Origin of the sequence: Nakamurella alba (genome assembly GCF_009707545.1) — a bacterium.
Lineage (GTDB): Bacteria > Actinomycetota > Actinomycetes > Mycobacteriales > Nakamurellaceae > Nakamurella > Nakamurella alba.
This window is the reverse complement of sequence record NZ_WLYK01000001.1, coordinates 1,830,931-1,888,601: the sequence shown is the minus strand read 5'-3', so window position 1 is coordinate 1,888,601 and position 57,671 is coordinate 1,830,931. Positions and strand designations below refer to the sequence as shown.

The following is a 57,671-nucleotide window of genomic DNA, read 5'->3' as shown; positions in this document are numbered from 1 at the left end:
GACGCCCCGGTGGTCGTCGGCCACTGACGCCTCAGGCCCGCCGGAACTGCACCCGCCAGTACGGCCCTTCGGCGGTGTCGACCGTCTGCTGCTGCTCCAGGGTCACGTCACCATCGGCGAAGGCGTCGATGTCCGCCGCGCTCAGCGGCCAGGGCGGACCGCTGGTGTCGTTCTCGTCGTCCCACACCCGCTGGATCACCAGCAGCCGGCCGCCGGGCGCCAGCAGCGACCGGACGGCCGCGGTCGCCCCGGCCCGCTCGGTGCGCGGGAGCGCCTGCACGGTGAACACCTCGAGCACCAGGTCGAAGGCGCCGACGAGCTCCGCGGGCAGGGCGAACAGGTCCGCGACCCGGATGTCCACGCCCGGCGAACGATCGGCGGCCAGCCGGACCGCGGTCGGCGAGATGTCGAAAGCGGTCACCTGCCAACCGCCTGCCAGCAGCAGCCGGGCGTCGGCGCCCAGCCCGGCGCCGACCACCACCGCGCGCCGGCCGCCGTGCGGCGGCTGCTGCACGGCATCCCAGGCCGACACCAGCGGGGACGGCTCCGAGCGGTCCCACGGCAGATCGTGCTCCCCCGCCTCGCCCGCCGAGTAGAGCTCCTCGAACCAGGCGGCCGGTCGCCCCGCTGCCACTGCGCGCCCCGCCAGTACGTCCGCCTGCTGCTGCCATGTGGTCATGTCCTCCAGCCTGGCATCCTGCATCCATGTCCGACCAGCCCGCTTTCGCGAACAGCAAGGAGGAGGCGGGGCGCCGTCGCGGCGTGAAGTGGCAGCTCTTCGGCCCCGACGTCCTGCCCGCCTGGGTCGCGGACTTGGACGTGCAGGTGCCGGAGTTCGTCCGGTCGGCGGTGCTGGACGTCCTGGACCGGCACGAACTCGGTTATCCGTCATGGGATCTGCCGCCGGTGTCGCCGCTGGCCGACGCGTTCGCCGGGCGCATGTCCGACCGGTACGGGTGGTCGCCGGATCCGACTCGTGTCCGCGGCGTCAACGACCTGGTGCAGGCCGTGCAGCTGCTGATCGATCTGACGACACCGCCGGGTGCACCCGTCCTGCTGCCGACTCCTGCCTACCCGCCCTTCGTCGAGGGCCCCGCTCTGCTGGGCCGCCGGTTGGTGCCGGTGCCCGCGGACGTGGTCGACGGCCGGTATGTCTGGGATCCGGATGGCTTCCGGGAGGCGGCCGCCACCGGGGCGCGGGTCCTGGTGCTGGTGAACCCGCAGAACCCGACCGGGCGCGTCCTGAACCGTGACGAGCTGGAGCAGGTCGCCGAGATTGCACTGGCCCACGACCTGTGGGTGATCGCCGACGAGATCCACGCAGAGCTCGTGCACGCCCCGCACCGGCACCTGCCGTTCGCCTCGCTGGGTCCGGAGGTCGCGGCCCGCACGATCACCGTCACGTCGGCCGGCAAGAGCTTCAACCTGGCCGGGATGTCCACCGCTGTGGTCCATCTCGGCCCGGACGAGGTGCTGCGCCGATGGGACGAGGTGCCCGCGCGGACCGGCGCGCCGAATGTGCTCGGGGTGGCCGCGACCCTGGCCGCCTGGCAGCACGGCGATGCCTGGCTGGCCGCCCTGGGCCGGCAGTTGAGCGACCGGCGTGACCAGGTCGGCGCCTGGGTCCGGCTGACCGCCGGCGTCGACTGGATCCCGCCCGAGGCCACCTACCTCGGCTGGCTGGACTGCCGGGGACTGCCCTGGCCGGATCCCGCTGCGGTGTTCCTCGAGCACGGTGTGGCGGTGAACCCCGGGCATGACTTCGGGCCCGGGGCCGGGGGTTTCGTCCGGCTGAACTTCGGGACCGGCCCGGCCCTGCTACAGGAGATCCTGGACCGGATGGGCCGTGCCGTCGTGGAGAGCGGCCGCTGACGTCAGGCCCGATGCCGACCCCGGTGGGACCACCGGACCCGTCGGGGTGTACTGCCGGGCGAGCGCGGTGGGCACGGTCGCCTCGGCGGCGTCCGGCCGCGCGACGGATTCCGGCTGGTGCAGCGCGAGCGCCGTGATACCGAGCACGGTGACCACGGCACCGACCAGGATTCGCTGGCTCACCCCGCCGGACACCCAGTCCCCGGCCAGGCTGCCGACGAAGATCACCGCGGCCAGGCTGCCGATCACGAAGACCTGCATCAGGATCCGGCGTGCCCGACGGGCGAACATGCCGGTGGAGGCGAGCAGCAGCACACCGGCGGGGGCGCCGCCGATCAGCACCAGGCTGGCGTACCGGTGCACCTCCCCGGTGACGCTCGGGCCGTTGCTGCCGGGCGCGTCGGCCGGGCAGACGGCGGCGACGACCGAGGCGACGGCGGCGATCCGGAGGAGGGTCCGGGCCGCCGGTCCGCCGCGGCCGCGCCGGTGCAGTTCGGAGGCCAGCAGCAGGATCCCGACCGCGAGGATCAGCAGCGCCAGGACGAACATCCAGCCCTCGTCCACCCAGGCATAGCTGCTCAGCGTGTCGGTGAAGGGGTTGCGGGCACCGAGCGAGACGACCTGCACCAGCACCAGAGTCAGCACGGTCAGACCGAAGAGGACCATCGGGGCGCGGGACGGGGCGGTCATGTCCCTCACCCTCCCCTGCCGTCGGCCGTGCGGGAACGGGGCTGTCCCCCGGTTCCAGGGTAGGGGTTTCCCCCGGGTCAGCCGTGGGATGTGACGAGGAACGGTGCGGTCAGCGAGTCCTCGTCGGCGGCCAGCAGGGCCGGCGGCCCCTCGAACATGACGCGACCACCCTTGTGTCCGCCCTCCGGTCCCATGTCGATCACCCAGTCCGCCTGCCGCACCACGTCCATGTTGTGCTCGATGACGATCACCGAGTTCCCGGCGTCCACCAGCCGGTTCATGATCGCCAGCAGGTGCTCGATGTCGGACATGTGCAGCCCGGTGGTCGGCTCGTCCATGACGTAGACCGAGCCCTTCTTGTGCAGTTCGCCGGCCAGCTTGATGCGCTGGCACTCACCGCCGGAGAGGGTGGAGAGCGGTTGCCCGAGGGTGAGGTAGCCCAGACCGACGTCGCTCATCGCCCGCAACCGGCGGACGATCTCCTTCTCCGGGAAGTGTTCCAGCGCCTGGTCGACGGTCATCTCCAGGACGTCGTCGATGTTGGCGCCGTGCAGCAGGTAGGTGAGCACCTCGTCCTTGAACCGGCGCCCCAGGCAGGTCTCGCACTGCGTGCGCACCCCGTCCAGGAAGGCCAGGTCGGTGTAGATGACGCCGAGGCCCTTGCAGGTCTCGCAGGCGCCCTTGGAGTTGAACGAGAACAGGCCGGCGTCGACCTTGTTCGCCTTCGCGTACGCCTTGCGGATGTCGTCCATCACCCCGGTGTAGGTGCCGGGATTGGACCGCACCGACACCCCGACGGCCGACTGGTCCACCACGATCGCGCCCGGGTGGGCACGCAGGAACTCCTGGTGGATCAGCGAACTCTTCCCGGAGCCGGCGATGCCGGTGATCGCCGTCAGCACACCGGTGGGGATGTCGACCGAGACACCCTGCAGGTTGTTGGTGCGGGCATCGCGGACGGGCAGCGACCCGGTCGGGGTGCGCACGTCGGTCTTCACCGGCAGCGGCCGGTTCAGGAACCGCCCGGTCAGTGTGTCGGAGGCCAGCAGCCCGGCATGGTCGCCCTCGTACATGATCTCGCCGCCGGCCCGGCCGGCGCGCGGCCCGACGTCGACGACGTGGTCGGCGACCGCGATGACGTCGGGGTCGTGCTCGACCACCAGCACCGTGTTGCCCTTGTCGCGCAGCCGGCGCAGCAGCTCGCCCAGCCGGTGGACGTCCCGCGGGTGCAGCCCGACGCTGGGCTCGTCGAAGACGTACATCACGTCGATCAGGCTGCTCGACAGATGCTTGACCATCTTCACCCGCTGCGACTCGCCGCCGGACAGGGTGTCGGTCTCCCGGCTGAGAGTCAGGTAGTCCAGGCCGATGTCGACCAGGTGGCCGAGTCGCTCGAGCAGGGTGCCGATCATCGGGGCGGCCACCTCGCCGGCGTCCCCGGAGCGGTCGAGCTCCTGCAGGAAGGCCACCAGCTCGTCGATCTCGGTGTCCGCCAGCTCGGCGATGTTCCGCCCGGCGATCCGGCTGGCCAACGCCGCCTGGTTCAACCGGGCTCCCCGGCACAGCGGGCACGGGCCGGTGGTCAGGTACTTGCCGACCTGCTTCTGTGTCCGCTCGCCGAGGGTCTTGAGATCGCGGCGGATGTACGAGCGGGTGAGCTTCTCGACGATCCCCTCGTAGGTGGCGTTCATCGTCTGGTCGCCGATGCTGAGCTTGAACTTGCGGCCGGACCCGTGCAGCAGCAGCTGCATCTCCTCGTCGGAGAAGTCGCGCACCTTCTTGTCGTTGTCGAAGAAGCCCGAGGAGCTGTAGACGTTGTTCTCCCAGCCGACGAAGAGCGGCACCTGCACCGCACCCTCGGACAGCGTCCGGTCGGGGTCGACGAAACCCGTGGTGTCGAAGGCCATCGTGCGGCCCAGACCGTTGCACTCCGGGCAGCGGCCGTCCGCGTGGTTGAACGAGTAGGCGTTCGCGTAGCCGGCCGACGGGCTGCCCAGCCGGGAGAACAGCAGTCGCAGCACCGTGAAGATGTCGGTGACCGTGCCGACCGTCGAGGTCGAGCCGCCGCCGAGCCGCTTCTGGTCGACGAGCACCGCCATGGACAGGTTCTCGATCGCGTCGGCATCCGGCTGCGGGTACCGCGGCAGGAAGGTGCGGACGAACATCGAGAAGTTCTCGAAGAGCTGGCGCTGGGCCTCGGAGGCGATGGTGTCGAAGACGATCGACGACTTCCCGGACCCGGAGACACCGGTGAAGATCGTGATGCCGCGCTTGGGGATGCGCAGCGTGACGTTCTTCAGGTTGTTCTCCCGGGCACCCCGCAGCTCGATGTATTCGGTCACCGGGCGAGGATGGCAGACGTGACCGACAGTGCAGTCCCGCCGCCGGACCCGGTGCTCGCCGACGCGCCGTTGCTGGCTGCCTGGGCGTCCTTCCGCGGGACGCACCGACCCTTCACCATTCCCGGGCACCAGGGGCTGGCCGGGCGGCTGTCCCGCGCGCTGGGCGCGCTGCTCGACGCCGACGTGCCGCTGTACGGCGGGCTGGACACGGTGAAGCTGTCCGGTGGTCTGCTGGCCGCCGCCGAGGCGCGGGCCGCGCGGCTGTGGGGCGTGGACCTGTGCCGGTTCTCCGTCGGCGGGTCCACCCACGGCAACCAGGCGGCCGTGCTGACCGTGGCCGGACCGGGCGAGACGGTCCTGGTGGGCCGCAACGCCCACCGCTCGGTGCTGCTGGGGCTGGTGGCCGCCGGTGCGCGTCCGGTCTGGCTGCCGGTGGCCGCGCACCCGGCGACCGCCCTGCCGGTCGGCGTCACCACCGCGGTGCTGGCCGACGCGCTCGCGGCCCACCCGGAGACGCGGGCCGTCCTGCTCACCGAACCCGCCTACCTGGGCGCACTCTCGGACGTCCCGGCCGCCGCCGAACTGGCCCACGCGGCCGGGATCCCGTTGGTCGTCGACCAGGCCTGGGGTGCGCACCTGGGGGTCGCCCCCGGTTACCCGGCGCACGCCCTGGCGGCCGGCGCGGACATCATGGTGACCAGCGCGCACAAGACGCTGCCGGCGTACAGCCAGGCCGCCCTGGTGCTGGCCCGGTCGGGACGCATCGACCCGGACCGGTTCGAGCGGGCCTTCGAGGCCGGCCACACCACCAGCCCGGCCGGTGCCGTTCTGGCCGGCATCGACGGCGCCCGGTCGGTGCTGGAGACCGTGGGTGCGTCTTTGCTGACCGATCTCGCGGCGACCGTGGCCGCGGCGCGGGACCGGCTGCGGGCGATCGACGGTGTGCGGGTGCCCGGGCCGGAGGACTTCCCGGCCGGCCAGTTCGACCCGGCCAAGCTGGTGGTGCAGCTGGCCGGCTGCGGGGCCGACGGCATCGCCGTCGAACAGGACCTGCTGGCGCAGGGGATGCCGGTGGAGATGGCCGACCGGGACACCGTCGTGCCGATCGTCACCCTGGTGGACCGGCCGGCGGACCTCGAGCCGCTGCTGGACGCCCTGGTGCACTCGATCCGGCGGCGGAGCACCGGGATCCCACGCGAGCCCGCCGGGCATGTCTGGGATCCGGCGGAGCAGGTCCGCACACCGCGGGAGGCGTTCTTCGCCCCGCACGTCACGGTCGACCGGGCCTCGGCCGCCGGTCGCATCTGTGCCGAGGTCGTCGCCCCGTACCCGCCGGGTGTGCCGGTGCTGGTCCCGGGCGAACGCATCGACCGCGACACGCTGGACCGGCTCGCGGCGCTCGCCGCGACCGGCACCCGGGTGGCCTACGCGGCGGATCCGGCGCTCGAGACCATCCAGGTGCTCGCCTGAGGCACGGTGTCCGGCTGAGGCACGGTGCACGAGTGAAGCACGGTGCTCGCCCGGGGCACTGTGCTCGCCGAGGCACCGTGTTCGCCGAGGCGCCGCGTTCGCCTGAGGTGCTGTGCTCGCCCGAGTAGCCGTGTTCGCCTGAGGTGCTCCCGCCGGACGGATCGCGGATCGCGTAGGGTGGAGCGCTGCTCGGATCCGAACGGAGGCGATCACCCTGGGCGCGGACGACACCATCCCCGGCGGTGCCGGCGACCCTGTCGCACCGGTGGTCCGGACGGCCCTGGCGGACGAGCAGGACTTCGTCGACCTGCTCTACGCGCGCCTGGACCGGATGCGGGCCGAGACCCTGGCCCTGCGCGACTCCTACAGCGCGAAAGGCGACGGCACCCCCGGCGGCCGGGTGCAGCAGGACATCGGGTGGTCGCACCACAACGCCTCGCTGACCGCACTGAACGTCGCCGAGGACCGGCTCTGCTTCGGCCGGATCGACACCACCGACGGCGAGTCGATGCACATCGGCCGGATGGGGATGTTCGAGGAGGGGGCGAGCGACCGGCAGCTGCTGATGGACTGGCGGGCGCCGTCGGCCCGGCCGTTCTACGTCGCCACCGCCGCCCACCCGCTCGGCCTGCTGCGGCGCCGCCATCTGCGGATACGCCGGCGCCGGCTGGAGTCGTTGTCGGACGAGTTCCTGGACGTCAGCGCGGAGGCACTGCAGCGGGCCGGCATCTCCCCGGACGAGGTGGCCGCGACCAGTGGACTGGCCGGCGAGTCGGCGCTGATGACCGCGCTGAACGCACCGCGCACCGGCCGGATGTCGGACATCGTCGAGACCATCCAGTCCGAGCAGGACACGATCATCCGGTCCGAGCGCAACGGGGTGCTGGTGGTCCAGGGCGGTCCCGGCACCGGCAAGACCGCGGTCGCCCTGCACCGCGCGGCCTACCTGCTGTACACGTTCCGCGAGCAGCTCGCCTCCCGCGGCGTGCTGCTGATCGGGCCCAACCGGACCTTCCTGTCCTACATCGGCCAGGTGCTCCCCTCGCTGGGCGAGAACGCCGTGGTGCTCAGCACTCTCGGCGACCTGTTCCCAGGGGTGAGCGCGACCGCCGCCGACCGGCCGGAGGTGGCCCGGATCAAGGGCCGCCGGTCGATGGCCGGGATGGTGGCGAATGCGCTGCTGGACCGGCAGCGGATGCCGAAGACGGCCGTGGTCATCGAATCCGGCCTCGGCCGGCTGGTGCTGCAGCCGGAGGACCTCAAGCGCGCGCAGGATCGCGGCTGGGCCGGCCGGATCCCGCACAACCGGGCCCGGGCAGCCGTGGTCCGGTACCTGCTGCGCCGGCTCGCGCGCCAGGTCAAGGAACGGCAGACCTCCGGCCTGGGCGGCGAGATCCCTTTCACCGCCGAGGACATGGCGCAGGTGGTGGCCGATCTCCGGGAGGACGAGGCGGTGCAGTCGGCGCTGCACGGCCTCTGGCCGCTGATGACGGCGCAGCGGCTGCTGAGCGATCTGTACGCCTCGCCGCGCCGGCTCGCCTTCGCCGCGCCGGATCTGCAGGAGCGCGCAAGGGACCTGCTGCACCGGGAACCCGGTGCGCCGTGGACGATCTCGGACGTGCCGCTGCTGGACGAGGCGGCCGAGCTGCTGGGTGAGCCACGGCTGGCCGACCAGGCCGAGGCCGAGCGCGTCGCCGCCCGCGAGTACGCGCAGGGCGTGCTGGACATGCTCAACGACGGGCAGGACGAGACCGACCAGCCGCTGTTGAGCATGATCAGTGCCGCCGACCTGGCGGCTCTGCGCGAGGAGCAGGTCACGTTGTCCAGCACCGCGGAACGGGCGGCGCAGGACCGGGAGTGGACCTACGGGCACGTGGTGGTCGACGAGGCGCAGGAGCTCTCGCCGATGGCCTGGCGGATGGTGATCCGGCGCTGCCCGGCCCGGTCGATGACCTTGGTCGGCGACATCGCACAGACCTCGGACCCGTCCGGGGCCACGTCCTGGGACAGGGCACTGCGGCCACACGTCGGCGACCGTTGGCGGCTGGCCGAACTCACCGTCAACTACCGCACCCCGCTGGAGATCAGCCGGGTGGCCGACCGGGTGCTGCGGCGGATCGACCGCACCCTGCAGCCGCCGGAGGCGGTGCGGTCGACGGGCGTGCAGCCGTGGTGGCAGGAGGTCAGCCCGGAGAAGCTCGCCGACGCGACCGTGCACGCCGTCCGCGACGAACTGCCGCCCGGCGGGCAGGAGCACCTCGCCGTGCTGGTGCCTTACGCACTGCGTGACGAACTCGCCGATGCGTTGCGCGCCGGTCACGGCGACCTGACCGACCGTGTCGTCGTGCTGACCGTGCCGGAGGCGAAGGGCCTGGAGTTCGACGTGGTGATCCTGGTCGAACCGGACCGGATCGAGGACGAGTCCCCCCGCGGTCTGGGCGATGTCTACGTGGCACTCACCCGGGCGACGCAGCGCCTTGGTGTGCTGTGGACCGGCCGGCAGCCGCGCATCGCCCGCTGAGGACCGGTCGCTCGTCGGGATCGTGCGGTCGAGCATCGCAACGAGGACCGGTCGCTCGTCGGGATCATGCGGCCGAGCATCGCAGCGAGGACCGGTCGCTCGTCGGGATCGTGCGGTCGAGCATCGCAGCACGGCGCGAGGTACTGGTCGTGATGAATGGTCGCTCGTCGGGATCGTGCGGTCGAGCATCGCAGCGAGGCACGAGCGAGAAGCGCAGAACGCGCGATCCCATCAAGGACGAGCGACCCGCGAGCGCCAGCTCGCCATGTTTCAGCGCTCCCCGGCGGACCGCTCGACGGTCAGCAGGCTCTCGGTCTCGTGCTCCCGGCGGTACTCCGCTCCCCCGCCGCGCGCGCCGAACAGCCGCTTGGACCACACCAGCCAGAGCACGGCGGCCAGGTTCACCAGGAACAGCAGCACCTTGAGCCAGGTGACCCGCTCGGTCAGCTCGTAGATCTCCAGCGGCAGGAAGATCCCGGTCGCGACCACCGAGAAGTACTCGCCCCAGCGGCGGACCAGCCACAGGCCGACCGACTCGACGGTGAGCAGCGCGGCGTAGGCCAGCAGCGCGAGCCCCACCCATACCAGCGTCGTCGGGGACAGGGTGAAGGCCCGGTCGACGAGCTGGACCACCTTGGAGTCCTGGACGTTCCAGCCGAGCTGGCCGGCCAGCGGGGCGAGCAGGCCGAGATCCTTCTCGTAGCCGGCGCGCAGCGCACCGATCCGGTCCCTGAAGACCAGCACCAGCACCCCGGCCAGCAGGAGCACCAGCGCCCGCAGCAGCCGTTCCGCGGCCAGCAGCCGCATGATCCGCCGGTCGCGGAGCAGGCGTCCGCGAGGTACCTCAGGGGCGGCGGCGGCCGGCCCCGATCCGGCAGGTGCACCGGGCACGAACGTCCCGCAGCGCAGGCAGCGCCAGGCGTGCCCGGCCGGGGTGTCCGCCTCCAGCCGGGCGCGCAGTTCGGGTTCGTCCGGCGCGTAGGTGGCGTGGCCCGACCGACCGCAGGTGCTCAGGTTCCAGTCGATGGCCATCAGGTGGTCCGGTGGCGGTGGTGCGACATATCGGGCGTCAGTCCGCGGGCAGCCGTGCCGGACGGCAGGAGGCCAGCACCCAGCAGGCCAGCACCACCACCGCGACCATCTCGGTGACGGCGAGCGCCCGCTCGACGAATCCCACCAGGTTCCAGGCCCGCGGCGTCAGCGCCGACAGCAGGGTCTGCAAGGCCAGCACCCCGAACCAGCCGGCCGACACCCAGGCCAGGGCCAGCGCCACCCGGGGCCAGCGGCCGTGCGGGCCGCGGGTGCGTCGTCGGCAGGCCAGCAGCAGGCCGATCGGCAGGCTGAAGAACGCGATCAGCGTCCAGGTCCAGTGGATCCGGCCGGCCAGGGTGGTGTCCGGTCCGAACCCCTGCTTGGGGAAGACGATCAGGCCGATCAGCCCGATGCACCAGACCGCGGTGGCGACCGACGCGACCGAGCGGGCCGGCACCAGCTCTCGCAGGATCATCGCGACCAGCACCATCGCCGACGCCGCCGCCAGCACCAACACCCCGACGTCGAACACCCAGCCGCTGTCGAGCAGTGCGTACTCGCTGATCGTGCGGGACATCGGGTCCAGCTCGCGACCGGGCATCGCCACGTGCATCCAGCCGATCATCACCGTGGACACCAGCACCCCGGCCAGGCCACCGATCGCCAACCGGCGGGCCAGGTGCACATCCCCGGGGACGACGTGCTCCGCCGGGTCCCGGGCGTCGGCCGGCCGGAGCCGGCCCGCGGTCGGATCGGGTGGTACCGGGTGCACCGCGGCTCCTCTCCGGGTCGGACGGTGTGCACACGGTAACCGGCGGCGCGGCCGCGCACGGTGGTTCCAGATGGTGTCGCGGGGGTGGGGCCAGGCTCCCTGCCGATCCGCCACCTGCCATGGGCACGTGCTCCCCGATGAGCACTGCCCGCCCGTTTAGCATGGGCCCATGCAGCAGTACCTGGATCTCCTGGACAAGATCCTCACCACCGGCGTGGACAAGGAGGATCGCACCGGGACCGGGACGCGCAGCATCTTCGGCCACCAGATGCGGTTCGACCTCTCCGAGGGTTTCCCGCTGGTGACGACCAAGAAGATCCACCTGCGCTCGGTGGTGGTGGAGCTGCTCTGGTTCCTCCAGGGGTCGACGAACGTGCGCTGGCTGCAGGAGCGCGGGGTCAGCATCTGGGACGAATGGGCAGACGCCGAGGGCGAACTCGGCCCGGTCTACGGCCACCAGTGGCGGTCCTGGCCGGCGCCCGACGGCTCGCACATCGACCAGATCGCCGGCGTCCTCGAGTCGCTGCGCGGCAACCCCGACTCCCGACGGCACATCGTGTCGGCCTGGAACGTGGCCGAGGTCGGCGAGATGGCACTCCCCCCGTGCCACACCATGTTCCAGTTCTACGTCGCGGAGGGCCGGCTGTCCTGCCAGCTCTACCAGCGCTCGGCCGACGTCTTCCTCGGGGTCCCGTTCAACATCGCCTCCTACGCCCTGCTCACCGCGATGGTGGCGCAGGTGGTCGGGCTTCAGCCGGGCGACTTCGTGCACACCCTGGGGGATGCGCACCTCTACTCCAACCATCTCGAGCAGGCGCGGCTGCAGCTGACCCGGGAGCCGCGGACACTGCCGGTGCTGCGGCTCAACCCGGCGGTCACCGAGATCGACGGCTTCACCTACGAGGACATCGAGGTGCTGGGCTACGACCCGCACCCGTTGATCAAGGCCCCGATCGCGGTATGACGATCACGCTCGTCGCCGCGGTCGCCCACGGCGGGGTGATCGGGGCCGACGGCGGGATGCCGTGGCACCTGCCGGAGGACCTGCGCCGGTTCAAGGCGCTGACCATGGGCCGGCCGATGATCATGGGGCGCCGCACCTTCGAGTCGATCGGTCGGCCGCTGCCCGGCCGCCGGTCCATCGTGGTCACCCGCGACGGGGACTGGGCCGCCGACGGTGTCGAGGTCGCGCACTCGCTGGGCGAGGCACTCGAGCTGGCGCGGGCCGGTGGCAGCGACGACGTGATGGTCGTCGGCGGGGGCGACATCTACGCCCAGGCACTACCGCTCGCCGATGTCCTGGAGATCACCCACATCGACCGCACGGTTGCCGGTGACACCCGGTTCCCGGAGATCGGTCCGGCGGAGTGGGAGCCGGTGGCGGAACTCGACGCCGGACCGGAGCTCCGGTTCACCACCTACCGCCGGCGCCCGCCGGCGCTGACCGACCTGCAGGCGCTGCTGCACGGGATGTCCCCGGTGCGCCGCCCCGACGACGTGCTGTTCTGCACGGTGGCGCCGGGAACAGATGTCCCGGCGGGACTGTCCGCAGTCGCCACCGTGCGGGAGGCGGAGGGCACCACGCTGGTGCTGACGGTTGCCGACGCCGCGGCTGCCGGGCTGGCCGGGGTCGGCCCGCAGGCGTGGATCTCGCTGCAGGTGCACTCCGACCTCGATGCCGTCGGCCTGACCGCCGCGGTGGCAGGTGCGCTGGCCCGGCACGCCCTGCCCTGCAACGTGATCGCCGGGTACTTCCACGACCACCTGTTCGTGCCCGCGGACCGCGCCGACGAGGCGCTGTCCGTGCTGGCGGCGCTGGCCCACACCGCCTGAGCCGGGGGGTCGGGCCACCCAGGTCAGTGGGCCAGGTACTTGAGCAGCACGGCGAGCACACCGAGCCCGAGGACGACGAGCACGAGCACCGTGCGGCCGAGGAAGCCGAGCCGGGTGTGCCGGGCGGTCAGCAGCGCGAAGACGCCGAGCGAGACCACCAGTACCCAGATGCTGGCGTGCAGCGCGACCGGGAACCGGATGACCCCGGCCCCGGCCAGGACGAGCAGGATCGCCGGGACGAACCCGGCGGACACGATCTGCGAGGCGGCCCGGGTCATCTTCAGCACCTCGGCCCGGTGCGGCGGCACGCCGTGCACCCCGAGATGGGCGACGTACTCGGCCACCAGGTTCGCGAAGTAGAGGCTGACCAGCGTGATCCCGAGGTCCAGCAGCGCCGACCAGCCGTCGGACTCGTCGGTGTGCTGGCTCAGCACCAGCAGACTGCTCAGGCAGGCGAAGTCGCCGTACAGCCGCTCCTTGAGCAGCGAGGCGCGCTCGGCCAGCGACAGCGGCAGGTCACGACGCCGCAACTGGTGCCGCAGATGCCGGTCGGCGTCCTCCCGCTGATCGGCGGTCAGCTCGTCGTGCTCACCCGGAGCGGCCGGTGACCCGGACCCGCCGGACTGCCCTGTGCGCTCGTCCACCGGTCGATGAGATCAGACGACGGTGGCTTCCTGACGGCCCGGGTACGGCAGCACGATCCGCAGGTCGCCCAGCTGACGGCTCTCCGGGGCTCCCGCGGCCTTCGCCCGTGCGGAGTTCGCCGCGACCTTCGCCGCCAGCGCCGACTCGTTCCGCATCGCCGTGCTCACCGTCGAGAGCACCTCGGACAGATCGAGATCCAAGGCGTCGCAGATCGACGCGAGCAACTCGCTCGAGGCTTCCTTGCGGCCCCGCTCGACCTCGGAGAGGTAGCCCAGCGACACGTTGGCCGCAGTCGACACATCCCGCAGAGTGCGGTTCTGATTGGTACGGGCGTCGCGCAGGGTCTCGCCCAGTGCATTACGCAGCAGCACGTCGCACCTCCTCCCACTCGGTCCACCTGGTCTGCTTCTGACAACAATTCCACCGGCCGAACACTTCCAAGGGTGCCTTTCGCAGATTGCCTTCCCGTTGCCTCGCTGTTGCAGTGCTCGTGCGGGTGCACTGCGCGGTGCTCGGTTCGTGGGGCGGATCCGCTTCCGGTGCCCGGTCCGGTCGGTGGCGCCCGTGCCTGGCCCCTTCCACGCTACTCCGGCCGGGCGACGGCCCCGGAGAGGGCTCGTTCGCCGAGGGCGAACCCGGGGCGTCCCGGATCCGGCTCCGGTGCGGCGCGTCGGATGTGCGCGGTCGGTCGGGGCAGGCCCGGGGGTCAGAGCTCGGTGACGCTGCGCAGCAACAGGTCCAGCGCCGCCGTCACGCAGGCAGCACGGACAGCGGCCCGGGACACCGGTGCGGCGAAGTCGGCCGGGCCGAGCGAGGTCAGGGCCGGGACGGGGCCGTCGAGCGCGATGTGACAGGTGCCGACCGGGTGACCGCCCTGCGGGTCCGGACCGGCCACCCCGGTCAGCCCGATGCCCAGGTCCGCGCCGCACCGCTCGCGGGCGCCGGCCGCCAGTGCCCGTCCCACCTCCGGGTCGACCGGGCCGACGCGGTCCAGCAGTTCGCGGTCCACCCCGGCCAGCGTCGCCTTCAGATCGGTGGCGTAGACCACCAGACCGCCGCGGACGACCGCCGACGCGCCGGGCACCTCGGTGAGGGTGGCGGCCAGCAGCCCGCCGGTCAGCGATTCGGCGGTGGCAACGGTGAGCCGGCGGCCGGCCAACGCCCGGATCACCCGGGCCGGCAGCTCCGGGTCGGAACCGGGTGCGGCAGCGGGCCTGCCGGTCACGGGCGGTCGGCCGCCCCGCGGTCCCGGGATCGGGACACCAGCGACGCGGCGCGGGCCAGGTAGTCGAGCCCGGTCAGCACGGTGAGTGCGACAGCGACCCAGAGGACCACCATCCGGACGACGTCGAGCATGTCCGGCAGCGGCATCACGTACAGCCCGATGGCGACGATCTGCAGCAGGGTCTTGGCCTTGCCGCCGGGGCTGGCCGCGATGACGCCGTACCGGATGACCGCGAACCGCAGCAGGGTGATGCCGACCTCGCGGACCAGGACGGTGACGGTGATCCACCACGGCAGGTCGCCGAGCATGGACAACCCGACGAGCGCCGACCCGGTGAGGGCCTTGTCTGCCATCGGGTCGGCGATCTTGCCGAAGTCGGTGACCTGCCCGCGCTTGCGGGCGATGTGGCCGTCGAACCGGTCGGTGATCGCTGCCGCCGCGAAGACCAGGAAGGCGGTCCACCGCCAGACCGCGTCGTGCCCGCCCTCGGCGAAGAGGGCCAGCAGGAAGACGGGGACGAGGATCAGGCGCAGCACCGTGAGCGCGTTCGGCAGGTTCACCAGTGAGACCCGCGGCGGCTGCTCGACCATCAGCCGGCCACTCCCGCGCGCAGCCGGTCCGGGTCCACCGACGGTGCCGGCAGCACCTCCAGCGGCTCGGCGACCAGGTCGATGCCGTCGGTCCCGACCACGCGGGCCCGGACCAGGTCGCCGAGGGCGATCCCGTCGGCGTCCAGCAGCGTGGTGGCGCCGTCGACCTCCGGTGCCTGGTGCTCGCCGCGGCCGACCACGCCGTCGGAGAGGTCGTCGACCAGCACCAGCAGCTCGGAGCCGATGCGCTCCTCGGCCCGCTGGGCGGTCAGCTCCTCGACCAGCGCGGTGATCCGCTCGACCCGCTCGTCGACGACGTCCTGATCCAGGTGCCCGTCCAGGTCGACGGCCGCGGTGCCGTCCTCGTCGGAGTAGCCGAACACGCCGACGGCGTCCATCCGGGCGCCGACCAGGAACGCCTCCAGCTCGGCCAGGTCGTGCTCGGACTCCCCCGGGAACCCGACGATCACGTTGGACCGAATCCCGGCCTCCGGTGCCTGCGCCCGGATGCTCCGGGTCAGCTCCAGGAAGGACTCGCGGGAGCCGAACCGCTTCATCCGGCGCAGCAGCGGCTCGGACGCGTGCTGGAAGGACATGTCGTAGTAGGCGGCGATCCCGGGGGTGGTGGCCAGCGTGGTGACCAGGCCCGGCCGGGTCTCGGCGGGCTGCAGGTAGCTGAGCCGGGTGCGGATGATCCCCGGGACGCCTGCCAGCTCGACCAGCAGCCGCTCCAGCGGCCGGTCCTCGCGCAGGTCCTTGCCGTAGGAGGTGGAGTTCTCGCTGACCAGGACGATCTCCCGGACACCCTGACCGGCCAGCCAGTGCGCCTCAGCGACGATGTCGGCCGCCGGGCGGGAGACGAAGCTGCCGCGGAAGGCCGGGATCGCGCAGAAGGTGCAGCGCCGGTCGCAGCCGGAGGCGATCTTGAGCGGAGCCACCGGACCGGCGTGCAGCAGCTTGCGGGTGAGCAGCGGCCCGGCGGCGGTGCCGGACGGTGCGTGCCCGCCCGGTGCCCGTCCGCCGGCGGCGTGCCCCGGGACGGAGACGGCGGTCGCGGCGGCCGGCCGGTTCACCGGTGAGATCGGCAGCAGGGTCCGGCGGTCGACCGGGGTGTGCGAGGCCGGGCGGTGCCCGTCCAGCACGTCCTCCAGCAGCGCGCCGAGCTCGGGATAGGCGTCGAAGCCGAGGACGGCGTCGGCCTCCGGCAGGGCCTCGGCCAACTCCTTGCCGTAGCGCTCGGCGAGGCAGCCGACGGCGACGACCTTCGCGCCGGTGTCGGCGGCGGCCAGCAGGGTGTCGATGGAGTCCTTCTTGGCGCTGGCGACGAAGGCACAGGTGTTCACCACGACGAGGTCGGCGGGAGCGCCCTCCTCGACCAACCGGTACCCGCCACCGGCGAGCCGGCCCGCGATCTCGGAGGAGTCGACCTCGTTGCGCGCACACCCGAGCGTCACCAACGAGACGGACGGCGCGGAACTCACAGGTAGGAGCCTAACGGTCCGGAAAGGGTGCCACTGCCGACACGGGCATGCCCTAACGTTGCGGCTCGTGAGTGCGCAGTGAACCCCGACATCCCGCTGGTCCGGCGGGCCAGGGTCGGCGACGTGCGGCGGATCAAGCAGCTGGTGGACTTCTACGCCGGCCCGATCCTGCTGGAGAAGACGCTGGCGAACCTCTTCGAGGACGTCACCGAGTTCTGGGTGGCCGAGTTCCGCGGCGAGGTGATGAGCTGCGGTGCGCTGCACGTGCTCTGGGAGGACCTGGGTGAGATCCGCACCGTGGCCACCGATCCCGCCGTGCGCGGGCGCGGGATCGGCCGGGCGCTCTGCGAGGCGGTCATCGACGAGGCCCGCCGCATGGACCTCACCCGGCTCTTCGTGCTGACCTTCGAGGTGTCCTTCTTCGCCGGCCTGGGGTTCGCGCCGATCGCCGAGCTGGATCTCACCGCGCAGGCCCGTTCCGAGCTCCGCCGGTCCTACGACGCCGGCGTCGCCGAGTTCCTGGACCTGCCGTACGTGAAGCCGAACACCCTGGGCAACACCCGGATGCTGCGCGCACTCTGAGGTGCCCCGTCGGGGCGATCGCGGTGGAACCCGCCCCGGCCCGTGACCCGGGCGATCAGCCGGGTCGACCGGTGCTACCGCCCGCGGCGCTCGGCCAGCTTGGCCAGGGCCTCCGCCAGCAGGGCCTCGCCGTCCTCGTCGGTGCGGCGTTCCTTCACGTAGGCGAGGTGTGTCTTGTAGGGCTCGTTGCGCGGGGCCGGCGGCGGGGTGGCCGCGTCCCGGCCGCCGGGCAGGCCGCAGGTCGGGCAGTCCCAGTGGTCCGGTACCTCGGCCTCGGCGGCGAAGGACACCCTGGTGGTGTGGCCGTTCGCGCAGAAGAACTCGAGGCGCCGGCGCGGGGCGAGCTCACCCCGGTCCGCCTCGCCCATCCGGCCGGCCCCCACCCGGGAGCCACGGATCGGATTGCCGGCGGCCATGACCGGTCAGCCGACCTTGAGCAGCAGGCCGATACCGATGATCGAGATGACCCAGATCAACGCGACGAACAGGGTCAGCCGGTCCAGGTTGCGCTCCACCACGGAGGACCCGGACAGCGACGACTGCATCGAACCGCCGAACATGGACGACAGGCCGCCACCCTTGCCGCGGTGCAGCAGGATCAGCGCCATCAGCGCGATGCTGGTGACGATGAGCAGGATGTCGAGGAACAGTTTCATCGGGACCTATCGGACGTGCAGACGGTGAACGGTCGGACGGCAGGCGACCCGGGCGACCGGGGACGGTGCGGTCACCGAGTCTAGGGCATGACGCCGGTCACCACCGGCAGGACGGGACCGCCGTCCGCCGCCCGGCACCCGGGAGGCCTGCACCGGGCGCAGCGGGAGCACCCGGTGCCTGCAGCCGGTCACGGCAGGATGCCCACCGAGTTGGCGACCAGCGACGCGAACTCCGCGCCGTCCAGCGAGGCGCCGCCGACCAGGGCCCCGTCGACGTCGGGCTGGGCGACGATCTCGGCCACGTTGCCGGACTTCACCGAGCCGCCGTAGAGGATCCGGGTGCCGTCGGCGATCTCGGTGCCGTACTTCTCGGCGAGGGCGGCCCGGAGTGCACCGCACACCTCCTGCGCGTCGGCCGGGGTGGCGACCCGGCCGGTGCCGATCGCCCAGACCGGCTCGTAGGCCAGCACCAGCGACGCGGCCTGCTCGGGGGTGACGTTGACCAGCGCGGCCAGCAGCTGGTTCACCGAGTGCGACACCTGGTCGCCGGCCTCGCGGACCTCCAGGCCCTCGCCCACGCAGAGCAGCGGGACGAGTCCGTGCCGGTACGCGGCATCAACCTTGCGGGCCAGCAGCTCGTCGGTCTCGGCGTGGTACTCGCGCCGCTCCGAGTGGCCGACCAGCACGTAGGTGCAGCCGAGCTTGGCCAGCATCGAGCCGGAGATCTCACCGGTGTAGGCGCCGGAGTCGTGCGCGGACAGGTCCTGCGCGCCGTAGACGACCTTCAGCTTGTCGCCGTCGACCAGGGTCTGCACCGACCGCAGGTCGGTGAACGGCGGGATGACCGCGACCTCGACCTTGTCCAGGTACTTCTCCGGCAGGGTGAAGACGATCTTCTGGGTCAGGGCGATGGCCTCGAGGTGGTTGAGGTTCATCTTCCAGTTGCCGGCGATGAGCAACGTGCGGGACATGTGGTTCGACCTCCGGGTCGGGCAGGTGCGGGTGCGGATGCGGGACTGGGTAGCCGGTGCGGTGACCGGGCGTCAGGACGCGTCGGCGGTCGTCAGGAGCCGAGGACGGACAGGCCGGGGAGTTCCTTGCCCTCGAGGTACTCCAGCGAGGCGCCGCCGCCGGTGGAGATGTGGGTGAAGCCGGCCTCGTCCACCCCGAGCGTGCGGACGGCGGCGGCGGAGTCGCCACCCCCGACCACGGAGAAGGACGGTGCGGCGGCGATGGCCTCGGCCACCGCGCGGGTGCCCTCGGCGAACGCCGGCATCTCGAAGACGCCGACCGGGCCGTTCCAGAAGACGGTGCCGGCGGCCGACACGACGGCCGAGAACGCGGCCCGGGAATCGGGGCCGATGTCCAGGCCCATCCAGCCGTCCGGGATGGCGTCGGCGGCGACGACCTGGCTGTTCGCGTCCGCGGCGAAGGCGTCGGCGATGACGACGTCGGTGGGCAGCACGATCTTGTCGGCGTTGCCCTCGAGCAGCGCGCGGCAGGTGTCGACCTGGTCGGCCTGCAGCAGCGAGGTGCCGACGCCGTGGCCCTGGGCGGCCAGGAAGGTGTAGGCCATCCCGCCGCCGATCAGCAGCTGGTCGACCTGCGGCAGCAGCGAGGTGATGACGCCGAGCTTGTCCGACACCTTCGAGCCGCCGAGCACCACGACATAGGGCCGGTCCGGGGCGTCGGTGAGCTTGCGCAGCACGGCGGTCTCCGCGGACACCAGGTAACCGGCGTAGTGCGGCAGCCGCTCGGCGACGTCGTAGACGGAGGCCTGCTTGCGGTGGACCACGCCGAAGCCGTCGCTGACGAAGGCGGCGTCGGGGCCGACGAGTGCGACCAGCGCGTCGGCCAGCTCGCCGCGCTCGGCGGCGTCCTTGCTGGTCTCCCGGGCGTCGAAGCGCACGTTCTCCAGCAGCGCGAGCGAACCGTCGGCCAGCCCGCCGACCACGGCGTGGGCAGACTCCCCGACCAGGTCGGTGGCGAACGCGACGGTCCCGTCGAACAGCTCGGTCAGCCGGGCGGCGACCGGTGCCAGCGAGTACTTCTCCTCCGGGGCGCCCTTCGGGCGGCCCAGGTGCGCGGTGACGACCACCTTGGCGCCGGCGCCGGCCAGCGCCTGCAGGGTGGGCAGCGACGCGCGGATCCGGCCGTCGTCGGTGATGGTCGCGCCGTCCAGCGGCACGTTCAGGTCGGCGCGGACCAGGACCGTGCGGCCGCTGATCCCGGCGGCGAGCAGGTCGTCGAGGGTGTTCACGTTCGGTGTGCTCCTACGGCGTCGGGAGGAGGGAGTGGGCCGTCCGGGCCCGGAGGCCGGGTCCGGTCCTGCGGTGGCCGGACCCGGACATGCGTCGCGGGTGGTGCCGTCCCGTTCGGGACCGGCGCCACCCGCGACGCATCAGTGCTTGTTCAGCGCGCGGTCAGAGCTTCGAGGCGACCAGCGCGGTGAAGTCCGCGAGGCGGTTCGAGTAGCCCCACTCGTTGTCGTACCAGCCGAAGACCTTCACCATGTTGTCGGCGAGGACCATGGTCAGCGGCGAGTCGAAGGTCACCGAGGCCGGGGAACCGACGATGTCCGAGGACACGATCGGGTCGGTCGAGTAGACCATGTACGGCGCCAGCGGGCCCTCGGTCGCGGCGGCCTTGAACGCGTCGTTGACGTCGTCCACGGTCACGCTCTTGGCGAGCTCGATGGTGAGGTCGGTGACCGAGCCGTCCGGCACCGGCACCCGCAGCGAGGTCCCGTGCAGCTTGCCCTTGAGCTCCGGCAGCACCAGCGCGGTGGCCTTCGCGGCACCGGTGGAGGTCGGGATGATGTTCTGCGCGGCGGTGCGGGCCCGGCGCAGGTCCTTGTGCGGGAAGTCCAGCGTCACCTGGTCGTTGGTGTACGCGTGCACGGTCGTCATCAGGCCCTTGACGATGCCGAAGGTGTCGTTGAGCACCTTGGCCATCGGCGCCACCGAGTTGGTGGTGCAGGAGGCGTTCGACAGGATCGTCTGGCTGCCGTCGTAGACGGAGTCGTTGACGCCCAGCACGACGGTGAGGTCCTCACCGGTGGCCGGGGCCGAGATGATGACCTTCTTGGCGCCACCGGTCAGGTGCTTGCCCGCGGTCTCGGCGCTGGTGAAGAAGCCGGTCGACTCGATGACGACGTCGACGCCGAGGTCGCCCCAGGGCAGTGCGCCCGGGTCGCGGTCGGACATCACCTTGATGTCCTTGCCGTCCACCGAGATGACGCCCTCGCCGGAGGTCACGGTGTACGGCAGCACGCCCATGGTGGTGTCGTACTTGAGCAGGTGGGCGAGGGTCTTGGTGTCCGTCAGGTCGTTGATCGCGACGATCTCGATGTCGTGGTCCAGCGAGTCGACGGCCCGCCAGAAGTTGCGTCCGATCCGGCCGAATCCGTTCACTCCGACGCGCACAGTCACGTGGCTTTGCCCTTCGTCTGTGGTGGCCCACACTCCGTGGGCACCGGCTGGTGGAAGTGGCCTCCGGGCTGGGCTCGGCGAGCTCGCCCTTGATGCCACCGTATCGATCCAGAAAGACCGAGCACGTCGTCGGGTCCGGTCGCGCCCACTGTAGCCCGCGACACATGCCGGTTCGCAGCCGGGCAGGTCAGCGGCTTCCGCCGGTACGAACCGGACACCGGATCGGCACCGGAACAGCGCCGGTCGGACACCCGCCGGACGCCCGGCTGCGACCTGCCCCGCCTCGTCCGGACCGTCGCGTCGCGTCGGGCGACGGCCGCTGGTCCGCGACCCGATCTCAGGAGGGCTGCTCGTCGCCCGGCTCGTTGTCCTCGGCGGCCAGCAGCTCCGGGGTCACGGCGGACTCGGTGTCCGGGATGCCCTCGTCCGCGGCGCGCTTGTCGGCCATGGTCAGCAGCCGCCGGATCCGGCCGGCGATGGCGTCCTTGGTCATCGGCGGCACCGCCAGCTGGCCCAGTTCCTCCAGCGACGCCTGGCCGTGCGCGATGCGCAGCCGGCCGGCCTCCATCAGGTGGTCCGGCGCCTCGTCGGCGAGGATCTCCAGCGCGCGCTCCACCCGGGCCTTGGCGGCCACGGCGGCACGGGCCGACCGGCGCAGGTTCGCGTCGTCGAAATTGGCCAGCCGGTTCGCGGTCGCCCGCACCTCGCGGCGCAACCGGCGTTCCTCCCAGGCCAGCACCGAGGTGTGCGCGCCGATCCGGGTGAGCAGGGCCGCGATGGCGTCGCCGTCCCGGACCACCACCCGGTCCGCACCGCGGACCTCCCGTGCCTTGCTCTGCACGCCGAGTCGGCGGGCGGCGCCGACGAGGGCGAATGCGGCCTCCGGTCCGGGGCAGGTGATCTCCAGGGATGCACTGCGACCCGGTTCGGTGAGCGATCCGTGGGCCAGGAACGCGCCGCGCCAGGCGGCCTCGGCATCGGAGAGGGAGCCGGCCACGATCTGTGCGGGCAGGCCGCGGACCGGACGCCCGCGCTGGTCCAGCAGGCCGGTCTGCCGGGCCAGCTGGTCGCCGCCCGCCACCACACGGACCAGGTAGCGGGCGCCCTTGCGGATCCCGGACGGCGCGAGCACGTGCACCTCGGCGGACCGGCCGTAGAGCTCACCGATCTCCTTGCTGAGCCGCCGCGCGGTCACCCCGGTGTCCAGTTCGGCCTCGACGACCACCCGGCCGCCGACGATGTGCAGGCCGCCGGCGAACCGCAGCAGCGTCGACACCTCCGCCTTGCGCGCCGACACCTTGGTGACCACGACCCGGCTGAGCTCGTCCTTGACCGCGGCCGTCATCGCCATCCGGGCACCATCTCCTCAGTTCTCGCTGCGTGCATCGCGCCCGTCGGCGCCTCGTGTTCGGTGTGTGCCGGTCCGGGACCGGCGGTGTTCGGGTGGTGCTGGGCTCCCTGCCGGGCCGGACCGTCCCTGCTGGTCAGAGCCGGTCGAGCACCCGCCGGAGAGCACGGGCCAGTGCGGGTGGATCGTGGCGCGGCGCACCGGGCACGGCGATGCCTGCCAGGTCCAGCCGGGCACCCCTGTCCCCCGCCGCGGCGGACAGCCGCCCGGGCAGGGCCACCGCGTCGGTGTCGGCCAGCACGGTGTCGATCCGGAACGTCGGAGCGTGTGCTGAGAGTACGTCCAGGTGCTGCTCCGGCGAGAACCCCTCGGTCTCCCCCGGCTGCGGTGCCAGGTTCAGCACCACCAGCCGGTGCGCCCCGGTCTTCTCCAGGGCCAGTCGCAGACCCGGCAGCAACAGGTGCGGCAGCACGCTGGTGAACCAGGATCCCGGGCCGAGGATCACCAGGTCCGCCGCGGCGATGGCGTCGGCCGCCGCCGGGCAGACCTCCGCGTCGGCCGGTTCGACGGCCACCGACCGGACGCGTCCGGGCGTCGAGGCGACAGCGACCTGACCGCGGATCCGCCGGACGTCCCGCGGGTCCGCGTCGACCCCGGCCACGTCGGCCACGATCTCCAGCGGCACGGTGGACATCGGCAGCACGCGGCCGCGCGCGCCCAGCAGCGCCCCGGCGGCGTCCAGTGCGGCGACCGGGTCGCCGAGCACCTGGGTCAGCCCGACCAGCAGGAGGTTGCCGACCGGGTGCCCGGTCAGCGCACCCTCGCCGGTGAACCGGTGCTGGAAGGTCCGGGCCCAGAGCTCGCCGCGGTCGTCCGGGGCGGCGAGGGCGGCCAGCGCCATCCGCAGGTCCCCCGGCGGCACGATGCCCGGCACCTCGCGGCGCAGCCGGCCGGACGAGCCGCCGTCGTCGGCCACCGTCACGACGGCGGTGATGTCGACGTCGTCGAGCAGGGCCAGCGCACCGAGCATCGCGTGCAGACCGTGACCGCCGCCCAGGGCGACCACCCGGGCCGGCGGTGTCGTGGTGCTCACTCGCGCCCCAGGTCGCGGTGCGCGACCCGCACCGACAGCGTGTCGGAGCCGAGCCTGCGGGCGAGCTCCTCGGCGACCGCGACCGAGCGGTGCTTCCCGCCGGTGCAGCCGACGGCCAGGGTCAGGTAGCGCTTGCCCTCGCGCCGGAACCCGCCACCCACCAGGTCGAGCAGACCGGTGTAGCGGTCGAGGAACTCGGCCGCGCCCTCCTGCGACAGCACGTAGTCGCGGACCGCCGGGTCCCGCCCGGTCAGGTCGCGCAGCTCGGGGATCCAGAACGGGTTGGGCAGGAACCGCATGTCGACCACCAGGTCCGCGTCCAGCGGCAGCCCGTACTTGTAGCCGAAGCTCAGCACCGTGAGCGAGGAGCGGCGCGGGCCCTCGGCGAAGCTGCGCTCGATCTCGGCCCGCAGCTGGTGCACGGACAGGTTGCTGGTGTCGATGATGACGTCGGCCTCACGGCGCAGCCCTTCCAGCAGGGTGCGCTCGGCGGCGAGACCGTCGACCAGCCGGCCGCCGCCCTGCAGCGGATGCTCCCGCCGGTTGGCCTCGTACCGCCGGATCAGGGTGGCGTCGCTGGCCTCCAGGAACAGCAGCCGCGGGCGGTAGCCCCGGGCGTCCAGGTCCTTGATCACCGACGCGAGGTCCTCGGTGAACGCCCGGGACCGGACGTCGAGCACCACTGCCATCCGGGTCACCCGGCCGCTGGCCCCCGCCCCCAGGTCGACCATGGTGGCGATCAGGTTCGGCGGGAGGTTGTCGACCACGAACCAGCCGGAGTCCTCGAGGCACTTCGCCGCCGTCGACCGGCCGGCACCGGACAGCCCGGAGACGATCGCCACCTCGATACCCGTGAGGTCGGTGCGGTCACCGGTCGCCCGCCCGCCGTCGGCGTGCTCGCCGGCGCCGACGTCCGGATCCGCCACGGAGCGCGTGCCGGGATCCTGGCCCGGCCCCGAAGGTACGGCCTCAGGCGGAACTGGCGACATGGTGCGTCTCCTCCTGAACGGCCGCGACGTCGTCCGCAGCCGGATGTTCCCCCGGCTCCCCGTCGCCCGCGGTGGCCCCGGCGGCCGTGACGCCGGCGGCCGTGGTGTCGGAGGGCGTGGTGTCGGCGGGCGGTGCGTCCTCGGCATGCAGCGCGCCGTGCACGGTCGCCGCTGTGCGGGCACCGAACCCCGGCACCTCCGCGATCTGGTCCACGGTGGCCTTGCGCAGTTCGGTCACCGACCCGAAGTGCTGCAGCAGGGCCGAACGCCGGGTCTGGCCCAGCCCCGGGATCCCGTCCAGCGCCGAGACGATCATCGACTTCGACCGCTTGCTGCGGTGGTAGGTGATGGCGAACCGGTGCGCCTCGTCGCGCAGCCGCTGCAACAGGTACAGCGCCTCGCTGGTCCGCGGGAAGATCACCGGGTCGTCCTGGCCGGGCAACCAGACCTCCTCCAGCCGCTTCGCCAGCCCGCACACCGTCACGTCGGCGATCCCCAGATCGGTCAGCACCGCCGCCGCCGCGTTCACCTGCGGTGCGCCGCCGTCGACCACCAGCAGCTGCGGCGGGTAGGCGAACCGGCGGACCCGGCCGGTGTCCGGGTCGATGCCCGGCCGGTGCTCGGGCTGCTGCTCGGCCTGCTGTGCTGCCACGGTGTCCGGCTCGTCCGGTGGCGGGGCGTCCTCCGGTGGCGGGGTGGCGCGGCCGTGCGAGAAACGGCGCCGCACCACCTCGGCGATCGAGGCGACGTCGTCGCCCGGGCGGTCGCGGATGGCGAACTTGCGGTAGTCGCTCCGCTTGGCCAGACCGTCCTCGAAGACCACCAGCGAGGCGACCACGTCGGTGCCCTGGACGTGCGAGATGTCGATGCACTCGATCCGCAGCGGAGCGGTGTCCATGCCCAGCGTCGAGGCCACCTCGGACAGCGCGGCGGACCGTGCGGTCAGGTCGCTGGCCCGCTTCAGCCGGTGCTGCGCCAGTGCCTCGGCGGCGTTGCGCTCCACCGTCTCGGCCAGCGCGCGCTTGTCCCCGCGCTGCGCCACCCGGAGCGACACCCGGGACCCGCGCAGGCCGGACAGCCACTCGGCGACGCCGTCGGCATCGGCCGGCAGCACCGGCACCAGGATCTCCCGCGGCACGGCGCTGCGGCCGGCCGACGGGTCGTCGAGCACCCTGCGTCCGTAGAACTGCAGCAGGAAGTTCTCCACCAGCCGGGCGGCGCCCTCGGACTGCGCCGAGTCGGCCGCACTCACCTGCGCACCGGTCACCTCGTCGCGCTCGAGACCGGCGGCCGTCTCCTCGTCGACGTCGACGATCCAGCCCCGCTGGCCGCGGACCCGGCCGCCGCGGACGTGGAAGACCTGCACGCTGGCCAGCAGTTCGTCGGCCTTGATGCCGACGACGTCCGCATCGGTGCCGTCGCCGAACACCACCGCCTGCTTCTCCACCGCCCGCCGGATGGCGCCGAGGTCGTCCCGCAGCCGGGCGGCCCGCTCGAAGTCCAGCTCTGCGGAGGCGCCGGCCATCTCCTTCTCCAGCTTGCGGATCATCGGGTCGGCCTTGCCCGCCATGAAATCGCAGAAGGAGTCGACGATCTCGCGGTGCTGCTCGGGGCTGACCGCACCGGTGCAGGGCGCCGAGCACTTGCCGATGTAGCCCAGCAGGCAGGGCCGGCCGATCTGCTGCGAGCGCTTGAACACGCCGGCCGAGCAGGTCCGGGCCGGGAACACCCTCAGCAGGAGGTCGAGGGTCTCCCGGATCGCCCAGGCGTGGGCGTACGGACCGAAGTAGCGGACGCCCTTGCGGTGCGGCCCGCGCATCACCTGCAGCCGCGGGAACTCCTCGCCGACGGTGACCGCCAGCTCCGGGTAGGACTTGTCGTCCCGGTACCGGACGTTGAACCGCGGGTCGAACTCCTTGATCCAGTTGTACTCGAGCTGCAGCGCCTCGACCTCGGTGGTCACCACGGTCCACTCGACCGACGCCGCGGTGGTGACCATCCGCGCGGTCCGTGGGTGCAGGCCGACGATGTCGGCGAAGTACGAGTTCAACCGCTGCCGCAGGCTCTTCGCCTTGCCGACGTAGATGACCCGGCGGCTCGCATCGCGGAACTTGTAGACCCCTGGTTGGTCCGGGATGCTGCCCGGCGCGGGCCGGTACGTCGAGGGATCTGGCACGAGGGCGAGGGTAGTCGAGCCGACCGACACCGGACGGGGGACGACGCGGGCGGTCCGCCGGCCGCAGCGACCCGGCCCGACCGGCACGCCCCGATCAGCGGTGTCACAGGACCGGAACAGGCGCTGTCTAGTGTGGTGCTCCCCCACCGGACGCATGACCGGGGTCAGGTGCGGGCAGTGTGAGGTGCGACCGGGGCCGCGAACCGTGCGTCCCGGCCGAATGCGGACGATCTGCGTCCGACGAGATGAAGGAGTTGTCCGTGGAGTGCTGGCCAGGCACCGCCTACCCGCTGGGTGCCACCTACGACGGGACCGGCACCAACTTCGCCCTGTTCAGCGAGGTGGCCGAGAAGGTCGAGCTGTGCATCATCGGCGACGACGGCACCGAGACCCGCATCACCATGCCGGAGCAGGACGCCTACGTCTGGCACTGCTACCTGCCGACCGTGCAGCCGGGCACCCGCTACGGCTACCGGGTGTACGGGCCGTACGACCCGGCCAACGGTGTGCGCTGCAACCCCAACAAGCTGCTGCTCGACCCGTACGCGAAAGCCGTTGCGGGAGCAGTGGAGTGGGACCCGTCGGTGTTCTCCTACGACCTGGGCTACCCGGACTCGGTGAACAACGAGAACTCCGGCCCGCACATGATGCACGCGGTCGTCATCAACCCCTTCTTCGACTGGTCGGGTGACCGCAACCTGCGGATCCCCTACCAGGACACGATCATCTACGAGGCGCACGTCAAGGGCCTGACCGCGCTGCACCCGGAGGTGCCGGAGAGCCAGCGCGGCACCTATGCCGGCCTCACCCACCCGGCGGTCATCGACCACCTGACCCGGCTCGGGGTGACCGCCATCGAACTGATGCCGGTGCACCAGTTCGTCCAGGACTCCACGCTGCTGGACAAGGGTCTGACCAACTACTGGGGCTACAACACCATCGGCTTCTTCGCGCCGCACAACGCCTACAGCGCCTTCGGCGACCGTGGGTCGCAGGTGCAGGAGTTCAAGGCGATGGTCAAGGCCATGCACGCCGCCGGCATCGAGGTCATCCTCGACGTGGTCTACAACCACACCGCCGAGGGCAACCACCTGGGACCGACGCTGTCCTTCCGCGGCATCGACAACGCCGCCTACTACCGGCTCGTCGACGACGACCAGCAGTACTACATGGACTACACCGGCACCGGGAACTCCTTCAACGTGCGGCACCCGCACTCGTTGCAGCTGATCATGGACTCGCTGCGCTACTGGGTGACCGAGATGCACGTCGACGGCTTCCGTTTCGACCTCGCGGCGACCCTGGCCCGGGAGTTCTACGACGTGGACCGGCTGTCCACCTTCTTCGAGCTCGTGCAGCAGGACCCGGTCGTGTCGCAGGTGAAGCTGATCGCCGAGCCGTGGGACATCGGGCCCGGCGGCTACCAGGTCGGCAACTTCCCGCCGCAGTGGACGGAGTGGAACGGCAAGTACCGGGACACCGTGCGCGACTTCTGGCGCGGCGAGCCCGCCACCCTGGGCGAGTTCGCCTCCCGGCTCACCGGTTCCGCGGACCTGTACGAGAACTCCGGACGGCGTCCGGTGGCCTCCATCAACTTCGTCATCGCCCACGACGGCTTCACGCTGCGGGACCTGGTGTCCTACAACGAGAAGCACAACGAGGCGAACGGCGAGGACAACAACGACGGCGAGTCGCACAACCGGTCCTGGAACTGCGGGGTCGAGGGCGAGACCGACGATGCCGAGGTGCTGGCCCTGCGGGCCCGGCAGCAGCGCAACTTCCTGACGACACTGCTGCTGTCCCAGGGTGTCCCGATGATCGCGCACGGCGACGAACTGGGCCGCACGCAGCAGGGCAACAACAACGTCTACTGCCAGGACTCGCCGCTGTCCTGGGTGGACTGGTCGGCCGCCGACGAGTCGCTGATCGAGTTCACGGCGTCGATCGCGCGGCTGCGGCACCACCACCCGACGTTCCGCCGGCGCCGGTTCTTCGACGGCCGCCCGGCCGCCCGCGGCGAGGGCGAACCGCTGCCCGACATCGTCTGGATCCAGCCCTCCGGTGAGCAGATGCGCCCCGAGGACTGGGATGCCGGGTTCGGCCGCTCGATCGGGGTCTTCCTGAACGGCAACGGCATCCGCGGCATGGACCGCCGCGGCTCCCGCGTGGTGGACGACTCCTTCCTGCTGCTGTTCAACGCGCACGACGAGCCGCTGGACTTCACCCTGCCCTCCGACGAGTACTCGGCCGGCTGGCAGCTGGTCGTCGACACCCACGGCCTGCCCGAGCATCTCGAGCCGATCAAGGCAGGCGAGCAGCAGCCGGTCCCGGCCAAGGGTGTTGTCGTGCTGCAGGCGTGGACCCCGGCCGAGCACCCGGTGCCGACGCACGCCCCGGCCGCCGCGGTGCCGAGCGTGCCGCCGACGCCGGCACCGACCGCGCCCGCGGTCGAGGAGCCGGCGCCGACCGAGCAGCAGGCGGTGCTGCCGGCGGATGCCGGCACGCCGGAGGAGCCGAGTGCGACACCTGCCGCGCCGCCGAAGAAGTCGGGCGGGAAGCGGAAGTCACCCGGCGCCCGCACGCGTCGTGCGAAGTCGGACCCGCCGGCCGGCACCGACGGACAGGACGGTGGCTGACCGTCGTGGCTGCTGATCTCCCGGCCCCCGGCTCGACCTACCGCCTGCAGATCACCGCTGATCTGGACCTGAACGCCGCGCGGGAGGTCGTCCCGTACCTGCGCGCGCTCGGTGTGGACTGGGTGTACCTGTCGCCGTTGCTCACGGCGGAGCCCGGTTCCGGCCACGGCTACGACGTCATCGACCACTCGGCCGTCGACCCGGCCCGGGGTGGTGCCGCCGGCTTGCAGGCGCTGGCCGACGATGCCCACGCGGCGGGCCTCGGTGTGCTCGTCGACATCGTGCCGAACCACGTCGGCGTGCAGACCCCGCACCTGTCGGTGTGGTGGTGGGACCTGTTGCGGCACGGCCGCTCCGCGGTGCACGGCGAGTACTTCGACGTGGACTGGGAGGTCGACGACGGGCGGATCCACCTGCCGGTGCTCGGCGACGGGCCGGACGAGCTCGACCGCCTCGAGGTGGTCGACGACGAACTGCGCTACTACGAGAACCGTTACCCGATCGCGCCCGGGACCGGCAGCGGCACCCCGCAGCAGGTGCACGACCGACAGCACTACCGGCTGATGAACTGGCGGCTGGCCGACACCGAGCTGAACTACCGGCGCTTCTTCGCGGTGAACTCGCTGGCGGCGATCCGGGTGGAACGCCCGGAGGTCTTCCGCGACTCGCACGCGGAGATCCGGCGCTGGCTGGACAACGGCTGGGTGGACGGCCTGCGGGTCGACCACCCGGACGGCCTCGCGCACCCCGGCGACTACCTGCGCGACCTGGCCGATCTGGCCGGCGGCCGGTACCTGCTGGTGGAGAAGATCCTGGAACCCGGCGAGGAGCTGCCCGCGGACTGGCCGTGCGACGGCACCACCGGCTACGACGCGTTGGCCCTGCTGGACCGGGTGTTCGTCGACCCGGCCGGGGAGGCCACGCTGGACGCCCTGGACATCGAACTGCGCGGCGGCGCACAGGTGCACTGGCACGACATGATCGCCACCACCAAGCGGTGGGTGGCCGACGAGCTGCTCGCCTCGGAGGTCTCGCGACTGGCCCGGCTGATCCCCGAGATCGACGGTCCGCAGGACGCTCTCGCCGCATTGCTCGCCGAGTTCCCGGTCTACCGCAGCTACCTCCCCGCCGGCCGGAACGCGCTGGACGAGGCCGTCCGTGCGGTGCTGCGGCGCCGGCCGGCGATGGAACCTGTGCTGCGGGAGATCGTCGACGCCCTGGGCTCCGGTGGCACCGAGTTCGCCACCCGCTTCGAGCAGGTGTCCGGTGCCGTCACCGCGAAGGGCGTGGAGGACCGGGCGTTCTACCGGTGGAGCCGGCTCACCTCGCTGACCGAGGTGGGCGCCGATCCGTCGCTGTTCGCCGTCGACGTCCCGGGATTCCATGCGGCGCAACAGCATCGGCTCACCTCCTGGCCGCGGGCGATGACCACCCTGTCCACCCACGACACCAAGCGCAGCGAGGACGTCCGGGCCCGGATCTCGGTGCTCGCCGAGCGCGCCGACTGGTGGGCCGAGCAGGTGCGGCTGTTCCGCCGGCTGGCGCCACTGCCGGACGGGCCGCTGGCGAACCTGGTCTGGCAGGCGGTCGTCGGCTCCTGGCCGCTGGAGCGGGAACGCCTGCGGGACTATGCGATCAAGGCGGCCCGCGAGGCGGGTGTCTCCACCAGCTGGACCGACGGCGACACCGCTTTCGAGGACCGGCTGGCCGCCATGGTGGATGCCGCCTTCGATCTGCCGGAGCTGCGGGAGGCGGTGGACGCCGCTGCGGCGCTGCTCACCGGACCAGGCTGGTCGAACGCGATCTCGGCCAAGCTGCTGCAGCTGGCCGGCCCCGGCGTGCCGGACGTCTACCAGGGCACCGAGCTCGGTGCCCCGGCCCTGGTGGACCCGGACAACCGGCTGCCGGTCGACTTCGTCGGTGCTGCAGCCACTCTGCGGAGACTGGACGGCGGGGCCGCGCCTGCCGGGCCGGACGAGCTGAAGCTGCTCGTCACCGCGACCGTGCTGCGGCTGCGCCGGGACCGCCCGGAGCTGTTTACCGGCTACCGGCCGCTGTACGGCGACGGCAGTGCCGGTGACCATCTCGTCGCCTTCGACCGTGGCGGGATGGCCGCGCTCGCCACCCGACTGCCGCTCGGCCTGGCGGATGCCGGCGGCTGGGGCGACACCACCGTCACCCTCTCCCCCGGGTCCTGGCGCAACCAGCTGGACCCCGGAGCGCCCGCGGTCACCGGCACCGTGCCCGTCATCGATGTCCTTGCCGGCCGGCCCGTGGCGGTGCTGGTGCGGGAGGCCGACGACCCCACTCATCAGGAGGACAGCAACCGATGACCGACCCCCTGCTGCCCGGCCGGGACGGCAATTTCCGGGTGTGGGCGCCGCGCGCGACCCGGGTGACCCTGGTCGTCGGCGACGGCGAGGTGCCGGCCACGGAGGCCGGTGCCGGCTGGTGGACCGCCGGGATCCCCGGCGCCGCAGCCGGCACGGCGTACGGCTACCGGATCGACGACAACGACCCGATCCTGCCGGATCCCCGGTCACGTCGCCAACCCGACGGCGTGCACGGCAGGTCCGCGACGGTGGATCCCGGGTCCTTCGCCTGGTCCGACGGCCTCTGGACCGGTCGGCCGCTGGCCGGTGGACTGGTCTATGAACTGCACATCGGCACCTTCACCGCCGACGGCACCTTCGATGCCGCGACCGACCACCTGGACCACCTGGTGGATCTCGGTGTCACCCACGTCGAGCTGCTCCCGGTCAACGCCTTCAACGGCACCTGGAACTGGGGCTACGACGGGGTGCTGTGGTTCGCCGTGCACGAGGCCTACGGCGGACCGGACGGCTACCGCCGGTTCGTGGACGCCTGCCACGCCAAGGGTCTCGCCGTCGTGCAGGACGTGGTCTACAACCACCTCGGGCCGAGCGGCAACTACCTGCCGCAGTTCGGGCCGTACCTGCACGACGCCGCCTCGAACACCTGGGGGTCCTCGCTCAACCTGGACGGCGAGGACGCGGACGAGGTGCGGTCCTACATCCTCGACAACCTGACGATGTGGTTCACCGAGTACCACGTGGACGGCCTGCGACTGGACGCCGTGCACGCCCTCGTCGACCACACCGCCCGCCACCTGCTGGAGCGGATGGCCGAGGAGACCGACGCGCTGGCAGCACATCTCGGCCGGCCGCTGACCCTGATCGCCGAGTCGGACCTCAACGACCCGAAGCTGATCACCGCCCGGGAGGCCGGCGGGTACGGCCTCACGGCGCAGTGGTCGGACGACTTCCATCACGCGCTGCACGTCGCGCTGAGCGGCGAGACCACCGGCTACTACGAGGACTTCGCGGAGCTCGATGCCCTCGCCAAGGTGTTCGGGAAGGGATTCTTCCACGACGGCACCCTCTCCACCTTCCGTGGCCGGCGGCACGGCCGCGTCGTCGACCGGACCCGGACCCCGGCGTCGAGGTTCGTGGTGTTCGCCCAGGACCACGACCAGATCGGCAACCGGGCGATCGGCGACCGGCTGTCCGCGACGCTGACCCCGGCGACGCTCAAGCTGGGTGCGCTGGTGCTGTACTGCTCGCCGTTCACCCCGATGCTGTTCATGGGTGAGGAGTGGGCGGCCGGCACGCCGTGGCAGTTCTTCACCTCACACCCCGAGCCCGAGCTCGGCGAGGCCACCGCCAAGGGGCGTATCGCCGAGTTCGCCCGCATGGGCTGGGATCCCGCCGTGGTCCCCGATCCGCAGGACCCTGCGACCTTCCAGCGCTCGAAGCTCGACTGGAGCGAACCGACCGGCGGGGATCACGCCGAGGTGCTGGCTTTCCACCGCCGGCTCGGCGCGTTGCGCCACTCCGAACCCGGGTTGACGGACCCGCGACTGGACCGGGTGGAGGCCCGGACCGACGGTGCCGTCCTGCTGGTGGAGCGCGGGGACCTGTTGCTGCTGGCCAACTTCGGCAACGAACCGCGGCATCTCACGTTGCCCGACGGTGCAACCGCTGTCGTCGCGACCGAGGACACCATCGGTGTCGACGCGACCGGGACGGTGCTGCCGCCGCACGGCGGACTGCTGGTCCGGGTGCCCACCCGCTGAACCGCTCGCATCAGGGGGCTGCGCACAGCTTCCGCTCAGCCCACACCGGGCTTCCCGCCAGCCTCGCTCCCTAGCGTCCTCGGCACGCCCCCGTCGGAGGGGCATCGAGGCGTGAGGGTGCTGCATGGGTGTGCGAGGCAAGGTCAGGGCGAGGCCGCTGCTGACCGTGGTGGTCCTGGTGGTGGTGCTGGCGGTGGCCGGCACCGGGGCCTGGTGGTTCTGGTTGCGGGCCGACAGCAGTGCCGCGGACACCGCGGCCACCCCGACGATCACCACCACCGACGTGGACGTCACCACCGGCACCATCACCAAGTCCGTGGAGGCGTCCGGCACGCTGGCCCCGGCCGTGCAGGAGTCCGTCGGCTGGTCCTCCTCCGCCGAGATCACCGCGGTCGACGTCGCCGTCGGCGACACGGTGACGGCGGGTCAGACCCTGGGCACCATCGACACCGTCGCCCTGAAGGCCGATCTCGCCTCGGCGAAGGCCACCCTCGCGCAGGCGCAGGCGCAGGCAGACAGTGCACAGACCGCGGTCGAGGACGCTGCTGACACCGACGATTCGGACACCGAGGGCACGACGGACGACGAGACCGCCGCCGCCCAGTTGGCCGCCGCGCAGGCGCAGGTCACCTCCGCGAAGCAGCAGGTCGACAGCGCGCAGGAGTCGCTGGACGGCGCGACATTGACCTCCCCCGTCGCCGGCGTGGTGGCCGAGGTGAATGTCGCCGTCGGCGACACCTCCTCCGGCAGTTCGGGTTCGAGCAGTTCATCGGGATCCGGGTCTGCAGGATCTGCCGGTTCCGGCGCGACCGGCGGCGGCGCGACAGAGAGCACCACCTCGACCAGCAGCAGTTCGTCGTTCCTGATCGTCGGCACCGACAAGTGGACGACCTCGGTGACCGTCGACGACAGCCAGATCAACCTGATCAAGAAGGGCATCCAGGCGCAGCTGACCGTGGACGGCCAGGAGAGCACGCTCTTCGGCAAGGTCACCTCGGTCGGCCTCATCTCCACCAGCACGTCCGACACCGCGTCCTACCCCGTCACCGTGGCGGTCACCGGCTCCCCCGAGGGCCTGCACGACGGCTCCGCGGCCACCGTCACCCTGATCTACCAGCAGCTGACCGACGTCCTGGTGGTGCCGTCGGCGGCGATCACCACCTCCGGCGGCACCAGCACGGTCCAGAAGGTCGTCGACGGGCAGGCCGTCGCGACCACCGTCGAGATCGGCGAGAGTTCCGGCACCAGCACGCAGATCGTCTCCGGGCTGGCCGAGGGTGACCAGGTCCAGGTCACCACGGTGGCCCGTGGCGCCGGGCAGGGCGGCACCGGGCAGGGCGGCACCGGCGGCACGGGTGGCTTCCCCGGTGGCGGCACGCTGCCGGACGGCGTCACACTGCCCGACGGCGCGACCCTGCCGGGCGGTGGCACCGGTGGCTTCCCCGGCGGCGGGACCGGCGGCCAGGGCGGATTCACCGGTGGTCAGGGCGGGTTCGCACCGGGCGGTGGCAGCTGATGGCGGCCACCGGCACCACTGACACCACTGGCATCACGGACACCACTGTCACTGCAGACGCCGCGCTCGTCGACGACCTGCGGTCCCAGTGGGAGACCACGGTGATCCCCGCGGTCGGCCGGGACGAGCCGGGCCGGCCGGTGCCGGTCATCGAACTCACCGAGGTCGCGAAGACCTACCGGATGGGCACCCAGGAGGTGCACGCCGTCCGCGACGTGTCGCTGCGCATCGACGAGGGCGAGTACGTCGCGATCATCGGGCCGTCCGGCTCCGGCAAGTCGACGCTGATGAACATCATCGGGTGCCTCGACGTCTCGAGCGCCGGGTCGTACCGGCTGGCCGGCGAGGACGTCGGGGTGATGGACGAGATCGAACTCGCAGAGGTGCGCAACCGTCGGATCGGTTTCGTGTTCCAGCAGTTCCACCTACTGCCCTCGCTCACCGCCTGGCGCAATGTCGAGCTGCCGCTGATCTACGCGGGTGTCGGCCGGGAGGCCCGACGCCGCCGTGCGATCGAGGCGCTGGAACGGGTCGGTCTCGGCGAGCGCGTCGACCACAAGCCGGGCGAGTTGTCCGGCGGGCAGCAGCAGCGCGTCGCCGTCGCCCGCGCCCTGGTGGGCGATCCGGCGCTGGTACTGGCCGACGAGCCCACCGGCAACCTGGATTCCACCGCCACCGAGGACGCGCTGCGGCTGTTCGACGAGTTGCACGCGCAGGGCCGGACGATCGTGCTCATCACCCACGAGACCGAGGTCGCCGACCGCGCCCGCCGCGTCATCCGGGTGAAGGACGGCTGCGTCAGCACCGACAGCGCCGACGGGAACGTCGGCGCGGCAATTTCTCTCGCACGGACGGGCACCATGGCGGCCGTCGGCTCGACACCGGACCTCGGCGCCGCCGGGACGGTCGGCAGGTCCGGGAACGGGTTCATCACCGGAGACGTCGGTGCGGCCGGGATGTTCGACACCGCCGGGAATGTCGGTGGGTCCGGGAACGTCGGTGCAACCGGCAACAGTGCACGCGACGCGCGCCGGAAGCGGGGACCGGCCGCATGAGGTGGACGGAAACCCTCCGCACCGGTCTCGACGCCATCCGCTCGCACCGCCTGCGGTCCGGGCTGACCACGCTCGGCATCCTCATCGGCATCGCCGCGGTGATCCTCACCGTCGGCCTGGGCCTCGGCTCCCAGCGCCAGGTCGGCGCCTCCATCAGCAGTCTCGGCTCCAACCTGCTGATCGTCTCGCCAGGCAGCAGCACCAGCGAAGGGGTGCGCGGCGGCTTCGGCAGCTCCACCACGCTGACCGTCGATGACGCCACCGCGCTCGCCTCCGAGGTGGCGGCACCGGACATCGGCGCGGTCGCGCCGGTGAAGTCCACCTCGCTGTCGGTCACCGCGGACGACACCAACTGGACCACCTCGGTCGTCGGGACCAGCGAGGAGTGGGCGCAGGTCCGCTCACGGACGCTGTCGGCCGGCAGCTTCTTCACCGAACAGGACGTCACCGACCAGGCGGCGGTGGCCGTGCTGGGCTCGGAGACGGCGACCGAGCTGTTCGGCACCACGTCGGTCGTCGGCCGCACCGTGACCATCAACTCGATCGACTTCGAGGTCGTCGGCGTGCTCGCCTCGGCCGGCACCGACTCCTCGACCAACCTCGACGACCAGGTGGTGGCCCCGCTCTCCACCGTCGCGAACCGGGTGATCGGCGGCACCAACAAGGACTCGGTGTCGACGATCTACATCCAGGCCGCCTCGGAGGACCAGCTGTCCGCCGCGTACCAGGAGGCGCAGGCACTGCTGCTGACGCTGCACGGGATCACCGACAGCGACTCCGCCGACTTCTCCATCTCCAGCCAGCAGTCCCTGCTCTCCACCGCGACCGCGGTCTCCCGGACCCTGACGGTGCTGCTCACCGGCATCGCCGGGCTGTCGCTGCTGGTGGGCGGGATCGGGGTCATGAACATCATGTTGGTGTCGGTGTCCGAACGGACCCGGGAGATCGGGCTGCGCAAGGCGCTCGGCGCACCGCCGGGTGCCATCCGCCGCCAGTTCCTGGTGGAGGCCACGATTCTCGGCCTGGCCGGCGGACTGCTCGGCGCGGTTCTCGGCATTCTGGCCGCCCGTTGGCTGCCCGACCTGCTCTCCACCGAGATCGTCGTGTCCCCTCTTGCTGTCGGCGGGTCCATCGCCATCGCCGTGCTCATCGGCGTGGTGTTCGGGGTCTATCCGGCGACCCGCGCCGCGAAGCTCGCCCCCATCGACGCGCTGCGCAGCGAATGACCGGCACACCGTTCCGTCCGTCTTCCGGCCGTCCACCGGTCTCCACATCATCACCGCACCAACAGTTCTCCGGAGGTTTCCACATGCGCACCACCTTCTCCCCCGACCCGGCATCCGCCACCCCAGTCGCCCGCCGCTGGGTGCGACCGGCCGCCGCGATCGGCGCCGCGGTTGTCCTCGGCGGTCTGCTGGTGGCCTGCGGAGGGACCGCGTCGTCCGGTGAGGCCGCGACCACCGGAGCTGCCGCCACTACCGGTGCGGTGTCGACCACCGGCGCCGCGGCGTCCGCGGCACCGTCCGCCGGTGGTGGTGCCGGTGCCGGCGGGGCGGGTGGCCCGGGCGGCGGTGCCTCCGGTCAGATCCGGCCCGGTACCTCGGGTCTCATCGCCGAGGTCGACACCGACAGCATGGAGGTGCAGTCGTCGGACAGTCAGACAACCGTCTCGTGGACCGCAGACACCACCTTCACCCAGCAGCAGGACGCGGCACTGACGGACGTGACGGTCGGATCGTGCGTGGTCGCGTCCGCCGAGTCCACCGACAGCGCATCCGGGACCGACGCGGCCGATGCCACTGATGCGATCACCGCGACCACGGTGCGGATCACCGAGCCGGTGGACGGTGCCTGCACCCAGGCCGGTGGCTTCGGTGGGGGCGCCGGTGGCTTCGGCGGCGGGAACGGGGGCACCCCGCCCAGCGGTATGGCCATGCCCACCGGTCAGATGCCCACCGGTGAGATGCCCACCGGTGAGATGCCGAGCGGGATGGCAGCGCCAACCGGTGCGATGCCGTCCGGGGCCATGCCCTCGGGCGCGATGGGTGCGGGCGGCTTCGGCGGCGGTCAGCGGCTCTCCGGAGAGGTGACCGCGGTCGACGGCTCCACCATCACGATCACCGTGTCCGCCACCCCCTTCCCCGGTGCCGCGGCTGACGCGTCGGCGAGCGCTGCGACCACGGCTGCCGCCACCCCCGGCACCATCACCGTCTCCGCGGACACCACCTACACCCGGACCGTCGACGCGACGTCGAAGGCCGTGTCCGAGGGACTGTGCGCCACCGCCATGGGCGAGGCGGACGACACCGGCGCGGTGACCGCGACCAGCATCGCGCTGTCCGACGCCGTCGACGGCAGCTGCACGAGCGGGTTCCCGGGTGGACGCAGCAATGGCTGACCCGACTCCTGACACCGTGTCCGCGCCGGCACCGGCCCGGACCGCCGCCGCGCAGGCCCGGTTGCGCCGACGCCGCAAGCGCCGGGTGACCGCGGCCTGCGGTGTGCTGACCGTCGCGCTGATCGCCGGCGGCGGCTGGGCCTACGCGACCACGCGTGACGAGGGCGCGGCCTACCGGGTCGCCATGGTGGCCGATGGAGCGGTGACCCAGACCTTCGCCGCCTCCGGCACCGTCGCGAACAAGGACCAGGCCTCCGCGGCCTTCGCCGTCGCCGGCACCGTGGCGGACGTCGCCGTCGAGGTCGGCGACACCGTCACCGCCGGCCAGACCGTGGCAACCCTCGACACCGGCGATCTCGAGGACGCGGTTACCTCCGCGGAGTCCGACCTGACCGACGCCCAACAGGCACTGGCCGATGATCTGCAGGCCCAGGTCGATGAGGCCGAGGCCGAGAGCGACGACGCCGATGACAGCACCGACGACTCCACGGGTTCCGACGCCGCCGCGGACGCGGCCTCCGGGGCTGCGAGTGACTCCGGCACGGCGGGCGTCGGGACGGCCGGCGGATCCGGAGCGGGTGCTGGAGCCGGCGGATCCGGGACCGGCTCGGTGGCCGGTACCGGCGGTGCTTCGTCCGGCGGCTCAGGCGCGACCGGGCAGGAGACCGCCACGGGTTCGGGGACGGGATCTGCCACGACCTCGGCCCCCGCCGCACCCTCGGGAGCCCCGTCGGGGTCGTCCTCGTCGGATGGGCCGACCTCCGCTTCGGCATCCTCCGGCGCGCCGACCTCCAGCGGGACGGGACCCGGGACCGGGAGTGGCGGGACGGCCGCGCTGACCGCTGCGCAGAAGGCGGTGATCGCTGCGCAGAAGGTCGTCACCGAGCAGACGACCGCGGTCCAGCAGGCCATCAGCGCCCAGCAGGCCGCCTGCCTGCCGATCACCACCGCCACGGTGCCGGGCACGACCCCCTCCACATCGACCAGCACCGACCCGTCCAGTACCGACCCGACGAGCACCGACCCGAGCAGCTCGGGTTCGTCGTCCGACTCCGGCACGGCCTCGTCGACGGACAGCTCCGGCAGCACGGTCACCGTCACCGAGACCCCTGACCCGGTCACCGTGACCGAAGGCTCCACCGTCACCGAGCAGAGCACCGTGACCGAGCAGACCACGGTCACCGAGCAGACAACGGTCACCGAGCAGACCACCGTGGCCCAGGATCCGGTCACCGTGACGGTCACCCCGACCACCACCGGGACGACCGACACCGCCGACACGACCGCAACGACGGGGACCGCAGCCGCGGCCTACCGGGTGCAGGTCACCGGGGAGATGCAGGACGCCGTCGACCGGGTCGTCGGCGGGGACTCCTCCGTCGTCGCCGTGCAGGCCGCCTACCGCCAGCTGGCGGCGGCGACCGACACCACGTCGACCGGATCGACCTCTACCGGATCCACTCCTACCGGATCCACTTCTACCGGATCCACTTTCAACGACGCCACCACCACAGAACCGACATCGACCGGGACCTCCTCGTCGTCGCGCACGTCGACATCTCCGGAGTCGACGGCCTCGGAATCGGGCTCGTCGGGAACCTCGTCGACGAGCACCACCGACAGCACGGCACCCACCACGACCACCGGTGACGGCACAGCGGGCAGTGGAGATTCCGTCCTGTCCACCCAGCTCGCTGATTGTCAGGCAGCGATCACCGACGTCCAGGATGCCCAGTCCGGGCTGGGCGAGAACCAGAACTCCCTCACGACGGCCGTGAACGCGCTGGCCGCCCTCCTGCCGACGGCCGACGGGACCGGCGGCTCGGGAACCGGTAGCTCGCCGGGGGCTTCGCAGTCCGGCCAGTCCGGCACCGGCGGTCAGAGTGGACAGACTTCCGGTCAGTCCGGCACCGGCGGTGCGAGCGTGATCGGCGGTGGCACCGCGGGCTCGGGTGGCGGCCAGTCGGACGCCGCCCAGGGCCGCAGCGGAACCTCGGGAACCGACGCCGCAGCGGGCACCGGCGCACAAGGCGACAGCGGTACCCAGGGCGGCAGCGCGGACGCCGGCAGTTCCGGAACCATCGCCGGCGGCGGCGATGCCTCATCGGGCTCCACGTCGGACGGCACGGGCGCGGCGGCCGGAGGTACCGGCTCGGTGTCCGGCGGTACCGGTGCGGAGTCGGGAGCGACCGGCGACACCTCGAGTGGCACCGGCGCAGTGTCGGGCGGGACCGGAGCAGCGTCCGGCGGAACCGGTGCGGCCAAGGACACCGTCCCGACCGCTGCCGACATCGCCGCCGACCAGGCGGAGATCGACGCCAGGACAGCAGCTGTCGCGGTCGCGAAGCAGGAGCTGGCGGCGTCGGTGCTGACCAGTCCGATCTCCGGCACAGTCGCGTCACTGGACCTGGCGGTCGGTGACGACGTCTCGGCGAACTCGACCAGCGCCACGGTCACGGTCATCGGCAGCGGGCAGTACACGGTCTCCGCGACGGTCCCGTTGTCGACTGTGGAGAAGATCGGCGTGGGCGACGAGGCCACGGTCACCGTCAACGGCGTGGACCAGTCGCTGACCGGCACCGTGTCGCTGATCGGCAACCTCGCCGACAGCACCGGTGACGATCCGACCTACCCGGTGACGGTGCTCGTCGACGCCGGCGACACCACGCTGTACGACGGGTCCGGCGCCTCCGTCGGCGTGGTGGTGGCCGATGTCTCGGGCGTGCTGACCGTGCCGACCTCGGCAGTACACACCGTCGGGTCCGCGCACACGGTCGACGTGCTGGTCAACGGCGTGTCGACCAGTACTGCGGTCGAGATCGGCGCCGTGGGAGGTGCTCTCACCGAGATCACCAGCGGGCTGGACGTGGGTGACCAGGTGGTGCTGGCCGACCTGTCCGAGGCGCTGCCGACCTCGTCCACGACGTCGGCCGCGAACGGGCTGCTGGGTGGTTCCAACACCGGTGGCGGCGCCGGCGGGGCGGGATTCAATGGCGGCGGCCCGCAGATGGGACAGATGCCCGGCCGTTGACCGGGCCGGCGTTCGACCGGTCCGCCGATCGCCTGATCTCCGAGGGCCGACGCGGAAATCCTCGCGCCTCCCCGGAATCCGGGACCGTTTCCGTCGCGTGCCGACGGAAACGGTCCCCGATCGGCCGGCCACACCGCCCCGGGTTCGCAGACTGCGCCACCCCGGCGCACCAGCAGGAGCCAGACCCCGGACGCATCAACGAGGCCGGGACCGTTTCCGTTGCCCACCGATGAAAACGGTCCCCGATCGGCCGCCCACATCACCCCGGGTTCTCGGACCAGCGCCGTCCCGGCACCCGCAGGACCAGACCCGAACCCATCAACGAGGCCGGGACCGTTTCCGTCGCCCACCGACGGAAACGGCCCCCGATCAGCAGGGACCCGGTCGTCGGACCGAAACGGCGTCGCAAGAGCAGGACCGGACCCCGCCCACACCAAGTGCTCCGACCTCCACCGGACTCCGGCGATCAGAAACCCGCCGAAGCAGAGAACGCAGGCGGTCGCAGATGGTCTCAGACGGAGTCGAACTGCTCCGCCGGCCGGCCCTCGGCCAGGATCCGGCGCAGATCATCGACGTCCAGACCGACGAGAGTGTCGGCGAACACCAGGTTCTCGGCCGGAGGCACCGGCATCTCGGACGGCACCACCAGCACCAGCAGGCCTGCCGTCGCGGCGGACCGGGAGCCGGACGGCGAGTCCTCGATGGCCAGGCACTCCGCCGGGGTCAGGTCCAGCAGTTGCATCGCCCGCCGGTAGGGCTCGGGATCCGGCTTGTTGCAGACCACCTCGTCGCCGGCGACGGTGACGTCGAAGTTCTCGACACCGAGGGTGCACAGCGCGATCTCGACCAACGGCCGGTGCGTCGCGGTCACCAGGGCGGTCCGCAGCCCGGCCGCCCGCACCGCGGTCAGCAGTTCGCGCGCACCCGGCTTCCACGGCAGCCCGCGGCGGAAGATCGCCGTGGTCGCCTCGGTGAGCATCCGGGCGGTGTCCGCCGGGTCGGCGGTCACCCCGAGCTCGGCGTGCAGCAGGTCGATGGTGGTCCACATGTCCTGACCCACCATGGCCTCGCGGGTCGCCGTGGAGATGGTGCCGCCGTAGTGCGCGGCCGTCTCCTCCAGCGAGATGGTCCACAGCCGTTCGGTGTCGGTGAGCGTGCCGTCCATGTCGAACAGCACGCCGCGCAGGGCCGTACCGGGAGCGCTCATCGGGCTGCGAAGTACTTCGCCTCGGGATGGTGCACGACCAGCGCCGAGGTCGACTGCTCCGGGTGCAGCTGGTACTCCTCGGACAGGTCCACCCCGATCCGGCCGGGCTCCAGCATCGCCATCACCTTGGTCTGGTCGGTGAGGTCCGGGCAGGCCGGGTAGCCGAACGAGTAGCGCGCGCCCCGGTACCCGAGATCGAAGAAGTCCTCGACGTTCTCGGAGTCGTCCCGGGCCGCGTTCGACCCGTCGTCGAACTGCAGCTCGGACCGGATCCGCTGGTGCCAGAACTCGGCGAGCGCCTCGGTCAGCTGCACCGACAGGCCGTGCACCTCCAGGTAGTCCCGGTAGGCGTTGGCGGCGAACAGCTCGTTGGCGAAGTCGGCGACCCGCTGCCCCATCGTCACGATGGTGAACGCGATGACGTCGACCTGCCCGGAGTCCTTGCTGCGGAAGAAGTCCGACAGGCACAGGTGCCGGTCGCGGCGCTGCCGCGGGAAGGTGAACCGGTGGATCTCCTTGGCGTCCGGGTCCGGCTCGGCCAGGATCACCAGGTCGTCGCCGTCGGAGACGCAGGGGAAGTAGCCGTAGACCACGGCCGCCTGCAGCACCTGCTCGGTGTGCAGCCGGTCCAGCCAGTACCGTAGCCGCGGCCGGCCCTCCTTCTCCACCAGTTCCTCGTAGGACGGCCCCTGGCCGCCCTTCACCCCGCGCAGCCCCCACTGGCCCATGAAGGTCGCCCGCTCGTCGAGCATGGTCGAGTAGTCGGCCAGCGGGATGCCCTTGATCACCCGGGAGCCCCAGAACGGCGGCGTCGGCACCGGGTTGTCGGCGGCCACGTCGGACCGGGTCGGCAGCGGACCTGCGGCCTCCAGTGCCGCATCCTCTGCGGCACGGCGCTTCTCGGCGATCCGCTGGGACCGCTCGTGACGCGCCTTGCGCTCGGCGACCTTCGCGGCCTCCGCCTCCGCCACCTCCGGGGCCAGCCCCTTCTTGCGGGCCATCACCCCGTCCATCAGCCGCAGGCCCTCGAAGGCGTCGCGGGCATACCGGACATCGCCGGAGAACACCGACGACAGGTCGTTCTCGACGTAGGAGCGGGTCAGCGCGGCGCCACCCAGCAGGACCGGGAAGCGTTCGGACACCCCGCGGGTGTTCATCTCCTCCAGGTTCTCCTTCATGATCACCGTCGACTTCACCAGCAGACCCGACATGCCGATCGCGTCGGCGTTCGAGTCCTCGGCGGCCGACAGGATCGTCGCGATCGGCTGCTTGATGCCGATGTTCACGACGGAGTAGCCGTTGTTCGACAGGATGATGTCGACCAGGTTCTTCCCGATGTCGTGCACGTCGCCCTTCACCGTGGCCAGCACGATGGTGCCCTTGCCGCCGGCGTCGGCCTTCTCCATGTGCGGTTCCAGGTGCGCCACGGCGGTCTTCATCACCTCCGCCGAGGTGAGCACGAACGGCAGCTGCATGGCACCCGAGCCGAACAGCTCGCCGACGGTCTTCATCCCCTCGAGCAGCGTGTCGTTGACGATCTCCAAGGCACCGCGGGTGAGCAGCGCCTCGTCGAGATCGGCCTCCAGGCCGTTCTTCTCGCCGTCCACGATGCGCCGCTGCAGGCGCTCGTCCAGCGGCAGCTGCATCAGCTCGGCGGCCCGGGAGGCGCGGCCGGCCGCGGCCGTTGCGCCCTCGAAGATCTCCAGCATCCGGGCCAGCGGGTCGTAGCCCTCCCGCCGCCGGTCGTAGACCAGGTCCAGGGCGACGGTGCGCTGCTCCTCGGGGATCCGGGCCATCGGCAGGATCTTGCTGGCGTGCACGATCGCCGAGTCCAGGCCGGCGTTGACGCACTCGGCCAGGAACACCGAGTTGAGCACCTGCCGGGCGGCCGCGTTCAGGCCGAAGGAGACGTTCGACAGGCCCAGCGTGGTGTGCAGCTCCGGGTAGCGGCGCTTCAGCTCGCGGATGGCCTCGATGGTCTCGATGCCGTCCCGTCGCGTCTCCTCCTGCCCGGTGGCGATCGGGAAGGTCAGCGCGTCGACGACGATGTCCTCGACCTGCAGGCCCCAGGTGGTGGTCAGGTCGGTGATCAACCGTTCGGCGATCGCCACCTTCTTGTCCCGGGTCCGGGCCTGGCCCTCCTCGTCGATGGTGAGGGCGACGACCGAGGCTCCGTGCTCCTTCACCAGCGGCATGATCCGGGCGTAGCGGGAGGCCGGGCCGTCGCCGTCCTCGAAGTTGACCGAGTTGACGATCGACCGGCCGCCGAGGTGGATCAGACCGGCCTCGATCACGTCCGGCTCGGTGGAGTCGATCATGATCGGCAGGGTGGAGGCGGTGGCCAGCCGGGATGCCATGGCGCTCATGTCGGCGACGCCGTTGCGGCCCACGTAGTCCACGTTGAGGTCGAGCACGTGGGCGCCGTCGCGGATCTGGCCGCGGGCGATCTCCAGGCAGTCGTCCCACTTCTCGGCCAGCATGGCCTCACGGAACGCCTTGGAGCCGTTGGCGTTCGTCCGCTCGCCGACCATGAGCACGGAAGCGTCCTGCTCGAAGGGCACGGACTGGTACAGCGAGGAGACCGCTGCCTCGTGCCGCGGCCGGCGGACCTTCGGCGTCGCCTCGCGCACGGCCTCGACGACCTGCCGCAGGTGCTCCGGGGTGGTGCCGCAGCAGCCACCGACCAGGCCCAGGCCGAACTCGGTGACGAAGCCGGCCAGCGCTGAGGCCAGCGCCTCCGGGCCCAGCGGGTAGACGGCGCCGTTCGGGCCCAGCTCCGGCAGGCCGGCGTTCGGCATCACCGACACGCCCGCCCGCGCGTGCTTGGACAGGTAGCGCAGGTGCTCGCTCATCTCGGCCGGGCCGGTGGCGCAGTTGAGGCCGATGTAGTCGATGCCCAGCGGCTCCAGCGCCGTGAGCGCGGCACCGATCTCCGACCCGAGCAGCATGGTGCCGGTGGTCTCCACCGTGACGTGCACGATCAGCGGGACCAGGATGCCCTTCTCGTCCATCGCCCGCTTCGCCGCGGACACCGCGGACCGGACCTGCAACAGGTCCTGCGCGGTCTCCACCAGGACGGCGTCCACGCCGCCCTCGAGCATCCCTGACACCTGCTGCTGGTAGGCCTCGCGCAAGGCCGGGTAGGTGGCGTGGCCGAGCGACGGCAGCTTGGTACCCGGGCCGACGGAGCCCAGCACGAACCGCGGCTGGTCCGGCGTGGAGAACTCGTCGGCCTCGGCGCGGGCCAGCTGGGCACCGGCGAGCGACAGCTCGAAGATCCGCTCCGGGATGTCGTACTCGGCCAGGTTGGCCAGGTTGGCGCCGAAGGTGTTCGTCTCGATCGCGTCGACGCCGACCTCGAGGTAGGCGCGGTGCACGGCCCGGATGATGTCCGGGCGGGTGACGTTGAGGATCTCGTTGCAGCCCTCGAGCCCGGCGTAGTCGTCGAGCGAGGGGTCCTGCGCCTGGATCATCGTGCCCATCGCACCGTCCGCCACGAGCACGCGCCGGGCGAGCGCAGACAGCAGGGGGTGATCGGTGGGGGTTCGGGTCACCGGACCAGGGTAGTCGCCCGCGCGCGTGAATCACGGGTGTACACGGCGTGCGGGGAGGCACGGTGCCGGGCGGTCGTAGGGTGAACGGCGTGAACGAACCGTCCGTGCCCCGCCCTGTGCTGCGGGCACCGGTGATGATCGCGGCCTTCGAGGGCTGGAACGACGCCGGTGACGCAGCGACCACCGCGGTGCAGCAACTCGCCCTGGCCTGGGACGCGGTCCCGCTGGCCGAGATCGACCCCGAGGGGTACTACGACTTCCAGGTCTCCCGTCCGACCGTCCGGCTGATCGACGGGGTGACCCGGGCGATCGAGTGGCCGACCACCCGGCTGTCGGTCTGCCGGCTGCCCAGCGCCCCGCACGACGTGATCCTGGTGCACGGCATCGAGCCGAACTTCCGCTGGCGGGCGTTCTGCGACGAGCTGCTGCAGATCGCGATGGACACCGACGTGACCACGGTGATCGGCCTCGGCGCCCTGCTCGCCGATGTCCCGCACACCCGTCCGGTGCAGGTCAGCGGGTCCGCGTACGACGAGCCGACGGCCGAGCGCTTCGGCCTGACCCGGTCCCGGTACGAGGGGCCGACCGGCATCTCCGGGGTGTTCCAGGACGCCTGTGTGCAGAAGGGCATCCCGTCGATCTCCTTCTGGGCGTCGGTCCCGCACTACGTCTCGCAGGCCCCGTCCCCCAAGGCCACGCTGGCCCTGCTGCACCGGGTCGAGGAGGTCCTGGACATCGAGGTGCCGCTCGGATCGCTGCCGGAGCAGGCCGACGAGTGGGAGACCGAGGTGTCGCAGATCGCCTCGGAGGACGAGGAGATCTCGGAGTACATCCACACCCTGGAGGAGCGCGAGGGCGAGGACGAGCCGCTCAAGCCGGCCTCCGGTGACGCCATCGCCGAGGAGTTCGAGCGGTACCTGCGGCGGCGCGGACCGAAGCCGGGCGGCGACTCCCGGCGCTGATTCCGGGCGGATGTCGCCCGTGTTCACCAGGAGCGCAGTTCGCCCTCGGCGCAACCCGGGTCGGCCCGGTCCGCGGCGACGCACCCGGCGTCGGTGCAGCCGGGCCGGTCGACGCGGAGAGGCCCGCCGACGGCCTCCCCCGCGGACCCTGCCCGCGGTTCAGCGCAGCGAGATGCCCAGCAGCGCGTCCGCCGCCTCGGCGACGAGTGCACCGTCGAGGGTCTCGTCGGCCGCCCACAGGTCCAGTTCGACGAGAGCGGACGGGGTGTCCAGATCGTTCGCCAGGTGGTCCCGCACGGCGGCGAGGACAGCGTCGGCCGGCGCTCCCGACCGGGCCGCGGCGGTCCGCCAGGCTGCCAGCCGGGCGACCGCCCGCTCCAGCAGCTCGTCCGACCACGGCCGGTCGGTGCGGTAGTGGCCGTCCAGCAGCGCGGCCCGGACCGCCATCGGATCGACCCCCTCCGCCCGCAGCCGGGAGACGAAGACCAGGTTGCCCCGGGACTTCGACATCTTCTCGCCGTCCAGCCCGATCATCCCGGCATGGGTGTAGTGCTGGGCGAAACGCGGTGCGCCGAACAGCACCTCGGCGTGCGCGGCGGAGCATTCGTGGTGCGGGAAGATGAGATCGCTGCCACCGCCCTGCACGTCGATGCCCATGCCGAGCCGGTTCGCGGCGATCACCGCGCACTCGATGTGCCAGCCTGCGCGCCCGCGGCCGACCGGTGACTCCCAGGCCGGCTCGCCCGGTCGCTCCATGCGCCACAGCAGCGGGTCGAGTTGGTGCCGCTTGCCGGCCCGGTCCGGGTCGCCGCCGCGCTCGGCGAAGTACTCGAGCATCGTCGCGTCGTCGTAGCGGGACTCGTAGCCGAACCGGCCGGAGGCGGTGATGTCGAAGTAGACGTCCGGGAACTCCGGGTCCTCGACCCGGTAGGCGGCCCCGGAGGCGAGCAGATCGGCGACGGCGGCGGAGATCTCGTCCATCGCCTCGACGGCGCCGATGTAGTGCTCCGGCGGCAGCACCCGCAGTGCGGTCATGTCGGCGCGGAACAGGTCGATCTGCTCGGCGGCCAGGGCCTGCCAGTCGACACCGTCCCGGTCGGCCCGCTCCAGCAGCGGATCGTCGATGTCGGTGATGTTCTGCACGTAGCTGACCCGGTGCCCGCGGTCCAGCCACTGCCGCTGGACCAGGTCGAAGGCCAGGTAGGTGGCCGCGTGACCGAGATGCGTGGCGTCGTAGGGCGTGATGCCGCAGACGTAGATCGTCGCGACCGCGGCGGGCGTGCTGGGCCGCACCGTGCCGGTCGAGGAGTCGTAGAGCCGCAAGGCGGGCCGCTCACCGGTCGGTGCGGGCAGGGACGGAACCGGGGGCGTGGGCCAGGACTGCACCGGACAACACTAACCGGCCGGCGTGTCCCGCCCGACCCCCGGCACCACGTGCCGGCTGGCCTGCAGGATCGCGGCCTGCCAGCCGCTCAGCGCGGTGCCGCGCAGGTCCTTCGGCGGCGACGACACCGGGAACATCAGGTTCCCCCGGTCCCGGTGGTGCGGGAGGTTGAGGGCGTGTCCGAGCTCGTGGGCCAGCACCGTCTCGTCGTAGCTGTGCTCGGCGGCCCGGTCGTACAGCGACGCCTGGGTGATCACCCAGTCCGCCGAGATCCCCAGCGAGCAACCGGTGGTCCGGCCGCTGATCTCGCGCACCACCACGACGGTGACCGGCGCCCCGACGAGCCCGAGCACCCGCTGCGGCAGGTGGTCCAGGTAGAACGAGGTACGGCCCAGGATGTCGTCCAACAACAGGCCGCGGTTGGCCCGCGGGTCAAGCGCCTCCGGCGGAGCGGGCGCGGTGATCACGTCGACACCGGTGATCCGGACCCGGATCCCGGCCTCCGCTTCGAGCACCTCGCCGGCTCTGTCCAGCGCCGGCCGGACGTCCTCCGGACGGCAGAGCGGGCCGTTGGCGTCGGACAGGATCACCACGTGCACCCGCAGCACCCCGGGGGTGCTCTCCCGGCCGCGGACCTTGTCGCCGACCGCCTCGACGGCCCGCAGGCTGCCGTTCGCCGCGTCCAGCGCCAGCGCCCCGGCCGTCCGGGCGAAAGTGCGCGCGGCGCCGCGGGCGGCCGTCAGCAGGCTGCTCATCTGAAGTCCTCGATGGTCCGGTGGTCGCGGGGGTTCGGTGCGGGCAGGTCCGGGACCGCTACAGCGGCGGCCAGGGGATCGGCGTCCGGTTGCGCGGTGGTTCCGGGAACTCCGGCCGGTGCCGCAGCGCCGCGATCCGCTTGCGCAGCACCGAGTTCTCCCGGACGGTGAGCAGCTCGTCCAGCTGCTCCCCCAGCTCGCCCTGCAGCGCCCGGTCAAGCCGGCGCAGCCCGTCGACGACCGGCTCCGGCAACGGCTGGCCGGCCCATCCCCAGAGGATGGTGCGCAGCTTGTCCTCCTGGTGGAAGCACAGTCCGTGGTCCACCCCGAGGACCCGGCCGTCGCCCGGCGCCAGCACGTGCGAACCCTTGCGGTCGGCGTTGTTGACCACCAGGTCGAACCCGGCCAGCACGGCCAGCGCCGGCTCGTCGGCGTGCACGACCGCGACGTCGGCGCCGCGGGTGTCGATGGCGTTGAGCACCGGCTTCCAGCCGCGCGGGATGTCGTCGATCGCCACCAGATCGACCAGTTCGCCGCCGTCACCGGCTGCGGCCGGGGTGTCGATCCAGAGCTGCACCATGCCGGCGCCGAACGGACCGGGCCGGAGCACGGTAGGCGGCACGCAGTCCCACCCGGCGGCCGCGGCGACCAGGTAGGCGCCGTACTCCCGCTGCGCCAGGGTCCCGTCCGGGAAGTCCCACAGCGGTCGCTCGCCGCGGACCGGCTTGTAGACGCAGGTGAGGGCGATGTCGCCGAGCGTCACCGTGCCGACCAACGTGAGGTTCGACGCCTCGCTGACCCGCCCGTCGACCTCGATGTCGCCGAGGGTCAGCACCTCCAGGACCGCCCCGCGGTCCCGGTCGGCCGAACTGTCCGGGGAGCCGGTCCCGTCCGGGACCGCCGGCTCAGCCACGGACGTCCCGGTGGTAGCCGTTGAGCCGCGGGCAGATGTGGCCGACCGGGTCCAGCGGGTTGTTGCAGAGCGGGCACGGCGGGCGTCCCGCGGCGACGATCCGCCCGGCGTGCCGGGCGAACTCCTCGGCGTCGGCCAGGGTCAGGTAGACGCGGAGCGCGTCCGGCCCGTCCTCCCGGTCCTCCAGCACGATGTCCTCGGTCGGCTCCTCCTCGGACAGCGCGAGCAGCTCGACGATCACCTGCGAGCCCTCACCGTCCCAGGCCAGGCCCATGGTGCCGACGTGGAACTCGGCGTCGACCGGGGTGGTCAGGACGGGATCGGAGGCGGTGCGGGACGGCGTGCCGACCTCGGCGCCGAACCGCTTCGCGACCTCCTGGATCAGCGTGCCGAGCCGGTCCGCCAGCACGGCGACCTGCTGCTTCTCGCAGGCCACCGACAGCACCCGACGTCCCTCGACGACCTGCAGGAAGAATTCGCGCTCGCCGGGCTGCCCGATCGTTCCGGCGAGGAAGCGATCGGGTGAACGGAAGACGTGGATCTGTCGCGACATGGCCTCTCCAACATAGTTCAGCCGCCGCGGGCCGCCGCCGGTCCGGCCCTGTGAGCCAGGCGGATTCTGCTCTCCGGGGAACCTCGGGTGCGCGCCCGGCGACCCCGTCCGGCTCAGGAGGCCGGTCCGCCGACCACGGCGTCGGACGACCGGTCCGCGGCGTCGCCGTCCGGGGCCGGGGCATTCCCGTTGGCCACGGCCTCGGTGGTGGCCGCCGCCGGGTCCTTCTCCGCCGCCGGCGGCGGGCGCAGGGTGCCCAGCTCCCCGGCGTCGTTGATCCGCTCGACGAAGGTGCGGCCCGGCGTGTAGCGGATCACCGAGATCGACGCCGGGGCGACCACGATCCGCTGGAACCCGTCCAGGTGCAGCCCGAGTGCGTCGGCCAGGATCGCCTTGATCACGTCGCCGTGCGAGCAGACCAGCAGCACGTCGTGCTCCCCCGCGGCCCGGACCACGTCGCGGACCGCGGTGGCCGCGCGGGTGCCGACCGTCGCCAGGCCTTCGCCGCCAGGGAAGACGGCGAGCGAGGGCTGTGCCTGCACGGTCCGCCAGAGCGGCTCCTTCGCCAGTTCGGACAGCTTGCGACCGGTCCAGTCGCCGTAGTCGACCTCGGCGAACCGGTCGTCGATCTCCACCGGGACCCCGGTGGCGGCGGCCAGCGGTGCCAGGGTCTGCCAGCAGCGCAGCAGCGGGGAGCTGATCAGCCGGTCGAAGGTGACGGTGGCCAGCCGGCCCGGGACGCCGTCGGCCTGGGTGGTGCCGTGGTCGTCCAACGAGACGCCGTCGGAGCGGCCGGCCAGCACACCCGCGGTGTTGGCGGTGGAGCGGCCGTGCCGGAGCAGCACGAGTGTGGGCATCGGACCATCCTGCCGGAACCGGACGCATGCCCGGTCGACCCGGGGCGGGTCCGTTGTCCGTCAGTCCAGGACGCCGGCCGCGGCGGCCGCCTCGTGCACGGTGCGGAGCACGGCCACCCGGTGGTGCAGCGGACCCGGCGGAACTCCCAGGTTCACCGAGGTGATCCCGGCGTGTGCGTACGCCCCGAGCCTGCCGGCGATCCGCTCCGGGGTGCCGACCAGGCCGGTGGCGTCCAGGAACTCGAACGGCACCGTCGCCGCGGCACCGGCGTAGTCCCGGGACAGGTAGAGCCGCTGCACCTCGTCGGCCTCGGCGCCGAAGCCCATCGCGGTGGCGGCCCGGTGGTAGAAGTTCACCTTCTTCGAACCCATCCCGCCGATGTAGAGCGCCGCCTGCGGCCGCAGCGCCTCCGCCGCGACCTGCGGGTCCTCGTGCACCGACACGGTGACCTGGGCGGTGATGTCGATCGCTGCCGGATCGCGCCCGGCCTCGGCGGCCGCACCGCGGATCACGTCGATGTGGTCCTCGGGCCGGTCCGGGTCGACGAAGATGCCCAGCCAGCCGTCGGCGATCCGGCCGAGCAGTGCCAGGTTCCGGGGCCCGATCGCGGCGAGGTAGATCGGCACGTCCGGGCGCAGCGGACGCAGGTTCAGCGCCAGCGGCTTGCCCGGTCCGTCCGGCAGCGGCAGCGTGAAGTGCGCGCCGTCGGTGATCAGCCGCTTGCGCCTCAACGCCGACCGCACCAGGGTCACGTACTCCTCGGTGCGGCCCAACGGGTCGTCGAACCGGACGCCGTGCCAGCCCTCGGAGACCTGCGGGCCGGACACCCCCAGGCCCAGCCGCAGCCGACCGCCGGAGATCGCGTCCAGGGTGGCGGCGGTCATCGACGTCATGGCCGGCGTGCGGGCCGGCATCTGCAGCACCCCGGAACCGATGTCGATCCGGGTGGTGGTGGCGGCGATCGCGCCGAGCACGGTGACCGCGTCCGACCCGTACGCCTCGGCGACCCACGCGCAGTCGTAACCGATCTCGTCCGCCGCGCGGGCCAGCTCGACCGCGTCCAGCAGCTCCTGCGCCGAGGTGGCGTACCCCAGGGCGATGCCCAGCTTCATCGATGCGCTCCGCTCGCAGTCCCGTCCGGTGTGCCAGGCCACGGTAGCCGTCCGGCCCCGGCCCGCCTGACCGGTCGGGCCCGCTCGTCGCGTTAGATTCGGCGCCATGGAATCACGGCGCGTCGGACGCAGCGGCCTCACGGTGTCCAGGCTCGGCCTGGGCACGATGACGTGGGGCCGGGACACCGACGCCGACGACGCGGCGGCCCAGCTGGAGTCGTTCGTCGGCTCCGGCGGCACGCTGATCGACACCGCGAACATCTACGGCGACGGTGACGCCGAGGCGATCATCGGCACCCTGGTGCCGGACGTCGTCCCGCGGTCGGACGTGGTGCTGGCCACCACCACCGTCGGGGTCGGTGGTGGCCGCGGCCGGCTGCTGGCGGCCCTCGACGAGTCGCTGCGCCGCCTCGGCACCGACCATGTCGACCTCTGGCAGGTGCACGGCTACGACGGCGCGGTGCCGTTCGAGGAGACCTGTGCCGTGCTGCGCACCGCCGTCGACTCGGGCCGCGCCCGGTACGTCGGCGTCTCCGGGTTCACCGGCTGGCAGCTGGCGACCTTCGCCACCGCCCTGCGCTCCCCCGCCGGGGTGTCCCTGGTCTCGGCGGAGGCGGAGTACTCCCTCGCCGACCGCTCCCCGGAGGAGTCGCTGCTGCCCGCCGCGCACGCCCACGGGGTCGGCCTGATCGGCTGGGCCCCGCTGGGCCGCGGTGTGCTCACCGGCAAGTACCGGCACGGCACCCCGGCCGACTCCCGTGGCGCCTCACCGCATTTCGCCCGCTACGTGGGCCGGCATCGGACCGATCACACGGCGCGCATCGTGGAGGCGGTGGCCACCGCGGCCGAGGGCCTCGGCACCTCCCCGCTGGCCGTCGCCTGCGCCTGGGTGCGCGACCGGCCGGGGGTGTCCGCGGTGGTCGTCGGCGCCCGGGACAACGCCCAACTGCAGGGCTCGCTGGCCGGCCAGGACCTGGTGCTGCCGGCCGAGATCGTCTCCGCGCTGGCCGATGTCAGTGATCCGGACGGCGACGAGGACCTGTGACGCGGTGACGGACGGCAGGACCGGGAGGGTGACGGCGACGTGACCGGGCCCACCCAGGTCTTCGAGGAGTTCTGCGCCTCCGGCCTGTGGCCGGGGGTCGGCCAGGCGATGGCCGGAACGCTGCGCACGGCCGGGATCTCGACTCCGTCCCAGGTGACGGTGAAGGCGTTGACCGGCCTGCCCGGGGTCGCGGCCCGTCGCGCCGACCGGCTCTACACCGCCTGGATCGGCGCCGGGCATCTCTACTCGTTGGCGGAACTGCTGGTGCCGCTGGAACTCCCGGCCCGCTGGGCGTCGCGGCTGGTCGACCTGCTCGGCGACAACGCCGCGGACCGGTTGCGTGAGGACCCGTGGCGGCTGCTCGGGCTGCCCGACGTCACGGTGGCCCAGGCCGACCGGCTGGCCCGGGAGATCGAACCGGGCGTGCAGCGGGACGACCCGCGCCGCGGCCGGTCCCTGGTCGACTGGACCCTCGCCCGGTTCGCCCGCCAGGGGCACACCGTCTGCCCGCTCCCGTTGCTCGCGGATGCGTTGCGGCCCTTCGGCACCGACGCCCAGCAGGCGTTCAAGGACGCCGTCGACGCGGAGCTGGTGTCCGGGGTGCTGGCCGACGGGCAGCCGGCGGTGGCGCGCCGGGTGCTGGCCGATGCGGAGGAGGAGATCGCCTTCCACATCGGGCGTCTCGCCGACTCCGCGGTGTCGTTGGCGGGTGAGCGGGCGGTCAAGCAGGCGCTCAAGGGACTGGACGAGGTGCAGTCCGGTGCGGTGACACTGGCGGCGGCGGAAGGTGTCTCACTGCTCACCGGTGGCCCCGGCACCGGCAAGAGCCGGACCGTCGCGGCGATCGTGGCGCTCTGCACCCGGGTCAGCTCGAGCGTGGCGCTGGCGGCGCCGACCGGCCGGGCGGCCAAGCGGCTGGAGGAACTGACCGGGCACCCGGCCACCACGATCCACCGCCTGCTCGGGGCCCGCCGGCCTGGCCAGGACGACCGCGGCGCCGGCTCGTTCTTCGAGCACGACGAGGGCAACCCGATCGAGGCCGACCTGGTGGTGGTCGACGAGGCGTCGATGCTGGACGTCGAGCTCTGCGCGGCGCTGCTGGCGGCGCTGCCGGACCGGACCCACCTGGTGATCGTCGGTGATCCGGCGCAGCTGCCCTCGATCGGCCCGGGCCGGGTGCTGGCCGACCTGATCGACTCCGGGACGCTGCCGGTCACCGAGCTGACGAAGCTGTACCGGCAGGAGGAGGGCGGCGCGATCGCCCGGCTGGCGACCGCGGTGCGGGGCGGCGAGCTGCCCGCGGTGACCTCTCCCACCCACGAGGTGGTGGTGGTGCCCTGCCGCGGGTCGGAGGAGGCGGCGCACCGGGTGGTGCAGCTGGTCACCGACTCCATCCCCCGGGTGTTCGGGGCGTCCGGCGACCAGTTGCAGGTGGTCACCCCGGTGCACAAGGGACCGGCCGGGACGCAGTCGCTGAACAAGGCGCTCAAGGCCCGGCTCAACCCCGGCAACGGCACCGTCCGCGGCTTCGACGTCGGGGACCGGGTGGTGGCCACCGCGAACCACCTCGACGCCGAGCCCACCGGTTTCGCCAACGGCGAGGTCGGCACCGTGGTCGCGACCGGCGACAACTCCGTCCGGGTGGCGTTCACCGGCGGCGAGTCCGAGATCAGCGGGAAGTCGCTGAACGACCTGCTGCACGGCTGGGCGATCACCGTGCACCGGGCCCAGGGCTCGGAGTGGGACGCCGTGGTGGCGGTGATGCCGCCCGAGGCCGGTCAGATGCTGTCCCGGCCGTTGGTCTACACCGCGCTGACCCGGGCCCGGAAGCACCTGTCGGTCGCGCACGCCGCCGGACCCGCGCTGGCCCGGGCCGTGCACGACATCGGATCACAGCCCCGCCGCACCCGGCTGGAGGAACTCCTGCGGCATGATCGGGGAGCGACCGCCGACGGATCCGACGAGGACCAGGGCGGGGAGGAGGAGTCGTGACCGCTCCGTACGGCCGGATGGCCGGGTACCCGCACGGCGAGGACGGCGACTGGGAGTACGCCCCGCTGCGCTTCGACGCCGGCGTCTCCCGCTCCACCGCGGCGACCATGCTCTCCATCCGCGCCGAGTTCTCCGGCTGGGAGCTCGCCCGCGTCCTCCGCTTCGCCGACGGCAGCCGCCGGGTCTGGCTGCGCCGCCGGCGCACCCCCGGCCTCCTCCCCGACCTCACCCCCTGAACCTGCCCCTGACCTGACCCCCGCTGGGCGCGAGGATCTTCATCGCAGGCGCGTGTGAAGTTGCCGCCGTTGGGACGGGTGGTGCAGGAGTCGCCATTTTCGTACGCGCGCCACCGGTCCTGCGCTGCGTGTCCTCACACGCGTCCTGAGTCCCGCTGAACCGCCTGTGGCGTGGATCATCTCGGCCTGCAGGGGCGAACTCGTCGACTCCTGCCCCACCCGGAACAACAACGCCGTGTTGATCACTGCGACGGGTCCACCGATCGGTGGGCGGCACGTTCCACCGGTGCAACCACCGATCCGCCGACGAACCCGCGGACCTGCGCGGACAGGATCTTCTCCAGCGGCACGGGGGGAGGGTCCGAGCCGCAGCCCGGAGCCCGTCGGTGCAGGTGCCGCGGGCGACGACCGGCCCCGCGGCCGGGCGGGTCCGCCGGAGGGGCGCGGATCCGCCGGTCATCGGCTGCGGGGCCGGCACGGGCAGCGGTGGACCCGGCCGAGTGCAGAGTCGGCCGGGTGCAGACACGGCCGAGTGCAGACACCGGCGAGTGCGGACAGCGCCGCCGGGGGGCGGATCGTTGCACGGATACCGGACGAGCGCCCTGGGCACACCATCGGCGAGGGCGCTGTCGGATCAGCCTGTCCAGGCCAGTGCCGGTCGACTGGCATCGGAAACGGCGCGGACCGGACACCACCGGTCCCCTAGGGTGACGCGGTGAGCGAGCCCACTCCCCCGCACCGCCGCGGACTGCGGGAGTTCACCGCGCTCCCGGTGGTGCGGCAGTCCCTGGGCGTGGTCATCGCCTGCGGCGCGTTCGCGATCTCCTTCGGTGCCATCGCCGCGGCCGGTGGACTGGACGTCTGGCAGACGATGGCCCTCTCGCTGATCATGTTCTCCGGCGGCAGCCAGTTCGCCCTCGTCGGTGTCGTCGCCGGCGGCGGGTCCCCGTGGGCCGGCGCGGTCGCCGCGCTGCTGCTTGGGTCCCGCAACACTTTCTACGGACTGCGGCTGTCCACCCTGCTCGGACTGCGCGGCCTCCGCCGGGCGGCCGCGGCGCAGGTGGTGATCGACGAGTCGTCGGCGATGTCGCTGGGCCGGGACTCCGAGCGAGAGGCCCGGATCGGTTTCTACGTCACGGGTATCGGCGTGTTCACCCTGTGGAACCTCGGTTCGCTGATCGGTGCGCTCGGCGCCGGCGCCCTCACCGACCCGGCTGCTTTCGGTCTGGACGCGGCCGGGCCGGCGGCCTTCGTCGCGCTGCTCTGGCCGCGGCTCCGTGATCGGGAGACCTGGGCGATCGCCCTCGCTGCCGCGGGCCTCGCCGTACTGTCGGTGCCGTTCGTCCCGCCGGGGGTACCGGTACTAGTGGCCGCGGCGTTCGGCATCGCCGTCGGCGCGTGGCCCCGTCGGGAGCCGCCGTTGCCCGACCGCCCGGCCCCGCATGGGGAGGCCGCCTGATGCTGTGGGCCGCGATCCTGGTCGCCTCGGTCGGCTGCTACCTCTTCAAGCTCGCCGGGATGTCCGTGCCCGCCGGTCTGCTGGCCCGGCCGGCGGTGCAGCGGATCGCCGCGTTGCTGCCGATCGTGCTGCTGGCTGCGCTGATCGCCGTGCAGACGGTG

General features: G+C 72.3%; 48 protein-coding genes (2 of these 48 only partly in view). 21 read left to right on the top strand and 27 right to left on the bottom strand.

Going from position 1 to position 57,671, the window contains the following annotated elements:
* Window positions 1-27: the 3' end of a multidrug effflux MFS transporter gene (locus tag GIS00_RS08475; RefSeq protein ID WP_154767701.1), read on the top strand. 1,257 nt of this gene lie to the left of the window's left edge; 27 of the gene's 1,284 nt are visible here — the last part of the coding sequence; the start codon falls outside the window, past its left edge; it ends in the stop codon at window positions 25-27.
* Between the two features lie 4 nt (window positions 28-31).
* Here the strand turns inward: GIS00_RS08475 and GIS00_RS08470 are convergent, their stop codons facing one another.
* On the bottom strand, window positions 32-679 hold the full coding sequence (locus GIS00_RS08470) for a class I SAM-dependent methyltransferase (protein WP_154767700.1): 648 nt from the start codon (window positions 677-679) through the stop codon (window positions 32-34).
* Between the two features lie 26 nt (window positions 680-705).
* On the opposite strand from GIS00_RS08470, the gene GIS00_RS08465 reads away from it, so the two are divergent.
* Window positions 706-1,872, top strand: coding sequence for a MalY/PatB family protein (locus GIS00_RS08465; protein WP_154767699.1), 1,167 nt, complete (start codon window positions 706-708; stop codon window positions 1,870-1,872).
* On the opposite strand, the gene GIS00_RS08460 is transcribed toward GIS00_RS08465, so the two are convergent.
* Together GIS00_RS08460 and GIS00_RS08455 are read right to left on the bottom strand one after the other, a co-directional pair.
* Window positions 1,819-2,562, bottom strand: coding sequence for a DUF998 domain-containing protein (locus tag GIS00_RS08460; RefSeq protein WP_154767698.1), 744 nt, complete (start codon window positions 2,560-2,562; stop codon window positions 1,819-1,821). The genes GIS00_RS08465 and GIS00_RS08460 overlap by 54 nt on opposite strands.
* Before the next feature lie 77 nt (window positions 2,563-2,639).
* Window positions 2,640-4,904, bottom strand: coding sequence for an excinuclease ABC subunit UvrA (locus tag GIS00_RS08455; RefSeq protein ID WP_322097713.1), 2,265 nt, complete (start codon window positions 4,902-4,904; stop codon window positions 2,640-2,642).
* Between the two features lie 18 nt (window positions 4,905-4,922).
* Here GIS00_RS08455 and GIS00_RS08450 point away from each other — a divergent pair, with 18 nt between their 5' ends.
* Window positions 4,923-6,374: an aminotransferase class I/II-fold pyridoxal phosphate-dependent enzyme gene (locus GIS00_RS08450; RefSeq protein ID WP_322097712.1), complete on the top strand. Its 1,452-nt coding sequence runs from the start codon at window positions 4,923-4,925 to the stop codon at window positions 6,372-6,374.
* Window positions 6,375-6,639: 265 nt separating this feature from the next.
* Window positions 6,640-8,895 (top strand): HelD family protein, encoded by a 2,256-nt coding sequence (locus GIS00_RS08445; protein WP_322097711.1) that lies wholly within the window; start codon window positions 6,640-6,642, stop codon window positions 8,893-8,895.
* A 270-nt stretch (window positions 8,896-9,165) separates the two neighbouring features.
* Here GIS00_RS08445 and GIS00_RS08440 read toward each other — a convergent pair whose 3' ends face one another.
* Window positions 9,166-9,927, bottom strand: a complete 762-nt coding sequence (locus tag GIS00_RS08440) for a DUF2127 domain-containing protein (RefSeq protein ID WP_154767696.1) — start codon at window positions 9,925-9,927, stop codon at window positions 9,166-9,168.
* 37 nt (window positions 9,928-9,964) lie between these two features.
* A complete protein-coding gene (locus tag GIS00_RS08435) occupies window positions 9,965-10,699 on the bottom strand; it encodes a DUF998 domain-containing protein (RefSeq protein WP_154767695.1) in 735 nt (244 codons plus the stop codon).
* Window positions 10,700-10,868: 169 nt separating this feature from the next.
* Between GIS00_RS08435 and GIS00_RS08430 the strand changes: the two genes are divergently transcribed.
* A complete protein-coding gene (locus tag GIS00_RS08430; RefSeq protein ID WP_154767694.1) occupies window positions 10,869-11,663 on the top strand; it encodes a thymidylate synthase in 795 nt (264 codons plus the stop codon).
* Complete coding sequence (locus GIS00_RS08425) at window positions 11,660-12,532, top strand: ACT domain-containing protein (RefSeq protein ID WP_154767693.1); 873 nt, start codon at window positions 11,660-11,662, stop codon at window positions 12,530-12,532. Before GIS00_RS08430 ends, GIS00_RS08425 begins: the two co-directional genes overlap by 4 nt.
* Window positions 12,533-12,555: 23 nt before the next feature.
* Here the strand turns inward: GIS00_RS08425 and GIS00_RS08420 are convergent, their stop codons facing one another.
* The 5 genes from GIS00_RS08420 to rimO form a co-directional block, all read right to left on the bottom strand.
* Complete coding sequence (locus GIS00_RS08420) at window positions 12,556-13,176, bottom strand: hypothetical protein (RefSeq protein WP_154767692.1); 621 nt, start codon at window positions 13,174-13,176, stop codon at window positions 12,556-12,558.
* Between the two features lie 12 nt (window positions 13,177-13,188).
* Entirely contained in the window at window positions 13,189-13,548 is a 360-nt protein-coding gene (locus GIS00_RS28635; protein WP_322097710.1) for a helix-turn-helix domain-containing protein, read from the bottom strand.
* Window positions 13,549-13,883: 335 nt separating this feature from the next.
* The gene (locus tag GIS00_RS08410; protein WP_322097709.1) at window positions 13,884-14,402 is read right to left on the bottom strand and encodes a CinA family protein; all 519 of its coding nucleotides are present in this window, start codon (window positions 14,400-14,402) and stop codon (window positions 13,884-13,886) included.
* A complete protein-coding gene (gene pgsA / locus GIS00_RS08405; RefSeq protein WP_154767691.1) occupies window positions 14,399-14,992 on the bottom strand; it encodes a CDP-diacylglycerol--glycerol-3-phosphate 3-phosphatidyltransferase in 594 nt (197 codons plus the stop codon). Before pgsA ends, GIS00_RS08410 begins: the two co-directional genes overlap by 4 nt.
* Window positions 14,992-16,473, bottom strand: coding sequence for a 30S ribosomal protein S12 methylthiotransferase RimO (gene rimO, locus GIS00_RS08400; protein ID WP_322097708.1), 1,482 nt, complete (start codon window positions 16,471-16,473; stop codon window positions 14,992-14,994). Before rimO ends, pgsA begins: the two co-directional genes overlap by 1 nt.
* A 78-nt stretch (window positions 16,474-16,551) precedes the next feature.
* Between rimO and GIS00_RS08395 the strand changes: the two genes are divergently transcribed.
* Complete coding sequence (locus tag GIS00_RS08395) at window positions 16,552-17,055, top strand: amino-acid N-acetyltransferase (protein ID WP_322097707.1); 504 nt, start codon at window positions 16,552-16,554, stop codon at window positions 17,053-17,055.
* Window positions 17,056-17,129: 74 nt separating this feature from the next.
* On the opposite strand, the gene GIS00_RS08390 is transcribed toward GIS00_RS08395, so the two are convergent.
* From GIS00_RS08390 to uvrC, 9 genes are all read right to left on the bottom strand, one after another.
* Window positions 17,130-17,471, bottom strand: a complete 342-nt coding sequence (locus GIS00_RS08390; protein WP_154767690.1) for an RNA polymerase-binding protein RbpA — start codon at window positions 17,469-17,471, stop codon at window positions 17,130-17,132.
* Window positions 17,472-17,477: 6 nt separating this feature from the next.
* Window positions 17,478-17,711, bottom strand: a complete 234-nt coding sequence (gene secG / locus GIS00_RS08385; RefSeq protein WP_154767689.1) for a preprotein translocase subunit SecG — start codon at window positions 17,709-17,711, stop codon at window positions 17,478-17,480.
* Window positions 17,712-17,899: 188 nt separating this feature from the next.
* Complete coding sequence (gene tpiA, locus GIS00_RS08380) at window positions 17,900-18,682, bottom strand: triose-phosphate isomerase (RefSeq protein WP_154767688.1); 783 nt, start codon at window positions 18,680-18,682, stop codon at window positions 17,900-17,902.
* 92 nt (window positions 18,683-18,774) lie between these two features.
* Window positions 18,775-19,971 (bottom strand): phosphoglycerate kinase, encoded by a 1,197-nt coding sequence (locus GIS00_RS08375; protein ID WP_322097706.1) that lies wholly within the window; start codon window positions 19,969-19,971, stop codon window positions 18,775-18,777.
* A gap of 163 nt (window positions 19,972-20,134) precedes the next feature.
* Complete coding sequence (gap, locus tag GIS00_RS08370) at window positions 20,135-21,142, bottom strand: type I glyceraldehyde-3-phosphate dehydrogenase (RefSeq protein WP_322097705.1); 1,008 nt, start codon at window positions 21,140-21,142, stop codon at window positions 20,135-20,137.
* Window positions 21,143-21,479: 337 nt separating this feature from the next.
* Window positions 21,480-22,493, bottom strand: a complete 1,014-nt coding sequence (whiA, locus tag GIS00_RS08365) for a DNA-binding protein WhiA (protein WP_154767686.1) — start codon at window positions 22,491-22,493, stop codon at window positions 21,480-21,482.
* 133 nt (window positions 22,494-22,626) lie between these two features.
* Window positions 22,627-23,583 carry a gluconeogenesis factor YvcK family protein gene (locus tag GIS00_RS08360; protein WP_322097704.1) on the bottom strand — a complete coding sequence of 319 codons (957 nt, stop codon included), beginning with the start codon at window positions 23,581-23,583 and terminating at the stop codon, window positions 22,627-22,629.
* The gene (gene rapZ / locus GIS00_RS08355; protein ID WP_407666804.1) at window positions 23,580-24,431 is read right to left on the bottom strand and encodes an RNase adapter RapZ; all 852 of its coding nucleotides are present in this window, start codon (window positions 24,429-24,431) and stop codon (window positions 23,580-23,582) included. The genes GIS00_RS08360 and rapZ overlap by 4 nt, the downstream gene beginning before the upstream one ends.
* A gap of 121 nt (window positions 24,432-24,552) precedes the next feature.
* Window positions 24,553-26,748: an excinuclease ABC subunit UvrC gene (gene uvrC / locus GIS00_RS08350; protein ID WP_322097702.1), complete on the bottom strand. Its 2,196-nt coding sequence runs from the start codon at window positions 26,746-26,748 to the stop codon at window positions 24,553-24,555.
* Window positions 26,749-27,008: 260 nt separating this feature from the next.
* Between uvrC and glgX the strand changes: the two genes are divergently transcribed.
* From glgX to GIS00_RS08310, 8 genes are all read left to right on the top strand, one after another.
* Window positions 27,009-29,384, top strand: coding sequence for a glycogen debranching protein GlgX (gene glgX / locus GIS00_RS08345; protein WP_322097701.1), 2,376 nt, complete (start codon window positions 27,009-27,011; stop codon window positions 29,382-29,384).
* A gap of 5 nt (window positions 29,385-29,389) precedes the next feature.
* The gene (gene treY / locus GIS00_RS08340) at window positions 29,390-31,717 is read left to right on the top strand and encodes a malto-oligosyltrehalose synthase (RefSeq protein WP_322097700.1); all 2,328 of its coding nucleotides are present in this window, start codon (window positions 29,390-29,392) and stop codon (window positions 31,715-31,717) included.
* Window positions 31,714-33,480 (top strand): malto-oligosyltrehalose trehalohydrolase, encoded by a 1,767-nt coding sequence (gene treZ / locus GIS00_RS08335; protein WP_154767682.1) that lies wholly within the window; start codon window positions 31,714-31,716, stop codon window positions 33,478-33,480. Before treY ends, treZ begins: the two co-directional genes overlap by 4 nt.
* Before the next feature lie 124 nt (window positions 33,481-33,604).
* Window positions 33,605-34,996 (top strand): efflux RND transporter periplasmic adaptor subunit, encoded by a 1,392-nt coding sequence (locus GIS00_RS27415; RefSeq protein WP_154767681.1) that lies wholly within the window; start codon window positions 33,605-33,607, stop codon window positions 34,994-34,996.
* Window positions 34,996-36,051 (top strand): ABC transporter ATP-binding protein, encoded by a 1,056-nt coding sequence (locus tag GIS00_RS08325; protein ID WP_154767680.1) that lies wholly within the window; start codon window positions 34,996-34,998, stop codon window positions 36,049-36,051. Before GIS00_RS27415 ends, GIS00_RS08325 begins: the two co-directional genes overlap by 1 nt.
* Window positions 36,048-37,277, top strand: coding sequence for an ABC transporter permease (locus GIS00_RS08320; RefSeq protein WP_154767679.1), 1,230 nt, complete (start codon window positions 36,048-36,050; stop codon window positions 37,275-37,277). Before GIS00_RS08325 ends, GIS00_RS08320 begins: the two co-directional genes overlap by 4 nt.
* 83 nt (window positions 37,278-37,360) lie before the next feature.
* A complete protein-coding gene (locus tag GIS00_RS08315) occupies window positions 37,361-38,449 on the top strand; it encodes a hypothetical protein (protein ID WP_154767678.1) in 1,089 nt (362 codons plus the stop codon).
* The gene (locus tag GIS00_RS08310; RefSeq protein ID WP_154767677.1) at window positions 38,442-41,480 is read left to right on the top strand and encodes an HlyD family efflux transporter periplasmic adaptor subunit; all 3,039 of its coding nucleotides are present in this window, start codon (window positions 38,442-38,444) and stop codon (window positions 41,478-41,480) included. Before GIS00_RS08315 ends, GIS00_RS08310 begins: the two co-directional genes overlap by 8 nt.
* A 511-nt stretch (window positions 41,481-41,991) precedes the next feature.
* Here GIS00_RS08310 and GIS00_RS08305 read toward each other — a convergent pair.
* Both GIS00_RS08305 and metH read right to left on the bottom strand, forming a co-directional pair.
* Window positions 41,992-42,687 carry an HAD family hydrolase gene (locus GIS00_RS08305; RefSeq protein WP_154767676.1) on the bottom strand — a complete coding sequence of 232 codons (696 nt, stop codon included), beginning with the start codon at window positions 42,685-42,687 and terminating at the stop codon, window positions 41,992-41,994.
* A complete protein-coding gene (gene metH, locus GIS00_RS08300) occupies window positions 42,684-46,241 on the bottom strand; it encodes a methionine synthase (protein ID WP_322097698.1) in 3,558 nt (1,185 codons plus the stop codon). Before metH ends, GIS00_RS08305 begins: the two co-directional genes overlap by 4 nt.
* Before the next feature lie 134 nt (window positions 46,242-46,375).
* On the opposite strand from metH, the gene GIS00_RS08295 reads away from it, so the two are divergent.
* Complete coding sequence (locus tag GIS00_RS08295; protein ID WP_154768050.1) at window positions 46,376-47,203, top strand: PAC2 family protein; 828 nt, start codon at window positions 46,376-46,378, stop codon at window positions 47,201-47,203.
* A 159-nt stretch (window positions 47,204-47,362) separates the two neighbouring features.
* Here the strand turns inward: GIS00_RS08295 and mshC are convergent, their stop codons facing one another.
* The 6 genes from mshC to GIS00_RS08265 all read right to left on the bottom strand — a co-directional run bounded on the left by mshC (window position 47,363) and on the right by GIS00_RS08265 (window position 52,778).
* A complete protein-coding gene (mshC, locus tag GIS00_RS08290; RefSeq protein ID WP_322097696.1) occupies window positions 47,363-48,589 on the bottom strand; it encodes a cysteine--1-D-myo-inosityl 2-amino-2-deoxy-alpha-D-glucopyranoside ligase in 1,227 nt (408 codons plus the stop codon).
* A gap of 9 nt (window positions 48,590-48,598) precedes the next feature.
* Window positions 48,599-49,342 (bottom strand): matrixin family metalloprotease, encoded by a 744-nt coding sequence (locus GIS00_RS08285; RefSeq protein ID WP_154767675.1) that lies wholly within the window; start codon window positions 49,340-49,342, stop codon window positions 48,599-48,601.
* A gap of 58 nt (window positions 49,343-49,400) precedes the next feature.
* Window positions 49,401-50,183, bottom strand: a complete 783-nt coding sequence (locus GIS00_RS08280; RefSeq protein ID WP_154768048.1) for an SCO1664 family protein — start codon at window positions 50,181-50,183, stop codon at window positions 49,401-49,403.
* A 64-nt stretch (window positions 50,184-50,247) separates the two neighbouring features.
* Window positions 50,248-50,808 (bottom strand): DUF3090 domain-containing protein, encoded by a 561-nt coding sequence (locus GIS00_RS08275; RefSeq protein WP_154767674.1) that lies wholly within the window; start codon window positions 50,806-50,808, stop codon window positions 50,248-50,250.
* A 113-nt stretch (window positions 50,809-50,921) separates the two neighbouring features.
* The gene (locus GIS00_RS08270; RefSeq protein ID WP_154767673.1) at window positions 50,922-51,665 is read right to left on the bottom strand and encodes an MSMEG_4193 family putative phosphomutase; all 744 of its coding nucleotides are present in this window, start codon (window positions 51,663-51,665) and stop codon (window positions 50,922-50,924) included.
* A 60-nt stretch (window positions 51,666-51,725) separates the two neighbouring features.
* Complete coding sequence (locus GIS00_RS08265; RefSeq protein WP_154767672.1) at window positions 51,726-52,778, bottom strand: LLM class F420-dependent oxidoreductase; 1,053 nt, start codon at window positions 52,776-52,778, stop codon at window positions 51,726-51,728.
* 106 nt (window positions 52,779-52,884) lie between these two features.
* Between GIS00_RS08265 and GIS00_RS08260 the strand changes: the two genes are divergently transcribed.
* The 5 genes from GIS00_RS08260 to GIS00_RS08240 form a co-directional block, all read left to right on the top strand.
* Window positions 52,885-53,823, top strand: coding sequence for an aldo/keto reductase (locus GIS00_RS08260; RefSeq protein WP_154767671.1), 939 nt, complete (start codon window positions 52,885-52,887; stop codon window positions 53,821-53,823).
* Window positions 53,824-53,931: 108 nt separating this feature from the next.
* Window positions 53,932-55,815 (top strand): ATP-dependent DNA helicase, encoded by a 1,884-nt coding sequence (locus GIS00_RS08255; protein WP_154768047.1) that lies wholly within the window; start codon window positions 53,932-53,934, stop codon window positions 55,813-55,815.
* A gap of 17 nt (window positions 55,816-55,832) precedes the next feature.
* On the top strand, window positions 55,833-56,051 hold the full coding sequence (locus tag GIS00_RS08250; RefSeq protein ID WP_154768046.1) for a DUF5703 family protein: 219 nt from the start codon (window positions 55,833-55,835) through the stop codon (window positions 56,049-56,051).
* A 715-nt stretch (window positions 56,052-56,766) separates the two neighbouring features.
* Window positions 56,767-57,510, top strand: a complete 744-nt coding sequence (locus tag GIS00_RS08245) for an AzlC family ABC transporter permease (RefSeq protein WP_322097691.1) — start codon at window positions 56,767-56,769, stop codon at window positions 57,508-57,510.
* A protein-coding gene (locus GIS00_RS08240; RefSeq protein ID WP_230312931.1) for an AzlD domain-containing protein crosses the window boundary here: on the top strand, window positions 57,510-57,671 show its 5' portion. Its footprint extends 150 nt past the window's final position; only the first 162 of its 312 coding nucleotides appear in the window; its start codon is at window positions 57,510-57,512; the stop codon falls past the right edge of the window. The genes GIS00_RS08245 and GIS00_RS08240 overlap by 1 nt, the downstream gene beginning before the upstream one ends.

Bases quoted from the DNA above. Each gene is read 5' to 3' on its own strand.
- GIS00_RS08275 (WP_154767674.1), bottom strand. From the start codon at position 50,808: ATGTCGCGACAGATCCACGTCTTCCGTTCACCCGATCGCTTCCTCGCC.
- GIS00_RS08310 (WP_154767677.1), top strand. From the start codon at position 38,442: ATGGCTGACCCGACTCCTGACACCGTGTCCGCGCCGGCACCGGCCCGG.
- GIS00_RS08320 (WP_154767679.1), top strand. From the start codon at position 36,048: ATGAGGTGGACGGAAACCCTCCGCACCGGTCTCGACGCCATCCGCTCG.
- GIS00_RS08270 (WP_154767673.1), bottom strand. From the start codon at position 51,665: ATGCCCACACTCGTGCTGCTCCGGCACGGCCGCTCCACCGCCAACACC.
- tpiA (WP_154767688.1), bottom strand. From the start codon at position 18,682: ATGTCCCGCACGTTGCTCATCGCCGGCAACTGGAAGATGAACCTCAAC.
- GIS00_RS08255 (WP_154768047.1), top strand. From the start codon at position 53,932: ATGGCCGGAACGCTGCGCACGGCCGGGATCTCGACTCCGTCCCAGGTG.
- GIS00_RS08295 (WP_154768050.1), top strand. From the start codon at position 46,376: ATGATCGCGGCCTTCGAGGGCTGGAACGACGCCGGTGACGCAGCGACC.
- GIS00_RS08265 (WP_154767672.1), bottom strand. From the start codon at position 52,778: ATGAAGCTGGGCATCGCCCTGGGGTACGCCACCTCGGCGCAGGAGCTG.
- GIS00_RS08430 (WP_154767694.1), top strand. From the start codon at position 10,869: ATGCAGCAGTACCTGGATCTCCTGGACAAGATCCTCACCACCGGCGTG.
- GIS00_RS08470 (WP_154767700.1), bottom strand. From the start codon at position 679: ATGACCACATGGCAGCAGCAGGCGGACGTACTGGCGGGGCGCGCAGTG.
- pgsA (WP_154767691.1), bottom strand. From the start codon at position 14,992: ATGGTCGAGCAGCCGCCGCGGGTCTCACTGGTGAACCTGCCGAACGCG.
- GIS00_RS08440 (WP_154767696.1), bottom strand. From the start codon at position 9,927: ATGGCCATCGACTGGAACCTGAGCACCTGCGGTCGGTCGGGCCACGCC.
- GIS00_RS08425 (WP_154767693.1), top strand. From the start codon at position 11,660: ATGACGATCACGCTCGTCGCCGCGGTCGCCCACGGCGGGGTGATCGGG.
- GIS00_RS08315 (WP_154767678.1), top strand. From the start codon at position 37,361: ATGCGCACCACCTTCTCCCCCGACCCGGCATCCGCCACCCCAGTCGCC.
- secG (WP_154767689.1), bottom strand. From the start codon at position 17,711: ATGAAACTGTTCCTCGACATCCTGCTCATCGTCACCAGCATCGCGCTG.
- GIS00_RS08305 (WP_154767676.1), bottom strand. From the start codon at position 42,687: ATGAGCGCTCCCGGTACGGCCCTGCGCGGCGTGCTGTTCGACATGGAC.
- whiA (WP_154767686.1), bottom strand. From the start codon at position 22,493: ATGGCGATGACGGCCGCGGTCAAGGACGAGCTCAGCCGGGTCGTGGTC.
- GIS00_RS27415 (WP_154767681.1), top strand. From the start codon at position 33,605: ATGGGTGTGCGAGGCAAGGTCAGGGCGAGGCCGCTGCTGACCGTGGTG.
- GIS00_RS08285 (WP_154767675.1), bottom strand. From the start codon at position 49,342: ATGAGCAGCCTGCTGACGGCCGCCCGCGGCGCCGCGCGCACTTTCGCC.
- GIS00_RS08250 (WP_154768046.1), top strand. From the start codon at position 55,833: ATGGCCGGGTACCCGCACGGCGAGGACGGCGACTGGGAGTACGCCCCG.
- GIS00_RS08325 (WP_154767680.1), top strand. From the start codon at position 34,996: ATGGCGGCCACCGGCACCACTGACACCACTGGCATCACGGACACCACT.
- GIS00_RS08460 (WP_154767698.1), bottom strand. From the start codon at position 2,562: ATGACCGCCCCGTCCCGCGCCCCGATGGTCCTCTTCGGTCTGACCGTG.
- GIS00_RS08390 (WP_154767690.1), bottom strand. From the start codon at position 17,471: ATGGCCGCCGGCAATCCGATCCGTGGCTCCCGGGTGGGGGCCGGCCGG.
- GIS00_RS08465 (WP_154767699.1), top strand. From the start codon at position 706: ATGTCCGACCAGCCCGCTTTCGCGAACAGCAAGGAGGAGGCGGGGCGC.
- GIS00_RS08260 (WP_154767671.1), top strand. From the start codon at position 52,885: ATGGAATCACGGCGCGTCGGACGCAGCGGCCTCACGGTGTCCAGGCTC.
- treZ (WP_154767682.1), top strand. From the start codon at position 31,714: ATGACCGACCCCCTGCTGCCCGGCCGGGACGGCAATTTCCGGGTGTGG.